This window comes from Bradyrhizobium sp. P3_C3 (assembly GCF_056402655.1).
The window spans coordinates 53,809-109,656 of sequence record NZ_JBFUGY010000029.1; the positions used below are offsets into that span (position 1 = coordinate 53,809).

A 55,848-nucleotide genomic window follows, 5' to 3' on the forward strand; every position below is an offset into this window, starting at 1 on the left:
GGCCACGACCGCGTTGGTCAGCCGGGAAGACGAAACGGTAACGGTTGGGCCCCGAAAGCCTGCCGTGCCGGACGCCCGAATCATGGTCTAAATCCTTCAACGTGCGAGCGAATCACCCGCGACTCGAACAATTTCCCCGTTTCAACCGGCAATATTGGGGCGGCCATAGCGTCGAAAATGGCGAGAATGCGGCATAGGCTGCCCTTGTGCCCGCTATTCCCGGAGCCAGCGCGCCGTCAGGCGCCCGCCGCGATGCTGGCGGGGTCGTCGACGTCGGCGGGCCGCCAGTCCATCGCCACGAAGCCGGGTGCAGCTTCCACGCGCTTCAGCCAGTCCCGGATCGCCGGGAAGGTCGAGAGGTCGTAGTCGCAGCGCTCTGCGAGGTGGGTGTAGCCGTAGAGCGCGATGTCGGCGACCGTGAGCTGGCGGGCGGCGAAATAGGCGTTGGTCTTGAGGTGGTTCTCCATCACCTGGAGCGCGCCATAGCCGCGCTCCATCCAGTCTTCCAGGGAGTGGGTCTGGAGATCGCGGCCGCCCTTGACCAGCGACAGCCAGAAATAGGCGGCGCCGATGTTCGGCTCGAGCGCGTGCTGCTCGAAGAACATCCATTGCAGCGCCTCGGCGCGGTCGATGCGGTTCTCAGGCGCGAGCGGCGTGCCGACCGCGACGTACCAGAGGATGGCGTTGGACTCGGCGAGATAGCGGTCATCGCCGACCTCGAGCAGCGGCACCTGGCCCGACGGGTTCTTGGTCAGAAAGTCCGGCGTGCGACTCTCGCCGCGCAGAATGTCCACTTCGACCGCTTCGTAAGGCACGTTCAACAGGGCCAGCGCAAGGCGGACCTTGTAGCTGTTGCCGGAGCGTTGCATCGAATAGAGCTTGTACATTCTGGGAGTTCGTTCCGAAAACGGGAAGGCGCGGTACTCGTTGCCCAGTACCGCGGCCAAACAATGATGCCGTTGCGAATCCGCCGCAAGACCCGCGCCATAGAAAAACTCGAAAACCCTACCGCACTGCAATGCCGCGGAAGATCATTTTCGCGCGACGCTACAAATCAGATCACGCTTGCGTCAGCGCGCGGACGCATCGCGGCCGCATGTTCGTGCAGGACGATTGAACGGTCGTGATCGCCTCGGCTGCTGACGGGTCCAAGTCTTTCAAAGCAAGTCGCTCAAAGGTTGTCTCAAGTGTCCTCTCGAGCGTCAGACTGCCGTCAGCTTCATGGCGGCGCGCAACGCGCAAAATTGCTCCGAGGACAGGCCTTGCCGGATATGAGGGATTCCGGCGGCAAAGTTACGGAAAATTGCGGGAAAACGCGCCTAGAAGCGCTCCAGATCCGTAAACTTTTTCGAGATCGGGCCGAAGTTTCTTGCGGCGCAGCGGCACACGTTTTAGGGTGACCCATTCCCACAATCGGAGTCGTGAGGCCAAAGGGTTCACGACGCTTGTCAGGAGATGACGATGTCCTTCCTTGCCGCTGCGCTCGACCGTGTGAAGCCGTCCGCGACCATCGCGGTCACGGATAAAGCACGTGCGCTGAAAGCGGCGGGCCGCAACGTCATCGGCCTCGGTGCCGGCGAGCCCGACTTCGACACGCCCGCCAACATCAAGCTGGCTGCGATCCATGCCATCGAAGCCGGCAAGACCAAGTACACCGCCGTCGACGGCATTCCCGAGCTGAAGGAAGCCATCATCGGCAAGTTTCAGCGCGAGAACGGCGTGGCCTACAAGCCGAACCAGATCATCGTCGGCACCGGCGGCAAGCAGGTGCTGTACAACGCGCTGATGGCGACCATCAATCCGGGCGACGAGGTGATCATCCCCGCGCCGTACTGGGTCAGCTATCCCGAGATGGTGGCGCTCGCCGGCGGCGAGCCGGTGCCGGTGGTCTGCACTGCCGCGACCGGCTTCAAGCTGCAGGCCGAGGCGCTCGAGCGTGCGATCACGCCGAAGACCAAATGGGTGATCCTGTGCTCGCCGTCGAACCCGACCGGCGCGGCCTACACCAGGACCGAGCTGAAGGCGCTCACCGACGTGCTGGTCAGGCACCCGCATGTGTGGGTGATGACCGACGACATGTACGAGCACCTCGTCTATGACGACTTCCAGTTCACCACGGTCGCGCAGGTCGAGCCGAAACTCTACGACCGCACGCTCACCGTGAACGGCGTGTCGAAGGCCTATTGCATGACCGGCTGGCGCATCGGTTACGCCGGCGGTCCGGCGCAGCTCATCAAGGCGATGTCGACGATCCAGTCGCAGTCGACCTCGAACCCGTCGTCGATCGCACAATGGGCCGCGGTGGAAGCGCTGAACGGTCCGCAGGACTTCATCCCCGCCAACAACAAGGTGTTCAAGGAGCGCCGCGACCTCGTGGTCTCCATGCTCAACCAGGCCAAGGGCATCGAGTGCCCGCGTCCCGAAGGCGCGTTCTACGTCTATCCCTCCTGCGCCGGCACCATCGGCAAGACCGCGCCGTCGGGCAAGGTGATCGACAATGACGAGACCTTCGTGACCGAGTTGCTCGAGACCGAAGGCGTCGCCGTGGTGCAGGGTTCGGCCTTCGGCCTCGGCCCGGCGTTCCGCATCTCCTACGCGACCAAGACCTCCGACCTCGAAGACGCCTGCAAGCGCATCCAGCGCTTCTGCGGTAATCTCCGCTGAGCCCGTCGCAAATACCTATCGAAAAGGCCCGCCTCCGGCGGGCCTTTTTATTGTTTGCACGCTTATCGTCACGCGTGATCTGGCACCACCACGGCTCTTGTGGCATAGACCATCGCGCAACACGGGTGGGGCGCTCTCTCTGCTCGCATCACATTCATCGCCGGAGATATTCATGCGCCGTTCGTTCATCCTCGCCGGGCTCGCCGCGGCCAGCCTCGTTGCCTCCGTCGCAAACAGCAGCGCGCAGCAGCAGCGGATGGTCCGGGTCGGCGTGCTCGAATGCCGCGGCGGCGCCAGCGTTGGGTTCATCGTGGGATCGGTGACCAATCTCGGCTGCGTCCTGCGTGCCGACGGTTTGCCGGAAGATCGCTACGTCGCGACCATTCGTAAAGTGGGCCTCGACATCGGCATCACCCAGGAGACCACGCTGGCCTGGGGCGTGTTCGCGCCGGTCGACCGGCTCGGCCCCGGTGATCTCTCGGGCAATTATGCCGGCGCGCAGGGCAGCGCCTCGGTCGGCGTCGGTATCGGTGGCAACGCGCTGATCGGCGGCTCCAACAATTCGATCGCGCTCCAGCCGCTCAGCGTGCAGGGCCAGGTCGGCCTCAACGTCGCCGCTGGCCTCGAGAGCCTGGAACTCCGTCCGGGTCGTTGACAATTTCGCGTGTGCAGATCGCGTCAGTCCGACGCGATCTCGGCAACGACGCACCGCAGCGATTTTTGATGCTTGCCAAATCTCGGGGACGGGCAGAGCATCGGCGTTTGCCGACCCAATCATGGGCCGAGCTCCACACCAAGGAGGCGGCGAATGGGACAAGACGTCAGAAGTCCCCGAGGTCCACGGTGCATCGCACTGGTGGGCCCATTCCAAAGCGGTAAAACCACACTTCTCGAAGCAATACTGGCGCGAACGGGCGCAATCCCCCGCGTCGGCAGCGTCGACGCCGGAACATCCGTCGGCGACGCCTCCCCGGAGGCCCGTCATCACAAGATGACCGTCGGCCTGACTGCCGCCACCACGAGTTTCATGGGCGACAGCTACACCCTCCTCGATTGTCCCGGTTCCGTTGAGTTCGCCCACGACATGCGTGCAGCGCTTCCCGCTGTCGACGCCGCGGTCGTGGTCTGCGAGGCCGACGAGAAGAAGCTGCCGCAGCTTCAGATCATCCTGCGCGAGCTGGAGGAGCTGAAGATCCCGCGTTTCCTGTTCCTCAACAAGATCGACCGCGCCAACAAGCGCATCCGCGAGACGCTGGCGACACTCCAGCCCGCCTCGCGCGTGCCGCTGGTGCTGCGCCAGATCCCGATCTGGAAGGGCGAGCTGATCGAGGGCTTTGTCGATCTCGCGCTGGAACGTGCGTTCATCTACCGTGAGCACAAGGCCTCCGAGGTGGTCGCGCTCGAAGGCGGAGATCTCGATCGCGAGAAGGAGGCCCGCTTCTCGATGCTGGAGAAGCTCGCCGATCACGACGACGCGCTGATGGAGCAATTGCTCGAGGACATCCAGCCGCCGCGCGATGCGGTGTTCGACGATCTCGCCCGCGAATTGCGCGAGGGACAGATCTGCCCCGTGTTGCTGGGTGCGGCCGCGCGCGAAAACGGCGTGCTGCGCCTGATGAAGGCCCTGCGCCACGAGGCGCCCGGCATCGAGGAAACTGCAAAGCGTCTCGGTGTGCCGGCCAGCAAGGAGGCGCTCGGCTACGTCTTCAAGACGCTGCATTCGCAGCACGGCGGAAAGCTGTCGCTGACGCGATTGCTCGCCGGCCATCTCGACGACGGAGCGACGCTGCAATCCGCCTCCGGCGGGAGCGGCCGCATCTCCGGCATCCTCGCCGTCAACGGCGCCTACGATACCAAGCGTGCCGCGGCCGAAGCCGGCGACACGGTTGCGCTCGCCAAGGTCGACCCGATCAAGACCGGCGACACGGTCTCGAGCGGCAAGTCCCCGCCGGCTGCGCTGTTCGCCCCGGAGCCGACGCCGCCGGTGCTCGCGATCTCGGTCGCCGCCACCGACCGCAAGGACGACGTCAAGCTCGGCCAGGCCCTTGCCCGGCTGCACGAGGAGGATCCTTCGCTCGGCGTCGTGATGAACGCCCAGACCCACGACACCGTGCTGTGGGGCCAGGGCGAGATGCATCTGCGCGTGGCGAGCGAACGGCTGCGCGACCGCTTCGGCGTCAAGATCACCTCGCACCCACCCGCGATCGGCTACCAGGAGACCATCCGCAAGCCGATCGTTCAGCGCGGCCGCCACAAGAAGCAATCCGGCGGTCACGGTCAGTTCGGCGATGTCGTGCTCGACATCAAGCCGCTGCCGCGCGGCGAGGGCTTCAAGTTCACCGAGAAAGTGGTCGGCGGCGCGGTGCCGCGCAATTATATCGGCGCGGTGGAAGAGGGTGTTGTCGACGGGCTCACACGCGGCCCACTCGGTTTCCCCGTCACCGATCTGCAGGTGACGCTGACCGACGGCTCCTATCACAGCGTCGACTCCTCCGACCTCGCCTTCCGCACGGCGGCGCGGGTCGGGCTCAACGAAGGCCTGCCGCAATGCCAGTCGGTGCTGCTGGAGCCGATCCACGTGGTCGAGATCGTCTGCCCGACCGACGCCACCGCCAAGATCAACGCGATCCTGTCGGCGCGGCGCGGCCAGATCCTCGGCTTCGACACCCGTGACGGCTGGAGCGGATGGGACTGCGTCCGCGCCATGATGCCGGAAGCGGAGATCGGCGAACTCATCGTCGAGCTGCGTTCGGCCACGGCTGGAGCCGGCAGCTTCACCCGTCAGTTCGACCACATGGCCGAGGTGACCGGCCGCGCCGCCGACCAGATCATCGCCGCGCATCAGCACGCGGCGTGATGTAAGGGAAGCACGGCTCTCTCACTCCCTCTCCCCGTTCTTTACGGGGAGAGGGGCTGTTTCCGCGCGCACCGTGAAAACTGGACTCACACAGCCTCCTCCTCTCCGTCATTGCGAGCGCAGCGAAGCAATCCAGAGTCTTTCCGCGGAGGGATTCTGGATTGCTTCGTCGCTTCGCTCCTCGCAATGACGGTGGAGACGGACGGGTCGTACGGCAAACTCCCTTGCGTTCCCCTTGCAATGATGTATTTTACATCATTGTACATGCTTAAGATATCACTTATAAACTCTGATACGTGAGGCCACGGTGATCACGTCGTTCCAGATGCGGGCAGCCCGCGCGCTGCTTGGCATTGACCAGAAAGCCTTGGCCGAGCTCGCCGGCGTTTCGCTGCCGACCATCCAGCGGATGGAGGCCAGCACCGGCAATGTGCGCGGCGTGGTCGAGACCTTGATCAAGGTGGTCGAGGCGTTCGACCGGGCCGGCGTCGAGCTGATCGGCGAGCAGGCCCGCAGCGACAGCGGCGGGCGGGGCGTTCGCCTGAAGGAGCCGGGGCCGCCGCGCCGCGTGGGAGCATGATCGCGTTGATCGTGCTCGGGATGAGCTAGCGCATCGTCGCACGCACGCACGCGCGCGCTGCACGATGCACCGGAGCATTGTGAGCAGCGGAGCACTCTGCGGAAATGAGCATCACAGGCGAACACGCAGGCAAGCTGCATCAGCTGCGTCGACCGACCTTTGCCGAACTCTATCTCCCCAAGCTCGTCACCGTCTGGCGCGAAGGCTACGGCCTCGCGGATCTCCGCGCCGATGTGTTCGCAGGCCTCACGGTTGCAATCGTCGCGCTGCCGCTGTCGATGGCGATCGCAATCGCCTCGGGCGTGACGCCGGACCGCGGGCTCTACACCGCTGTCGTCGGTGGCTTCATCGTGTCGCTGCTCGGCGGCAGTCGCTTCCAGATCGGCGGGCCCGCCGGCGCCTTCATCGTGCTGGTCGCGGTCACCGCGGAGCGGCACGGCGTCGACGGCGTCATCCTCGCCACCCTGATGGCGGGCATGGTCCTGATCGCCGCGGGCCTGTTGCGGATCGGCACCTACATCAAGTTCATTCCCTACCCCGTCACGGTCGGCTTCACCGCGGGCATCGCCGTGATCATCTTCGCTAGCCAGCTCCGCGATCTCGGCGGGATCACGCTGGCGGGCAAGGAGCCCAGCGAATTCGTGCCGAAACTCGTTGCGCTCGCCGCAGGCCTGCACACGATCAATCCCTCCGCCGTCGCGGTCGCGATCGTCAGCATTGTCGTCATCGCCGGCCTGCGGCGCTGGCGGCCGTCCTGGCCCGGCATCCTGATCGCGGTCGTGCTCGCGGCGGTCGCGACTGCCGTGCTGTCGCTGCCGGTCGAAACCATCGGCAGCCGGTTCGGCGGCATTCCGCGCGAATTGCCGTCGCCGGCGCTGCCGGCGTTCTCGCTTGCGAAGGCGACGGCCGTGCTGCCGGATGCGATCTCGTTCGCGCTGCTGGCCGCGATCGAATCGCTGCTGTCGGCGGTGGTGGCCGACGGCATGACCGGACGCCGCCACCGCTCCAATTGCGAGCTGGTGGCGCAAGGCGCGGCCAATATCGGTTCGGCGTTGTTCGGCGGCATCTGCGTCACCGGCCTGATCGCGCGCACCGCCACCAACATCCGCGCCGGCGGACGTGGGCCGCTCGCGGGCATGCTGCATTCGGTCTTCCTGCTGCTGTTCATGCTGATCGCAGCACCGCTCGCGAGCTACATTCCGCTGGCCGCGCTCGCCGCCGTGCTCGTCGTCGTCGCCTGGACCATGGCGGAGAAGCACGAATTCGCGACGCTGCTGCGCTCATCCTGGGGCGATGCCGTCGTGCTGCTCGCGACCTTCCTGCTCACCATCTTCCGCGACCTGACTGAAGGCATCCTGGTCGGCTTCGCGCTGGGCGCGGTGCTGTTCATCCACCGCATGGCGGAGATGACGGGCATCGAGGAGCGCTCCCCGCTGGTGGCCGCCGATCGTCCCGATGACGGCAATGGCGAGCGCGTGCCTTACGATCCCGCGCTCGCCATCGATCGCGACGTGCTGGTCTATCGCATCACCGGTGCGTTCTTCTTCGGTGCCGCCTCGGCAATCGGAAACGTGCTCGACGGCATTGCCGACCAGCGCAAGGGTCTTGTGGTCGATTTCGCCGCGGTGCCGTTCCTGGATTCGACGGCCGCCAACGTGCTCGGTCGCGTCGCCGTCAAGGCGCACCGCCACGGCATCCGGCTGTTCATCACGGGGGCGTCGCCCGCGGTTCGCCGCGCGCTGCTCACCCACGGCGTGACGCCGCCCCGTGCGCGCTATCGCGCGACGATCGCGCGTGCCGTCGCCGACATCAAGGGCGGCGCGGCGCAGCGCGCGGCCGATGACGCGGCCGCGACCTGACGGCAGCGCACTTCTCAAGCCGGCCGATTTGATCGACACTGCCGCGTCACGGCGGTGGTGCAGGGAATGCTGGATTCGCGTCGCAATATTGCGCTGGCCTGCGCGCTCAGCATGCTGGCGGGCTATGTCGACGGCATCGGTTTCCTGCATCTCGGCGGCCTGTTCGTCTCGTTCATGAGCGGCAACTCCACGCGTCTCGGCGTCAGCCTTGCGGAGGCGCAGTGGTGGCAGGCCGCCAGCGCCCTCGGCCTGATCGCGCTGTTCGTGGCCGGTGCTGCGGCCGGCAGCTTCGTCGTGCTCGGCGGCGGGGCCGAGCGGCAGCCCTGGCTGCTTCTCATTGAAACCGGGCTGCTTGCGGGTGCCGGACTTTGCCATGCCTACGGCCTGTCGAACCTCGCGATCGCGGCCATCGTGCTCGCGATGGGCCTGGAGAACGCCGTGTTCCAGATCGACGGCGGCGCGGGCCTCGGCCTCACCTATGTCACGGGCGCGCTGGTCAAGGTCGGCCAGTTCCTCGCGGTGAGCCTCACCGGCGGGCCACGCTGGAATTGGGCGCCGAACCTGCTGTTGTGGGCGGCGCTCGTTGCGGGGGCGGCGGGCGGGGCGCTCGGCTATGCCCGGATCAACCTCGCCGCGATCTGGTTCGCCGCTGCCGCGGCGCTGGCTTTGGCCGCGATCGCGGCTGCGGCGATGCGGCGGTCGCGCGCTTGACAGAGCCGGCGGGACGCGAAATGGATCGCCTCGAACACGACCCGAGGGAAAGATGACCGCGCCCAGGACTCCCGCAGCCTGTTTGATCGGATGGCCGGCCGCGCATTCGCGCTCGCCGCTGATCCATCGTTACTGGCTGCGCACGCTCGGGATCGAGGGTGGTTACGTCATCGAGGCGGTCCCGCCCGAGGATCTGCGCGACTTCGTGCTGCGGCTGTCGCTGCGCGGCTTCGTCGGCGCCAACGTCACCATCCCGCACAAGGAAGGCGTGCTGGCGCTGTCCACGCCCGATGCGCGCGCCAGGGCCGTCGGCGCTGCGAACACGCTGTGGTTTGCCGACGGCGAACTGCGCTCGACCAATACCGACGTCGAAGGGTTCATCGGCAATCTCGATGCCGGAGCGGCCGGTTGGTACGGGGCGGAAGAAGCATTGGTGCTCGGGGCCGGTGGTTCCTCGCGCGCGGTCGTGTTCGGCCTGCTCGAACGCGGCATCAAGCGCATCCACCTCGCCAACCGGACCATCGCGCGCGCCGAGACGCTGGCAAAGCAATTCGGGCCGAACGTGCATCCGATTCCCTGGGACGGCATCAACGACGTGCTGCCGCGCGCAAGACTTCTCGTCAACACGACCTCGCTCGGCATGCACGGCCAGCCTTCGCTCGATGTCGATGTGGCGCGCCTGCCGGACGGGGCGGTCGTCGCCGACCTCGTCTACGTTCCCCTGGTGACGCCGCTGCTGGCGGCTGCGAAGGCGCGCGGCCTGAACACCGCCGACGGGCTCGGCATGCTCCTGCACCAGGCGGTGCGCGGCTTCGAGCTGTGGTTCGGCCAAAGGCCTGAAGTCACGGCCGAGCTGCGCGCGCTGGTCGAGGCCGATCTCACAAAGACTTGAAAGGATAACGGCGAATAGCACCCCACCTCCGGAGTTCTATCCCCGTGGGGACAATCCGGAGACCGTCATGCCTGTTCAACGTGCAACTTTCACACGTCCGCTCATCGCCGTCGCGATGGTGGCCGCTTCCACCCTCTATGCCGTCGCGCAGAGGGCGCCGGTGCCGACGCGCGTGCGCGGCACGATCGAGAGCGTCAATGGCGACACCATGCAGGTCAAGTCGCGCAGCGGCGAGGACGTCAAGCTTCGCATCGCCCCTGACGTGAACGTGTCGGGCGTTACCAAAATTTCACTCGCCGACATCAAGGTCGGCTCCTTCGTCGGCGCCACCACGGTGCCGGGTCCGGACGGCGGCCAGAACGCGGTCGAGGTCCACGTGTTTCCGGAGAGCATGCGCGGCACCGGCGAGGGCTCGCGGCCCTATGACCTCAAGCCGAACTCCACCATGACCAACGCCACGGTGTCGGAGAGCGTGGTCGGCAATGACGGTCATACGCTGCTGGTGAAGTACAAGGACGGCGAGAAGAAGGTGTTCGTCGCCGACAACACGCCGGTCGTGACCTTCGTGCCCGGCGACAAATCCGAGCTGAAGGCCGGGGCAAAAGTCGTCGCCTTCATGAAGCAGCTGCCGGACGGCTCGTTTGAAACCAACCGCGTCAGTGTCGGCCTCGACGGCCTGACACCGCCGATGTGAAGGAGAATCGCAACATGTCGAAATCAAGCTGGATGCCGCGCCTGTTCGTAGCCGCGTTCGCCGTCGCTTCCATGTTCTCCGCCTCGGCGCAGCAGTCGCCGACGGTCCGCATCCGCGGCACCATCGAGAGCGTCGACGGCAACACGCTCGGCATCAAGACGCGCGAAGGCAGCGACGTCAAGGTGCGCATGACCGACAACGTCGCGGTCTTCGCCGTGGTGAAGACCTCACTGTCGGAGATCAAGGAAGGCTCGTATATCGGCGTCACCGGCATGCCCCAGCCCGACGGCACGCAGAAGGCGATCGCGGTGCACATCTTCCCCGAGAACCAGCGCGGCGCGGCCGAAGGTTTTCGTCCCTGGGATGCGCGCGCCAACTCGACCATGACCAACGCGACCGTGGCGCAGACGGTGGAAGGCACCGACGGCCAGAACATCACCGTCAAGTACAAGGACGGCGAGAAGAAAGTGGTGGTGCCGCCGGATACGCCGATCGTCACCTTCGTCGCCAGCGACAAATCCGAGATCAAGCCCGGCGCCAAGCTGATCATCTTCGGCGCGGCGAAGAAGGAGGACGGCTCGCTCGAGGCCAACCGGGTGAACGTCGGTCGCGACGGGATTACGCCGCCGATGTGAGGGACTAGCGCTGAACTCGTAGGGTGGGCAAAGGCGCACTTGCGCCGTGCCCACCACTTTCCCGCGTTTCGCGAAATTGGTGGGCACGCTTCGCTTTGCCCACCCTACGGCGCCGCCGCTTCGCCTCACACCGCAATGATGTGATCGTCGATCTCGTCGATCCGGTTGACGCCGCACAGGCCCATGGTCGTGAGCAGCTCCTTCTGGATGATGTCGATCGCCTTGGCGACGCCGGCCTGGCCGCCGGCACCGAGGCCATGGGCATAGGCGCGGCCGATCATGCAGGACTTTGCGCCGAGCGCGAGCGCGCGCATCAAGTCCTGGCCGGAGCGGACACCGCCGTCGAACATGATCTCCATCTGCGAGCCGACCGCGTCGACGATCTCCGGCAGCGCCTCGATCGAGGACGGTGCGCCGTCGAGCTGCCGGCCGCCATGGTTGGAGACGACCAGCGCCTGGGCGCCGGTCTTCGCGGCGAGCTCGGCGTCCTCGACGTCGAGGATGCCCTTCAGGATCAGCTTGCCCGGCCAGATGCTGCGGATCCACTCGATGTCGTTCCAGTTCAGCGAGGTGTCGAACTGCGAGTTGATCCAGGTCGACAGCGACGTGATGTCGTCGCTGACCTTCAGATGACCGGCGAGATTGCCGAAGGTGCGGCGCTTGCCCTGCAGCACGCCCGACACCCAGGCCGGCTTGGTGGCAAAATCGATCAGCTTCGACAGCGACCATTCCGGCGGCACCGTCATGCCGTTCTTGATGTCCTGGTGGCGCTGGCCGATCACCTGGAGATCGACGGTCAGCACGAGCGCGCTGCATTTCGCCGCCATCGCGCGCTGGATCAATTCCTTGATGAAGCCGCGGTCCTTCATCACGTAGAGCTGGAACCAGAACGGCTTCTCGACATTGGCGGCGATGTCCTCGATCGAGCAGATCGACATCGTCGACTGTGTGAACGGGATGCCGGCGGCCTGCGCGGCGCGGCAGGCATGAATCTCGCCGTCGCCATGCTGCATGCCCAGGAGGCCGACGGGCGCCAATATCAACGGCATGGTCGAGGACTCGCCGAGGATCATGGTCGAGGTGTCGCGCCTGGAGACGTCGACCAGGACGCGCTGGCGGAACTTGATCGCCTGCATGTCCTCGCGGTTGGCGCGCAGCGTTTCCTCGGCATAGGAGCCGCGGTCGCAATAGTCGAAGAACGCCTTCGGCACGCGGCGCTGATGCAGCGTGCGAAGATCGTCGATACAGGTGATGTGCTTCATGAACGTTTCCCCGGCCCGTCTTGCATCAGAAGTCTTGCTTCAGAAGTCTTGCATCGGAAGATCGAGGGGTCATCTAGCATGGTTGGATGCACAGCCAAATCGTTTGGGAGGAGGGCGCCATGAGCAAACCGCGCGGCCAGCCGACACCGGAAGAGATCAAGGAGAAGCAGGATCTCGACGACGCGCTGGAGGAGGGTCTGGAAGAGACCTTCCCGGGGTCCGATCCCGTCAACGTCACCCAGCCGGCGCCGAGCCGCCAGGACGGCCATGTGAAGCGCTCCGACTAGGGGCGGGTTCCGCCCCGTTCCGCCCTGTCGGCCGGAAATATAGTGCTAACAATAAGTTACCGGGGCGGCTTGGGCCCTGTCCCGTAATGATTAATCACATTTTTTGAAGCCAAGTTGGCCGCGAAGGCATTATAACGTCTCAGCAAATCAGGGATGCGGGGCCCTTTCGGGCATCCCGTAGTTGTAGAGGGGTCCCTGGTTGTTGCGTGGGGGACGATATGAGCCGCAAATATTTCGGGACGGACGGGATCCGGGGCCGCGCCAACGGACTGATCACGCCGGAGCTCGCGCTCAAGGTCGGCCAGGCCGCAGGCCTTGCGTTTCAGCGTGGTGACCATCGCCACCGGGTCGTGATCGGCAAGGACACGCGTCTGTCCGGCTACATGATCGAATATGCGATGGTCGCGGGTTTTACCTCGGTCGGCATGGACGTGCTGCTGGTCGGCCCGATGCCGACGCCGGCGGTGGCGATGCTGACCAAGTCGATGCGCGCCGATCTCGGCGTGATGATCTCGGCCTCGCACAATCTGTTCGAGGACAACGGCATCAAGCTGTTCGGCCCGCAGGGCTTCAAGCTCTCCGACGACGTCGAGAAGCAGATCGAGCAGCTGCTCGACGAATCCCTCGACAAGCGGCTCGCTCAGAGCGCGAGCCTCGGCCGCGCCCGCCGTATCGACGGCGTGCATGACCGCTACATCGAATTCGCCAAGCGCACGCTGCCGCGCGATCTCTCGCTCGACGGCCTGCGCGTCGTGGTCGACTGCGCCAACGGCGCCGCTTACAGGGTGGTGCCGGAAGCGCTGTGGGAATTGGGCGCCGACGTCGTGCCGATCGGCGTCGAGCCCGACGGTTTCAACATCAACAAGGAATGCGGCTCGACCTCGCCGGAAACGCTGTCGAAGAAGGTGCGCGAGATGCGCGCCGACATCGGCATCGCGCTCGATGGCGACGCCGATCGCGTCATCCTGGTCGACGAGCGCGGCCACACCGTCGACGGCGACCAGCTGCTCGCGGTGATCGCGCAGAGCTGGAAGGAAGACGGCCGGCTGTCGCGGCCGGGCATCGTCGCCACCGTGATGTCCAATCTCGGCCTCGAACGCTTCCTCAAGGGGCAGGGGCTCGATCTCGTGCGCACGCCGGTCGGTGACCGCTACGTGCTCGAGCAGATGCTGAAAGGCGGCTACAATCTCGGCGGCGAGCAGTCCGGCCACATCATCCTGTCCGACTATGCCACCACCGGCGACGGCTTCGTTGCGGCGCTGCAGGTGCTGGCCGTGGTGCAGAAGCTGCGCCGGCCGGTGTCGGAGGTCTGCCACCGTTTCGACCCGCTGCCGCAGATCCTGAAGAACGTCCGCTACAAGAGCGGCAAGCCGCTTGAGGATTCCGACGTCAAATCGGCGATCTCCGACGGCGAGAAGCGGCTCAACGGCCACGGCCGCCTTCTGATCCGCTCGTCCGGCACCGAGCCGGTGATCCGCGTCATGGGCGAGGGCGAGGACCGCCTGCTGGTAGAGGACGTCGTCGACACCATCGTCTCCGCGCTCGGACAGGCCGCGGCCTGAGGCGCATCGCTACGCGAAGCACGATCGTAGCCCGGATGGAGCGCAGCGAAATCCGGGGATCGCGCACGCGGACATAGACGTCCCGGATTACGCTTCGCTCCATCTGGGCTACGAAATCCCCGGACCCTCATGGTGAGGAGGCCCGCCAACGGCGGGCGTCTCGAACCAAGCGGGGCGTGTCGCCTCGCAGTGAAACCGGCACGTGCATTCCAGCCATCGACGATTGGCGGTGGATCGGCCGCAGCCGGCATCGTAGTTAGGCGGTGCGGCAATCTGCCGTGCCCGCCAGGATGCTCCATTGAACAAGCCTGTCGTCGTCTCCGAGGAAACGCTGACCGAGCCGGTCGTCGTCAGCGACGTGGCGCCCGCCGCCCGGGCTGCCGCAGGGCCGGCCTATGTCGTGCTCGCCGGCATCAGCTTCTCGCACTTCCTCAACGACACCATGCAGTCGCTGATCGCCTCGGTGTATCCGATCCTGAAGGACACCTACGCGCTCGACTTCGCGCAGATCGGCATGATCACGCTGGCCTTCCAGTTCACGGCCTCGCTGCTCCAGCCGGTGGTCGGGCACTACACCGACAAGAAGGCGCAGCCCTATTCGCTGTCGATCGGCATGGCCTCGACCTTCTTCGGCCTGCTGCTGCTCAGCGCCGCGCACCAATATCTCGTCATCCTCGTCGCGGCCGCGCTGGTCGGCCTCGGCTCGGCGGTGTTTCATCCTGAATCCGCGCGCATCGCGCGGCTTGCCTCCGGCGGCCGCTATGGTTTCGCGCAGTCGGTGTTCCAGCTCGGCGGCAGCTTCGGCACGTCGATGGGGCCGGTGCTGGCGGCGCTGATCGTAGTGCCGTTCGGGCAGGGCAGCATCGCATGGTTCTCCTCGATCGCGTTCCTCGCGATCCTCATCCTCTGGCGCATCGGCCGCTGGTATGAGCCGCAGATCAAGGCGAAGAAGACGGCGACGGTTCAGGCCCATCCCGACGCGCCGAGCTCGCGCCGCGTCGCGGTTGCGCTTGCCGTGCTGGTGGCGCTCTTGTTCTCGAAGCAGCTCTACGTCTCGAGCCTGTCGAGCTACTACATCTTCTACCTGATCGATCGCTTCGGCGTGTCGACGCAGGCGGCGCAGATCTATCTCTTCATCTTCCTTGCCGCGAATGCGGTCGGCGCGTTCTTCGGCGGTCCGCTGGGCGATCGCTTCGGCCGCAAGATCGTGATCTGGATCTCGATCCTCGGCGCGCTGCCGTTCACGCTGGCGCTGCCTTATGCCGGGCTCTATGCGAGTGCGGTGCTGTCGGTGATCATCGGCCTGATCATCTCCTCGACGACGTCGTCGATTATCGTGTTCGCGCAGGAACTGGTGCCGCACCGCTTCGGCATGATCTCGGGCGTGTTCTTCGGCGTTGCCTTCGGCATCGGCGGTCTGGGTGCCGCCGTGCTCGGCAAGCTCGCCGATCACACCTCGATCGAGTTCGTCTACCAGGTCTGTGCCTGGCTGCCGGCGATCGGCCTGCTTGCGGTGTTCCTGCCCAAGCTGCCGCGGCACCTGCGTTAACAAATCCTGTTTCGCTGCATTGCGGCTTCATCAATCGTTAGCAATTGGCGCGTCGGGGCGCCGCATTTTTGCAACGCTTCTGCGGCATGCGCGCGAGTGGTGAGAAAAAATCAACCTTAAAAATTAGGGTTAAGTGGCGCTTAAACATTTGGTGCCATCGTCCTCCCGTGAGTTTCCAGAACGTGGGGCGTCAGCATTTTGCCTCACCGGCCATAAGGACGAAGCCAAATGCGTAGCGTTAAGTCTCTCCTTGCCGCAGGTGCGGCGACCCTCATCTCGTCGATGGCGTTCGCCGCCGATATGCCGATCGCCGCTCCGCCTCCCATGTACGCGCCGCCGGCTCCGCCCGCCGACTTCGGCGGCTGGTATCTCCGCGGTGACATCGGCATGACCAACCAGAGCGCCAAGCGGATCGACAGCGCGACCGCGCAGACGTTCCCGACCCAGACCGTGGGCCTCGGCTTCGATAGCTCGCCACTGTTCGACCTCGGCGTCGGTTATCGCTTCAACAACTGGTTCCGCACCGACGTCATCGGCCAGTATCGCGGCAAGGCCAATCTGCACGGTTCGGACAACGTCACGCTCAGCGCGACCGACTTCGAAGCCAACAACTACTCCGGCAGCAAGTCCGAGTGGGTCGTCATGGCCAACGCCTATGTCGATCTCGGCACCTGGTGGTGCATCACCCCGTTCATCGGCGCCGGTGTCGGCGGTTCCTACAACAAGCTCAGCGGCTTCCGTGACGACGGCACCCGGATCAATCCCGGCGGGCTCTCCAACAGCGTGACCTACTTCGCCGACAACGGTAAGTGGAATTTCGCCTGGGCCGCCCATGCCGGTCTCGCCTACAAGGTCAGCCCCGGCCTCACCGTCGAACTCGCCTACAGCTACATGGATCTCGGCGACGCCAATCCCGGCAACTTCCGCGCCTACGACAACAGCATCTCGGGCCCGTCGACGATCAAGGTCAAGGACATCACCTCGCATGACGTGAAGCTCGGCGTGCGTTGGGACCTGAGCAGCCCGCCGGCCTACATGCCGCCGCCGCTCATCACCAAGGGCTGATCGTCAGCCTCATCGCTTAACGTCTCTTAACGGCGCGGGATCATCCCGCGCCGTTTTGCTTTGCATATTTTTCATGGCGAGCGGCGACGAAAACGTCAGACGCAACCATTGGTTAAGGTTAACGAGCCATGATCACGAGCGAAAGTTCGAGTTCGATGGAGCGTTGCAATGCGTAGGCTGATGTTGGCAGCGGCGATGTTGGGGACGGTGTCTGCCGCGCAAGCGGCCGACATGCCGGATCTGCCCATCCTGCGCGGCTCGTTCACCGACGGTCTGACCAACTCGCGGCCGAATTGGGAGGGCAGCTACGTCGGCGCCCAGGCCGGTTACGGGGCCTCCGACGAGAACTTCAACGGTTCGACCAACAACATGATGGCGGCGCTGCTGGCCGACACATTGATCGAGTCGGAAATGGGTGTCTCGCAGTGGAATCTGGGCCTCGGCAAGGCCTCCCGCCGCACCACCGGATACGGCTTCTTCGCCGGCTACAATGCCCAGTGGGACGATGTTGTCCTCAGCCTGGAAGCAAGCTACCTCCACGGCTCCTTCGGCGGATCGGCCACGGCCAGCGAAGCCCGCAGCAACCAATTGTCCGACGGTAACGTGCACTCGGTCACGGCGAGCTCGACGTCTTCGATCGCGATCAAGGATATGGCAACATTCCGCGGCAGGGCCGGTTATGCGTGGGGATGCTTCCTTCCCTACATGTTCGCCGGACTCGCGCTCGGAAATGCCGACATCACGCGGTCTGTGAGTGCGCAGGATTTCGTGACCCCGGCCGGCGTTCTGCAGGGGCCGATCTCCTCGACCGACGTGCAGCACAACCATCTGATCTACGGCTACAGCGCCGGTCTCGGCGTGGACATCAATCTCGTGGGCGGTCTCTTCATGCGCGCCGAGTGGGAATATATCCGCTTCGCCGCCCAAGTGGACACCAACATCAACACCGTTCGCGCGGGCCTCGGCTACAAGTTCTGATCTTGTGCGCCGGGGCAATTGACAGGCCTGGTCAGTCCTGATGCTCTGTCGCTCCAAAACGGGGCGACGGCGATGAAGATCTACGGCGACACGAATTCCGGCAATTGTCTCAAGGTGAAGTGGGTCTGCGACAAGCTCGCGCTCCCTTACCAATGGATCGAGATCGACACCCGCAAGGGCGAGACGCGCACGCCGCAATTCCTGAAAATGAACGGCGCCGGCCAGGTGCCCACCGTCGCCTTCGACGACGGCCGCACGCTGGCGCAGTCCAATGCCATCATCCGCTATCTCGCCCGCGACAGCGCGCTCGTTCCGCGCGATGCCTTCACTGCGGCCAAGATGGACGAATGGCTGTTCTGGGAGCAGTACAGCCACGAGCCCTATGTCGCGGTGTGCCGCTTCCAGCTGGTCTATCTCGGCAAGGACGCATCCGAGCTCGACCCTGACAAGGTCAAGCGCGGCTATGCGGCGCTCGACCGCATGGAGCAGCATCTTGCGGCAAGCCGCTTCTTCGCCGGCGAGGAAGTTTCGCTCGCCGACGTCTCGCTGCTCGCCTATACCCGCCTCGCGCATGAAGGTGGCTTCGATCTCGGCCGCCATGCCGCCATCCGCAGCTGGATCGGCGAGGCCGAAGCCTGGCTCGGCCTTCCGCCGGCGCGCTGAGAGTCGCGCTGATTCTTGGAGTTTCCCGACATGAACGAGAAGTCCGTCTCCATCCGTCCCGCGCGCCGCGAGGACGTTGCGGCGATCGTCGCCATGCTTGCCGACGATCATCTCGGGCGTGCCCGCGAGCGCGTCGAGGATCCCTTGCCTGAGTCCTATTACCAGGCGTTCGAGCGGGTCGAGTGCGATCAAAATCTCACGCTCGTGGTGGCAGAGAGCGAGGGCAGGGTGGTCGGCTGCCTGCAGCTCGCGATCTTGCCGGGCATCAGCACGCAAGGCGGCATCCGCGGTCTGCTCGAAGATGTCCGCGTTGCTTCCGATTGTCGCAGCCGCGGCATCGGTGAGCAGCTGGTGCAATGGGCGGTCGCGGAAGCGAAAGCGCGCGGCTGCAATCTGGTCGAACTGCTGACGCATCAGACGCGAACAGATGCGCAGCGCTTCTACAAGCGGCTCGGGTTCGCTGCTAGTCACGTCGGCATGACTGTCCGCTTTTGACGCAGCTCGTCGCGAGCCTTGCGCGATCAGCAAATTCGGATCGCGCATTTGTTCATATTAAGAGCCGGTAAACTACCCAGTCGTCGTTCACGTTGAGCCGGGAACGAACGGTGCTACGGCAGCGTCAGGCACCGGGCTCGGTCGGTTCGGGGATTTCGATGACAAGCTATTCCATGATCAAGGTCGGCAACGATTACGTCGTGCAGGCCAATGACAAATGCATTTTGAAAGTCGGCAGCCGCCGTCGTGCCGCGCAATTGATCAGCGATGCCACGGACTTGCTGAACGCGCTTGCCGTGGTCGAATCCCCCAAGATTGCGCCGGAAGCGCCTTCACTCGAGCGTGAGACGCCGGAACTTCCTTGACGACTCTTCCCGTTTCCCGTATCAGCCGCGGCGGGACACCTCCCCCCAACGGGAGGCTTACTATCTGGAAGGGTAGATTATGACTGTAGCGAAGCCCGCTTCGCGGCCGAACGTGCCGCATTTCTCCTCCGGCCCCTGCGCCAAGCGCCCCGGCTGGAACGCCCAAAATCTCAAGGACGCAGCGCTCGGCCGTTCGCATCGCGCGAAGGTCGGCAAGACCAAACTCAAGCTCGCGATCGATCTGACGCGCGAACTGCTTGAAGTGACCGCCGATTATCGCATCGGCATCGTTCCCGCGTCCGACACCGGCGCGGTCGAGATGGCGCTGTGGTCGCTGCTCGGTGCGCGGCCCGTCACCACGCTCGCCTGGGAATCCTTCGGCGAGGGCTGGGTCAGCGACATCGTCAAGGAATTGAAGCTCAAGGACGTCACCAAGCTCAACGCGGCCTACGGTGAGATCCCCGATCTCTCCAAGGTCGATCCCAAGAGCGACGTCGTCTTCACCTGGAACGGCACCACGTCGGGTGTGCGCGTGCCGAACGCCGACTGGATCAGCGCGACCCGCGAAGGCCTGACCATTTGCGACGCAACGTCTGCCGCGTTCGCGCAAGCCCTCGACTGGGCCAAGCTCGACGTCGTCACCTTCTCCTGGCAGAAGGCGCTCGGCGGCGAAGCCGCGCACGGCATGCTGATCCTGTCGCCCCGCGCGGTGGAGCGGCTCGAGACCTACAAGCCGGCCTGGCCGCTGCCGAAGATCTTCCGCATGACCAAGGGCGGCAAGATCAACGAAGGCATCTTCGTCGGCGAGACCATCAACACGCCGTCGATGCTGTGCGTCGAGGATTATCTCGATGCGCTGAACTGGGCCAAGTCGATCGGCGGCCTGAAGGCGCTGATCGCGCGCGCCGACGCCAACACCAAGGTGCTGGCCGACTGGAAGGCGAAGACGCCCTGGATCGACTTCCTGGCCAAGGACGCCGCGATCCGCTCCAACACCTCGGTGTGCCTGAAGTTCACCGATCCCGCGATCACCTCGCTCTCCGAGGACGCGCAGGCCGACTTCTCCAAGAAGCTGGTCGCGCTGGTCGAGAAGGAAGGCGCGGGCTACGACTTCGCCTACTACCGCGATGCACCGGCCGGCCTGCGCATCTGGTGCGGTGCCACGGTCGAAGCCAGGGACGTCGAGCTCTTGACCCAGTGGATCGACTGGGCGTTTGCCGAGACCAAGGCGCAGCTCGCCAAGGCGGCTTAGTTTTTTCACCTCTCCCCGTTCTTACGGGGAGAGGTCGGATCGCGCCTGGCGATGCGAAGCATCGTCCAGCAGCAATCCGGGTGAGGGGCTCTCTCCGCTTGCACCTTCGCCTGTGGCTGCCGCTCACCCCAACCCTCGCCCCGTAAGAACGGGGAGAGCGAAGACAAAGCTTCTTCACTCAATTCCGGCCGTCGCAGGCCGATCCTCCCGTTAGGGAAGGCGAAGGATCATCCCCATGACCAAACCCAAAGTTCTCATTTCCGACGCGCTCTCTCCCGCTGCCGTGCAGATCTTCAAGGATCGCGGCATCGAGGTCGACTTCCAGCCCAACCTCGGCAAGGACAAGGACAAGCTTGCCGAGATCATCGGCAATTACGACGGTCTCGCGATCCGCTCCGCGACCAAGGCGACCGCAAAAATCCTCGAGAAGGCGACCAACCTCAAGGTGATCGGCCGCGCCGGCATCGGCGTCGACAATGTCGAGATTCCCGCCGCCACGGCCAAGGGCATCATCGTGATGAACACGCCGTTCGGCAATTCGATCACGACCGCCGAGCACGCCATCACGCTGATGCTGGCGCTCGCCCGCGAGATCCCGCAGGCCGACGCTTCGACCCAGGCCGGCAAGTGGGAGAAGAACCGCTTCATGGGCGTCGAGATCACCGGCAAGGTGCTCGGCGTCGTCGGTTGCGGCAACATCGGCTCGATCGTGGCCGACCGCGCGCTCGGCCTGCGCATGAAGGTCGTCGCCTTCGATCCGTTCCTGTCGCCGGAGCGCGCCAAGGACATCGGTGTCGAGAAGGTCGAGCTCGACGACCTCTTGAAGCGCGCCGATTTCATCACGCTGCACACCCCGCTCACCGAGAAGACCAAGAACATCATCGACGCATCCGCGATCGCCAAGATGAAGAAGGGCGTGCGCCTGATCAACTGCGCCCGCGGCGGCCTCGTCGACGAGCAGGCGGTGGTCGATGCGCTCAATTCCAAGCACATTGCAGGCGCCGCCTTCGACGTCTTCGTCGAGGAGCCGGCCAATGCGAACGTGCTGTTCGGCCATCCCAACGTGATCTGCACGCCGCATCTCGGCGCCTCCACCACGGAAGCGCAGGAGAACGTCGCGCTCCAGGTCGCCGAGCAGATGTCGGATTACCTGCTCACCGGCGCGATCTCGAATGCCGTCAACTTCCCGTCGATCACGGCGGAAGAAGCGCCGAAGCTGAAGCCGTTCATCTCGCTCGCCGAGAAGCTCGGCTCGTTCGCCGGCCAGCTGACCGAATCCGGCATCCTCAAGGTGCAGATCACCTATGAGGGCCACGTCGCCGAGATGAAGATCAAGGCGATCACCTCGGCCGTGCTGTCGGGCCTGCTGCGGCCGATGCTGGGCGAGGTCAACGTGGTGTCCGCGCCTGTTGTCGCCAAGGAGCGCGGCATGGTGGTGGACGAGATCGTGCGCGCTGCCCAGAGCGACTACGAGAGCCTGATTACCGTCACGGTCGCGACGGAGCGCCAGGAGCGCTCGGTCTCCGGCACCGTGTATCATGACGGCAAGCCGCGCCTCGTCGACGTCAAGGGCATCCGCGTCGACGCCGAGTTCGGCAAGTCGATGATCTACGTGACCAACGAGGACAAGCCGGGCTTCATCGGCAAGTTCGCGAGCCTGCTGGGTGACGCCAAGATCAACATCGCGACCTTCCATCTCGGCCGCGTCGCGCCGGGCTCCGATGCCATCGCGCTGATCGAGGTCGACGGCGTCGTGCCGCCCGATCTGCTCGCCAAGGTGCAGGCCCTGCCGCAGGTCAAGCAGGTCAAGGCACTGACGTTCTGAGGCGCTCGCGCGCCACGGAATGACGGCCATCATATATTCCGACCTGCGGAACAACGACGCCGCCCTCCCGAGAGGGCGGCGTTTTTGTTGATGCAGCGGCCCGCTTTATTTCTCCCAAGCCAGTCGAACTTTGTGTACCAATGGCGCCCAAGAACGCCTCGTACCAATGCCTCCGTACCAATGTTCGAAAAGGGAGAAGACAATGCGTGAAGCCGTCATCGTTTCCTATGCACGCACGGGCCTCGCCAAGTCCGGCCGCGGCGGGTTCAACATCACGCCGCCGATGTCGCTGGCCGCGCATGCCATTCACCACGCGGTCGACCGCGCCGGCGTCGAGAAGGACTATGTCGAGGATTGCTATCTCGGCAATTGCGCCCATGGCGCGCCGAACATCGGCCGTCAGGCCGCGCTGCTCGCGGGCCTGCCGACGACCACGGCAGGCGTCTCCGTGAACCGCTTCTGCTCGTCGGGCCTGCAGACCATCGCGATGGCCGCCAACTCGATCCGCTCCGACGGCGCCGACTGCATCGTTGCCGGCGGCGTCGAGAGCATCTCGATCCCGGGCGGCGGCTCGCCGAAGGAATCGATCGATCCGGAGCTGCTCAAGGTCGCGCCCGATATCTTCATGGCGATGATCGACACCGCCGACATCGTCGCCGAGCGCTACAAGCTCAGCCGCGAATACCAGGACGAGTTCTCGCTGGAATCGCAGCGCCGCATGGCTGCGGCCCAGCAGGCGAACAAGTTCAAGGACGAGATCGTCCCGATGAAGACCCGGATGAAGGTCGTCGACAAGGCGACCAAGGCGGAATCGATCGTCGACTACGTCGTCGATCGCGACGAGTGCAATCGCCCCGAGACCACGCTGGAAGGCCTCGCCAAGCTCGAGCCGGTGAAGGGCCCCGGCAAGTTCGTCACCGCCGGCAATGCCAGCCAGCTCTCGGACGGCGCCGCCGCCGTGGTGCTGATGGAAGCCAAGGATGCCGAGAAGCGCGGCCTCAAGCCGCTCGGCCGGTTCGTCGCCTGGGCAACCGCCGGCTGCGAGCCCGACGAGATGGGCATCGGCCCGGTGTTCGCGATTCCGAAGCTGCTGAAGCGCACCGGCCTGAAGATCGACGACATCGATCTGTGGGAGCTCAACGAAGCCTTCGCCAGCCAGTGCCTCTACTCGCGCGACAAGCTCGGCATCGATCCCGCCAAGTACAACGTCAACGGCGGCTCGATCGCGATCGGCCATCCCTTCGGCATGACCGGCGCGCGTCTCACCGGCCACATCCTCCAGGAAGGTGCGCGCCGCAAGGCCAAGTGGGGCGTCGTGACCATGTGCATCGGCGGCGGCCAGGGCGGCGCCGGCCTGTTCGAGATCTACAGCTGAGATAAGCCACATGAATGTGAAAGGCACGGCGCCGCAAGCGCCGTGCCTTTTTCGTTGCGGATCGATCGCCACGAAACTATACAGCTCGTGTCGGAAAAGGCAGATTTGGTCTGGTAAGCCCAAATCCTTTCGGTAACGAAAGCTCTGGTCTTTGGCCTTGTGCACGAGATCCCCGCGACGAACATCGGACGCCACCAGGGCGCCCAATCGTTCGTCCGTGTGATTCTCAAGCCCAGGGAACGCTCCGGTCGAACATCGACCTCAGGAGCGTCCCATGCACGATCAATCTTCGAATCCATACGACGTCGTCATTGCCGGTGCCGGTCCCGTCGGCCTGTTTCTCGCGTGCGAGTTGCGGCTCGCTGGTCTCCAGGTTCTGGTGCTGGAGCAATCGCAAGATTCGCATTCGGCCCTGAAGCAACTCCCGTTTGGCCTGCGCGGTCTTTCGATCCCCACACTCGAGGCCTTTCACCGGCGCGGCCTGCTGGAACAGATCGTGGCTGCGCAGCAGCTTGCCTCAGGCGCGATCAAGAGCGCAGCCCACTGGATGCAGCAGACGCGACGGCCCGCGGGTCATTTCGCCGGCATCCAGTTCTATCAGGACAACATCGATGTGACGAAGTGGTCCTGGCGTCTGCCAACGTCGGCCGATGCCAACCTTGCCGTCGATATGGAAACGCTCGAATCCGTTCTGGCTGCGCGCGCATGCAGCATGGGCGTCGAGATCCGGCGCGGTTTTGGCGTGAATGCCGTTGTCGCCTCGAGCGAAGACGTGACAGTGCAGGCGGCCGGCGAGACCTTCCGGGCACGCTGGCTTGTCGGATGCGACGGCGCCCGCAGCACGGTACGCAAGACTGGCGGCTTTGACTTCGTCGGCACCGACCCCGAGTTCACGGGCTATTCCATCGATGTCGAGCTGGCCGATCCGGACAAGCTTCGTCACGGCCGCAACTACACGCTCGCCGGCATGTATACCTATGCGCAGCCCGGGACGATCGCGATGGTCGATTTCGACGGCGGAGCTTTCCACCGGACCGAGCCGATCACGCGCGAGCATGTGCAGAGCGTCCTGCGTCGCGTCTCCTGCACCGACGTCACCGTCACGGCGCTTCGGCTCGCCGCCACCTGGACGGATCGGGCCCATCAGGCAACCACGTATCGCAGAGGGCGGGTGCTCCTCGCGGGCGACGCTGCTCACATCCACTCGCCGCTGGGCGGCCAGGGCCTCAATCTCGGTCTCGGCGATGCGATGAACCTGGGCTGGAAACTGGCGGCGACGATCCGCAGGCAAGCACCGGCCGATCTCCTCGACAGCTATTCGCGCGAGCGGCATCCTGTGGGCGCGCAAATCCTCGACTGGTCGCGCGCGCAGGTCGCGATCATGCGGCCGACACCGAGCACCCGCGCGCTCCAAGCCATCATTCGCGATCTCATCGAGACGCGGGACGGTGCGACCTATTTCGCCGGGCGCGTGCGCGGCGTTTCGCTCCGCTACGATCTCGGTGGCAGCCATCCGCTTGTCGGCCAGAGTGCTCCCGATTTCGAATTGGCTGACGGGACGACGGTCGGACAACGCCTCGGGCCGACGAAAGGGATATTGCTGGACTTCGGCGCCCGTGCACCCCTTCGGATGCTTGCAAGCCGCTGGAGCGACCGGATCACATATGTTGCCGATAACGCGAAGGACCGGCTGGGCCTGAGTGCTGTGCTGGCGCGCCCCGACGGCTTCGTCGCGTGGGCCTGCGACGGTACACCCGACTATGAGGAGGTTGCTCAGGCCGCGTCCCGATGGTTCGGCCAATCCATGGAGGCGCAAGGATTTCCCTGAGCACCACGCAGGTCAGCGCCAACATCAGCAGCGTGTGCCAGGGCGCCACCGAGACCGGCTCGGCCTCGTCCCAGCTGCTCTCCGCGGCGCAGTCGCTGTCGAATGAAAGCAACCGGCTCAACCTCGAGGTCGGCAAGTTCCTGGACACGGTGCGCGCGGCCTGATCGCGCGCCGCTCGCGACAGCAAGACGCATCTTGGACTAGGCAGCCGAAATAGTCTTCACGGTCGTCTCGGCTTGCTCGGCGAGCCAGTTCACGAACAATTCGACGCTGCGATCGCCGATCAGATCGGCTGGCCACTGGGCAACCTGAATTTTCGTGCACTCGACTGTGGGGTAATTGGCGAGTGCGGACACGAGGCGTCCAGACGAAACCGCATCTGCGATCAGAAGCGAGCGCCCCAGCGTCACGCCGGCCCCCTCGGCCGCAGCCGACATGCACATTCCCATGTCGTCCAGCGTCAGGCTGCCGGCGGCAGCGCCCGATTTCGGCAATCCCAGGCGTCTGAACCAGGAGGGCCAGCCCCAGTCGCCGGTCGCGTTGTCGCCTTTGTGGATGAGCGGCAGGGCCAGCAGGCCGTCGGGGTCGGTCAAGGGACGCCGCCGGGGCAACAGGTGCGGCGCGCAGACGGGAAAGATCCGCTCCCAAAACAGCGGCAATTGCGTCGACGTCCGCCGTGCGTCTTCGCTCGCGTTCCAGACAATTCGCACGTCGAGCGGCCGCCTTGAGCTGTCCCCTGTCTCCAGTGGTTTGAGATCAACGTTGATCGACGGATGTCGCGCCGTAAAATCCGGCAGGCGGCGGACGAGCCACCATGTTGCCAACGCCGAGCTCGCGCCTACGCGCAACGTCGTTCGGTTCGAGCGCCGCCGCACCTGAGCATCCAGCGCACCAAGCGCGTCGAGTGCTGCCGCAAGCTCCTGCCTGAGCTGCGCGCCGGCGGGTGTTATCCCGATCCCCGGGTTCTGCCGTTGCAACAATGCGACCCCGAAATGGTCCTCCAGCTTTCGGATCTGATGGCTGACCGCACTCTGTGTGACGCCCAGCTCCGCCGCGGCGCGTGTGAATGAACCATGGCGGGTGACGGCGTCGAACGCGACGAGGGGTGCGAAGGGTGGCAAGCGGCGTGGCATCTCGATCTCCTCAAGCCATGATACAGATTCATGAGCTTTTGAGGAACCATCATTCGACCAGAGCCTGTTGCCCGGCCATCCATGCGCCATGGAGGCCGAAACGATCATGCTCGACAAACCCCAGCAGAACGATGATGAAACGCGGAGCGCCAGTTGGCCTGCCGACGACGGCCGTCGCGGCAATCGCATGTCGCTGGAAACGGCGACGCTGCTTGCAGCGTGCTTGAGCGGCTTTCTGTTTCAAGTCGACCTGACCGCTCTGGCAGCTGCCTTGCCCGACATTGGCCGCGACCTCGGCGCCGCTTCCGCGCGAGCGGCCTGGGCCATCGACGTCTATAGCCTTGCTTTGATCTTCTGTCTGCCGATTGCAGGTAGCCTTGCCGACAGATACGGACGCGTTCAAATGTTCACTTGGGGTGCAGGGTTGTTTGGCCTGGCTTCTCTGCTGTGTGCGTGCGCGACCACGTTCGACGTTCTGCTGACATTCCGCACATTGCAAGGTATCGCCGGGGCCTGCCTCACCAGCACCTCGTCTGCGCTCCTTGCTGGTGCCTACGAGGGGCCTCGCCGCGCGCGGGCGTTTGGACTTTGGGGCACGATCGTCGGTGCCTCGATGGTCGCTGGCCCGCCGCTCGGATCGTTGCTGGCCGATACGATCGGGTGGCGTTGGATTTTTTGGGTCAACTTGCCGCTTTGCGCACTCTTGGTTGTTCTGGTGCTGTGCAGAATTGGCAATAGGCTCGACCAGCAGCGTTCGAGCGCCAAGGTGGATTGGTTCGGTGCTGGCCTTCTTGCGATCACGTCGGCGACGCTCGCGTTTATGTTGCTGGAAGCGCCCGCGCTCGGCGGCATCGCGTCGGCGACGTTCCTGGCGGGCCTCGCCGCTTCGGGGATTGCGCTGCTTTTGTTCGTTTGGGTGGAACACCGACACCCCAACCCGGCGTTCGATCTCAAGCTGTTCGGATCCCGGCAGTTCATCGCGATGTGCCTCGTCCCGATCGCGGGATCGACCGGATTCTGGTCGCTGCTCGTCTACGTGCCGCAATTGGCGCGCGGACCATTGGGTCTCAGCCCGCTTGGGGCGGGTTGGCTCCTGGTCGCGCTCACATTGCCGATGATGGTGTTGCCGCGCTATGGCGCGGCCTTGACGACCCGCATCCCGTCACGGTCGTTCTTCTGTGGTGGTCTCGCGCTTATCGGGATGGCTGACCTGGCGCTTGGTGCGATCTCCGGCGCAAATGCGGGGCCGCACACGTTGGCAATGACCGTCATCGCGTTGCTGGTCAGCGGATCAGGCTGTGCCGTGATCAACGCTCAGATCACCGCCGCCGCCGTGTCGGCGGTTCCAGGCGATCGTGCGGCGACCGCATCGGCCATTTGCGTCACGATGCGCCAAATCGGTTTCAGCTTCGGGATCGCGCTTCTGGGCGCGGCCCTGCAACTCAGCCCGAATGGCGACTATCTCGCCGCGTTCATCGCTGCAGGCGCATCGACCCTTGCCCTGACCGCCATCGTCTATTGGCTCATGGACGGGAAACAGGCTGCATAGCGGCGCGCGCCGTGCCGCTTTTGTTTGTGCTTCTTCTAACTGGCGAGCTCTCTCAACGCGGGTCGTCCCGGCCTAGTGCGCAATTGCGCACGGGGGGCCGGGACCCATAACCACGGGGGGAAGTTGGGCGAAGATTCGTCGTTCGGTACTCCTACCGCCCATCGAGAGATTCCGCGGTATGGGTCGCGGCCTTCGCCGGGACGACGATGTGGTGGAAGCTATGCGCCACGCACTCAACCGTCATCGCCCGGCTTGACCGGGCGATCCAGTACTCCGAGAAAGTCGTTATTGAATCGAGAGGCCGCGGCGTACTGGATGCCCCGGTCAAGCCGGGGCATGACAGTGTCGCCAATCGCAAAGGGCTTCCGCCTTAGCCCTTAAGCCCCCACAGCCACCGGTGCGAACACCACCTCGATCAGCGTGCCGGAATTGCCCGCGCTCTTGATGTTGAACTGGGCGCGGTTGGCTTCGACCAGGGCCTTGGTCAGTGACAGGCTCAGCGCCGAACTGTCCGCGGCATCGCCGGGCGGTGGCGTGCGGAACGGCTCCATCGCGGCGGCGACCTCGCGCTCGCTCAGGCCGTGGCCGGTGTCGCGGATGCGCAGGGCAATCTCGCCGCGGTCGGTGAGCGCGGTCGAGACGATGACCTGGCCGCCGGCGCTGGCGAGCCGGATCGAGTTCGAGATCAGGTTCATGGTGATCTGCCGCATCGCGCGCGCGTCCGCGCTCACCTGCGGCAGCGCATGCCCGAGCGAGGTGCGGATGATGATGCGCTCGCGGTTGGCCTGCGGCTGCATCACCGTGACGCAGGCTTCGACGAGATCGTTGAGGTTGAGGTTGGCAAAATTGAGATCGAGCTTGCCGGTCTCGATCCGCGACAGCTCCAGCAGATCGTCGATGATGGTGATGACGCGCTCGCCGGAGGCGCGGATGTCCTTCATGTATTCGCCGTAGCGCTCGTTGCCGAGCGTGCCGAAGCGCTCGGAGATCATCACCTCGGCGAAGCCGATGATGGCGTTGAGCGGCGTGCGGATCTCGTGGCTGATCCGCGCCAGCATGTCGGCCTTGGCATTCGCCGCGCCGTCGGCGAGACGGCGGGCGCTCTTGAGCTCGCTCTCGCCCTTCTTGCTCTGCGAGAGGTCGCGGAACACGGCGAAGAAGTTCGGGCCGTCGGGCCTGGTGCGACCCATGATCATGGCGAGCGGAATCACGCCGCCCTTCTTCTCGCGCCCCAGCACCTCGCGGCCGTGGTCGAGCAGGCTCGCGATGTCCTGGCTCTTGAGGCTTTCGAGATAGTCGAACACGATTTGCTGGCTCTCCGGCGCGAACAGCGTCACCAGGTTCCGCTGCATCAGCGTTTCGCCGTCATAGCCGAACAGCGCTTCGGCGCTGCGGTTGCAGGCGTGGATGTTGCCTTCGGCATCGAACATGACGATGCCCTCGGCGGTGGTGTCGAGGATCGCGGCGAGATCCTGGGCGTCGGCATCGCCGGCCTCGGGCTCGAGCTCGGGCGCGTAGGGGAAGGATTCTGCGACGACGGGTTCGACGACGACAGGCGGCGCGACGACGGGCGCAGCAACGACTGTTGCCGCTTGCGGCAGCGCGCAGATCAGCGCATGCGCGCTCGCGCCGTCCCAGTCGATCGTGTGCAGATGCGCTTCGGTGGTCGGAAGCGGCTCTTGGCCGTTCGCCACCGTCGCGCTGATCGTCACCGGCGTGCCTGCTTGCGACGTGCTGCTCGCCGCCGACACGCCCGGCTCGACATAGAGCGCATCGAGCCCGCCGGCATCCTCCAGCGCGCCCAGGCTGGAATAGCCCATGCGCGCGAGGAAGGCGGGGTTGGCGTAGAGCAGCCGATCGAGCCGGTAGATCAAAACGCCCGTCGGCAGCAGATCGAGCAGTGCGCGGTCGCGCAAGCTGTGGCCCTGCGCGGGCGGCGCCGGTTCGGTCAGCCATTCGGCCGGCGCGTGCGGCGCCTCGGGCTCCGGCATCGGAGGTTCGGGCGTGGTTTCCGCCGTCGGCGGCGCGGCCGAGACGGCGGCGATCGTCTCGCGTTCGCGTTCGAGCCGCTCGGACAATTGCCGGGCGAGCTCGTTGAACGCGCTGTTCTCGACCGGAGTCAGCGTCGGCGATCGCGCATCGCCGGGCGGGCGGAACGGCACGACATTGGGAGGCGTTTCCACTGATGTTTCCAGATCGGTTGGATGTGAATTCGCGTCGGCTACGGGTTCGGGCAGTTCAGGTTCAGGTGTCGGCTCAGGCTCAGGCTCAGGCTCGGGTGCGGGCGGCTCGCTCGGCGGCGGCGGCGCCTCCGCCACGGGCTCCGGCTCGGGATCGAGTTCGACGACGTCGGCAGAGAGGCCGTGCTGTGCAGGCGGCGCGGCGAACAGCTCAAAGCGCCTGAGCGCATCGAGCCGGTTCAGGCCGTCGAGATCGCGACAGACGCCAAAACCCCTGAAGCCCGCGAAATTGCGCTCGCGGTCGTAGACCGGCAGGCCCGCGAGCTCGACCGGCAGATGCTCGCCGCCGTCGGCCGGCCAGTTCACGGTGATCCCGGCCCAGGTGTCGTGGCTTGCAAGCGCCTGCGCGACGCGGCCATCAGGATCGAGCGCAAATTCGTCGGCGATCTCGCGCCAGGGGCGGCCGAAGCCGGCGGCGGTGTGCGCACCGATCAGGTGGATGAACTCGTCTGAGCCGAGCACAAAGCGCCCCTCCGCATCCACCTGCCACAGGAAGCGCAGCGGATGCTGACGCGGTGCGGACGGCTCCGCTGGCGGCGGTTCGACCATGTGTGAGGTGATCGGCGCGGCCTGCGGCGACACAATGGCCTCTCGCGGGTTTTCAACCGGAGTTTTGGGCGCGGCGTCGATCGTTTCGCCGATCATGTCCCGGGCAGGCGCTTCGGCCGCCTCCTGGATCGTGACGACCTCCGGCATCGCGTCGCTCGAGGCGTGCGCGTCCGCGATCGCCTCCGATGGCGGGACGGTCTCGCTCGGAGCCGGCGTTTCGACCGGCTCGGCGAAGGCGTCGAACAGCGCGATTCCGGAGGCGCCCTCGTTCGGCCGCGCAGGCCGCGCATGGTCCGGCACCGCAGCCGGAGGGACCGGCGGAGCGTCGGGCGCGGGCTGAGCATCTTGTTCGCGCGCGCTATTCTCTTCGACATCGGGCGCCGCCGGCCGGGCGGCAGGCTCGATCAGCGCGACCAGGCCGACATCGGCGCCGATGCCGACCCGTTGCAGCACCATCTGGCCGATGCCGATCGGCGTCTCGGCGCGGCCTTTCGCCAGCGCATCGCTGCGGGCCTGGTCGAGGCCGGCATCGCCGAGATCGCGGAAGCCGAGCAGGGAGCGGGCGGCCTCGCTGGCGCCGACGAACAGGCCGTCGGGCGCGAACGCCGCCATCGGCACCTTGGCGCCCTCGACGAGACGATGCAGGCGCTCGACCAGCGGCATGGAGCGCAGGGTCGGATCCATCGCGGTGACGAGCACGCCGGAGCTTCCATCGGCGAAGTCGAGGCGGACGCAGGCGCAGGTCATCAGCGTGCCCAAGCGGGCGCCGAAGCCCTGCAGCCGTTCCAGCCTGATCGCGCCGCTCGGCGCCAGCCGGCGCGCGAGCCGGGCGACCTGGCGGCGATGGCTGTCCGCGGGGCCGAAGGTCCTGTCCGCGAGCGCTGTGCCATTGGCCGCGCCAAACAGCCTTGCGCCGACCGGATTGGCCCAGAGCACGCGCGTGCCGTCGATCGACCAGAGCCAGGCGGGCAACGGAGAGGTCGCGTGCACGGCCAGCCGGGGATCGCCCACGCCTCGCAACTGGAAATCCGAACTCGTCATCCGACCGGCTTCAAGTCTCGCTTGTCAGCATCAGGGTGCAAGGCTGCCGGAATGACAGCCTTAAGAAAGGGTTAGTATCGCGCGCAGGCGCAGGCAGGTCCACGGCTCCGGTCTACACGGCCAAGCCTAAAGCCGCGATAACCTTAATGTAGCCGCCCCCGCAAGCCGCAGCCCAACGGCATCCGCAGGATTCGCGGGCGGGGCAGCCCAGCGAAATGCGCCAGATCGTCAGCGGCATCACAGGTGCCCATCCTCCCCTGGAGGGGGAGGATCGGTTCGCATGGAGCGAAGCGCAATGCGAACCGAGGTGGGGTGACAGTCTCTCAATGGAGGCGGTGCCCGAGTGGAGAGATCACCCCACCCCGCTCGCGCTTCGCGCGATCGACCCCCGAGCGAGCTCCGCTCGTCTCGACCCCTCCAGGGGAGGGTAAGACGGCCGCCCTCGGCTCACACCAGACTACCTCAACCCAGGGTTCCCTCATGCGGAACCCTCATCCTCACCGCGATTAAATTTCGCGGCGCAGCCCGGATCACGTTTGCGTTGCACAATGTTGACATCTTAGGCAGCGATAGTGATCGGCGCTGGGCGAGCCATCTTTTTGTATCGCGTTCCAGTGTTCGTTCCCGCTGAATTTGAGGCCTAGGTCGGGGCCGGCGGGCGCGCCAGAAGGCTCACTCCATTTTTTCTTTATCGTGAGGGACATCATGACAGGTGCGACTGATCCGTTTTCTGCCTCGATCATTCCGTTCGAGGTTCCCGAGCAGATGCGTGCGTTCGCCGAAAAGGGCGTGTCGCAGGCCCGCGAGAGCTACGCCAAGTTCAAGGACGCGGCCGAGACCCACAACGGCACCGTTGAGGCCGTGTTCACCTCCGCCAACAAGGGCGCGAGCGAGTACACCGCCAAGCTGGTGGAGTTCATGAAGGCCAACACCAGCGCCCAGCTGGACTTCGCCCAGCAGCTGTTCGGCCTCAAGTCGCCGGCGGAAGCGCTGGAGCTGTGGACCGGCCACACCCGCACCCAGCTCGAGACCTTCCAGTCCCAGGCCAAGGAGCTGGCCGAGCTGACCCAGCGCGTCGCCGCCGAGACCGTCGAGCCGATCAAGGCCTCTGCCTCGAAGTTCTACAAGCCCGCCGCCTGATTAGGCCGGCTGGTTTAAATTAAGAAACCCGGGCCTAGAGCCCGGGTTTTGCTTTGGAAATAACCTCGTCGGAAGCGCGATTCTCGGGTTTTGCGGCCTTGCCAAAAACGCCCGTTGCACCTAGTTTCCGCCCCGTCCAGCCCCCCTTAGGTCGACGGCCCGTCCAGGCCGCCCAAGGCGGCTCGCAAGGATGCAGTTGTAGCTCAGTTGGTTAGAGCGCCTGTCTGTGGAACAGGAGGTCGGTGGTTCGAGCCCACCCAACTGTACCAAGATTGCGGATAACACCGCGTTCCCAGCATCTTACTGATAGACCAGCAGGATTTGCGCCGCCTAAAATACAAAAGGCTGCACAAATGGCGTTGCGAATGGTCGCGTTGAATCGAGCCGCAGATGGTCGGTGGTTCGCCCGTAAGGGCATCCCCGAGGACGTACGCGAGGACTACCAACGGCTCTATGGGCACAAGCGCGAGGCGCACCTCAAGCTTCCGGCCGGTACGCCTAAGCACGAAGCCAAGGCCCGCCTCGGAGAGTGGGAGGCCGAGGTCGAAACCCGCATCGCGACCCTGCGAGCCCAAAGGAATGGCGAGGGTCAACCACTCACCAAGCTCAACGCAATCGCGCTTGCGGGCCGTTGGTACAACTGGTTCGTGAAGCAGCACGAGGCCGATCCAGGGAAGCCAAAGTACTGGCGGGACTTCAGCGATCACGTCGTGTGGAATGTGATCCGCCCAGAGGCGCCTGACGAGTACGAAGAGGATCCAGGGTCCGACCCTCACGCAGATTGGCAATATGACCCAGAGGTGCGGGAAGCCGTGAGGCCGCAGATTGCTGAATTGGCGCGGGTCGCAACCTTCCTCGCCAACGAGGGGAAGGCGTTGAACCTTACCGCGCATGCGCTGTTCGTGGACGCTGTCAGCGACAATCTGTTGCCCGCAATCCAGCTATTGGAGAAGCGCGCGAATGGCGACTACGCCCGTGACGAGAGGCCCGATACCTTCCCGCCGTTCGCAGACGGGGCGCCGCGCTCGCCCAGTGTGAGTTGCTGGGAGCTTTTTGAGGCTTTCGTGCTTGCAACAAAGCCGGCGCCGAAGACGGTGACCCGTTGGCGGGCCGTTTTCCTTGAGATGCAGCGAGAGTGGTCCCTCCGACCTAGCTCCGGAAGGCCTAGCATGTAGAACGCCGGGCGCACGTTTTAAGGCCGCTAGACCCCTTCCGCCCTCGGCGAAATCATCACCGATACGAGTTTCGAAACGTGTATCCGGGTTGTGGTGGATCAGTTGCTGACCTTGATTGCTGATGATGATCGAAGTGTGCTCAATTGAAAACGCGCTTTGCCATTTCATCGAATGGGACAGCAGTGCTCGCTTGAAGAGCATCGCCGCCAGTCACATTTCATAGGGATCGGGGATCGTTGGCCCGGCACACTGGCAACGCACCCACCGGCCCTCATTGAAGGTCGCGTGCGTCCAATAAGAGCGAGTACGGGCTGCGTTCGAGCACCGCTCGACACAGTACCTCTACGCAAACGCAACGGCACGAGCCGTCGAGGGAGACCTTGGCGGCTTTTGCGTGTGGCAGGCCTCCTGTGATTGACAGTTGAGCGAACCCGTGTCGACCCTTCGGCGCTGTCTGTGGGAACAGGAGGTCGGTGGTTCGAGCCCACCCAACTGTACCACCGTTGCGGATAAGTCCGCTTTCCCAGCAACTTACTGATAGGCCTGATGTATTTGCGCCGCCTAAAATACAAAAGGCGCTACAAATGGCATTGCGGATGGTTGAGTTAGTTCGAGCGAAGGGTGGCGGCTTTATCGCTCGAAAAGGTATCCCGGCCGATGTGCGCGACGACTATGGGCGCTTGTATGGGGTGCGCTGGGAAGCTCAGCTTCGGATACCGAGCGGGACGCCAATCCCCTTTGCGAAGTCACAGCACGGCGAGTGGTTAGCTGAGATTGAGACCCGTATCGCTGCATTACGGGCGCATAGGAATGGCGAAGGCCAGCCTCTCACCCGGCTTAACTATAGCGCTCGCTGGGCGCTGGTACGTTTGGTTCGTGAAGCAGCACGAGGCCAATCCTGGTCCCGCGAAATACTGGCGGGAGTTCGGTGACCATCTCGTGTGGAAGGTCATCTACCCCGAGGCGCCCGATAGCTACCACGAAGGCCCTTATATGGACAGCTTTGCAACCTGGTTGTAACTTTCCAAAGGTTGACGTTCGGAGGAACGGTGGACGGTGGCAGACACGCCCCTAAACGACGCTCCGAAGTTGAACGATAGCAAATCCGCATCGTTCTCCACTCGTCTGCGTCTTCGCCTTGGGAAACTCGGCGCGATCATTGCGTCCGTTGCTGCGGTTGGTGCTGTGGTCGGCGGGCTCGCGGGCTACTGGCACGCGTGGGACATTTTGCACAGCCACGTCGGCAGAGATACGACCACGACCACGACTGCCGCGTCCACCGGTCTGATCGTCTCGAAGGGGCCTTCAGTAGCTGTATTGCCTGTTTCGAGCCCCATTGCCGCGCCGGGGCTTGGTTCGTTTGCCGACAGGGTAACCCAACAACTTGCATCCTCCCTCGGGAGGTTCAGCACTTTGCGAGTGATACCGCGCGCAACCGCTGCAAACTTTCTAAAGGAAGGTGATGATGCCATCAAAGCGGCCCGGAAGGCGCAAGTCGACTATCTGGTGAGCGGTGAGGTTCACCCATTGGGCGGCGGTGCTCGCGCGAATATCCACGTTTCGGACCTGCGCACTGGTACAGAGATTTGGTCGAAGTCCTTCGATGCGAATGCCGAAGGCGTGCAAACGGAAACGTCCGCGTACGAAATTGGCGACGCCGCCGCCGTGCAGATTGGTGGCTACCCCGGCGCAATTATGAACGCAGATTACTCGCAATCCCAGAACAAGCCGGTCTTCGAACTCAGTCCATATGAATGTATTGTTCATGCGGTAGTCGGGTCTGTACGTGGATTGTCATCCGCAATTCTGAAAGCGTTAGAGTGCTCCAAGCGACTTACCGAGCGACAGCCGAATAACGCATTCGCGTGGTCAGCACGCGCCACTGTTCTTTTTAACCAAAGAAGCATGGGGATCGGTCTACCTTCCGACCAAATTCAACACACCGATAAGCGTCTGTATTTGAACGAGGAAATCTTACGGGGCGCGACACGGGCCGTTGAGCTTGCACCCGACGATGCGTTCGCTCAAAGAACCTACGCTCTGGCGATGAGTACCAAATGTCAAATCCACCTGTACCGACAAGAATTGGAAAAGGCCCTCGCGCTCAATTCCAACGATGCGCGAACCCTCTCAGGAGGTATGTGGCTCGCCTTCATGGGGGACTGGGATGACGGGACCGCAATGGCCGAAAAGGCCATTCGCTTGGCGGGTCCCAATGCCTCGTTTGCTTGGTGGTTAGCGCCCGCAAAGCGACACTGGTGGAAAGGCGAATATCAACAGGCGCTTGAGGATTTCCGGCACGCCTACCTTGAGGGTTTTTGGCTCAGTCATCTCGATCAGGCGTACGCGCTGCCGTTTCTCGGTCGGTTCGACGAGGCCAAGGCGGAGGTCGGAAAGCTGCTGAAATTGCGCCCAGATTTCACCATTCGCGAGGCCGACAGTTATTATCGAATGTTCTGCTTTCAGCCCGAATACATCGAGAAGATGAACAGCGCGCTACGGCAGGCAGGGCTGCCAGAATAGAGAAGAAGCTCTGGGAGCCGGCGCACAGCAGGCAAGTGCCTTCCCTATTAGATGGTCGTGAAGCTTCAGTGCCAGTCGTGAGTTACGGTGACAGTGCACGAAACTCCGCCTCCGATCTGTCGGGCGTGCCTCCGTTGCCGTCCGGGAACATGAATCGGTGCAGTGTCACCGAAATCCCGGAAATGCCTTCCCGCTATCCATGTTCATAACGTTCTTCGGAATTCCAGCTTGCGTCGCAACCAGACGCCATTTTCTTCGGAATTCGGCCGGGGACCACGGCAGCCCATTTGTGTCGCAAATAATGAGGGGGCCCTCATCAGGAAGGTCAGCCCGCGTCAGTCTGTCCACGGAGGTGTCGGCATAGACGGCCAGCTCTTTCATGATCATCGGGCTACCCTTCAAATCAAATCTGCGCTCCCGTCCGCGCCTATCGACAGAATGCAGGATGATTTCTTCATCTATGTCGGACCAAAGCAGACCTCCGTGCCAGCTTTGTTTGAGCCCTTCGACTGTGCGTCGTACGCTTCCCGCGCCGGCTTGGCCAGCGGGTACCCATTCTCCTATGACGGCCTTCTGGTTCAGTCGCAATTCAAATTGGAAGGCTTGCGCTAGGGCGATAGAATACCAGCCGAAGTGTTCGCGCGCACTGGTTCGGACTAGCTCCGCCTGCTCAGGTGACAATGCGGTGCTCCGTGCAGTAGATCTCTCGAATTGCATTTCACTCAATGCATCAGAGAGTCGGCGGCATTCTTTGTCTTCAAGAATAATTGCGCCGAAACGAAATATCACACGTAGCCGACTGATAAGTGAATGAGCTTTGGCGATCTTGCCATTACCAAGCCAGCCCTCATGCCACGCTAACAAGTCGCGAGAGCGAATCTTCCTCAGAGAACAAGCCCCGTGTTCACGCGTGATCTGCGACAGAAGACGTTCGTGCCTTACGCGCACGCCGTGGCTCAACTTGAGAAAAGAAGATTGCCGATCAGTGCGGTAAGAATCGATCAGTTCACTTAGTGTGTCCGTCATCTGGATGCTCAAGTTCTAAAATAAATCGATATAACAACTGCGATGATAACGATCGCCCCAAGAATTCCAAGAACGCCTTCAGCGCGGATTTGAGTGCCAAGAAACCTTATGTCGAGTCGTTGTGGATGCCGCATGATGTTTCCTCAGTTGGGTGTAGGAGTCGAGCGATACGTCCTGATTGACCGCATTGTTCGGCTGACACGCAACGAAGATTGGCGACAAAAATGAATGACAGCAAATTCAATAGTTTATGGCGATCTGCTTGCCTGCACGCTCTATGCAGAAGAGCGCTGAAGCACTTTTTGTTCGTTCGCTATACCGGCATCGCTTTGAGAAGCCTGCAAAATCAGCGCGCGGATTCATTCGCGAGCCGATTCGGTAGCCAACGTTAGCTACACGCCGCATTCGACCATGTGACAAGTCAATGAGTTAGGATCATACGCGCTCTTTGCCGTAGAGCGCGGATGACTGACTAAAGCGACTTCGTAATTGCGGTGGCGATGCATGAAATTCGCGTCGCGCTGGGGCCTGCCGGCTTGGCCGGTTCGGGTCCTCTCGTTTGCTCAACGCGTGCCTACCTCACCCCCGCCACCACCGGCAACGTCACCGCAGCCAGCAGCGTGCCCAGCGCCACCGCCCCCGGCACCGGGTTCACCTGCCGCTGATACTGAACCACAAAGATGTACGCGTTCGCACCGGTCGGCATCGCTGCGAACAGCATGATCACGCCGTACCGGCGGCAGGTTGAACAGCTTTGCCAGCACGAACGCGACCATCGGGCGTCGCCAGAAGCTTTAGCGCGCCCATCACTGCGATGCTGCTCGCCTTTGATCTCGAAGCGGAAGAAATGCGCAGAGTGATTGGCTGCGTCAACATTTCTGGCTTGGTTTGATCATCCTTGGCGATGTAGCCTGATTGCGCGTTGCGATCTGCGTCGATGGCCGTATTCATCCCAATGACATCGGCCGCATCACGTCTAGCCTTCCCGAGGAAATTCGAGCGCAACAATCGTTGGGGATCTCATGTCGAACTCCGATCTCGCGTTGTCGATTGCGCTCGGTGTCGGTCTTGCGGCCGCGACGGGCTTCCGGGTGTTCCTGCCGATGCTGGTTGCCAGCGTGGCCGCTTACTCGGGTTCGCTTCCCTTGGGCGACGGTTTCGCATGGCTTGGAACACCTGCTGCAATGCTCATGCTTGGCGTGGCCGCGCTCCTGGAGGTTGGTGCGTATTTCATTCCCGGCGTGGATAATGTGCTCGATGTCATCGCCGCGCCTGTCGCCATGATCGCCGGAGCCATCCTGTCGGCGGCGACCATGGCAGACCTTCCGCCGATGATGAAATGGACGGCCGCCATCGTCGCGGGGGGCGGCGCGGCCGGCATCGTGCATGGCGTCACCGCCGCCGTGCGGGCCAAATCGACGGTCCTGACGGCTGGCCTCGGCAACTCAACCGTTGCGACCGCCGAACTGGGCGGTGCACTCCTCGTATCGCTTCTTGCCCTGGCTGCGCCGGTTGCCGCCTTCGTGCTCGTCGTTCTGATACTCTGGCTGGCGATACGTTTGATCCTGCGCTTGCGGAGGTCAGCTCCTCGCACGGATCAACCGGGATGACCGCGTGACTGCTCGTGCGGCTACCTCACCCCCGCCACGATCACCACCACCACCGGCAGCGTCACCGCCGCCAGCAGCGTCCCCAGCGCCACCGCCCCCGACACCGGGTTCACCAGCCGTTGATACTGCGCCGCGAAGATGTAGGCGTTCGCGCCGGTCGGCATCGCCGCGAACAGCACGATCACGCCGGCCGCGACCGGAGGCAAACCGAGCAGCTTTGCCAGCACGAACGCCACCGCCGGCATCGCCAGCAGCTTGAGCGCGCTCATCGCGGCGACGCTCAGCATCTCGCCTTTCACCTCGAACCGAAACAGATTGATGCCGAGCGCGATCAGCGCCGCCGGCGATCCCGCCTGCGCGAGCAACTCGATCGTTCGGTCGACGACGGGATTGAGGCCGAGGCCGGTAAAACGCCAGACCACGCCGAGGCCGATTCCCAGCATGAGCGGATTGCGCGCGAGATCCGCGAGCACTGGGCGGACGACCGACAGAACCGAGCCCGTCCGCTTGCGGCTGACAAGCTCCATCTGGAGGATGCCGCAAAGCCAGAGCAGCGGCGTGTTCACCGACAGGATCAGCGACATCGGGCCAGCGGCCTCGTTGCCGAGCGCTGAGAGCACCAGCGGAATGCCGAGCATCACGATGTTGCCGTAGACCGAGCCGATCGCGAACACGACGCCGTCCTCGCGGTCCTCGCGCCGTTCGCGCAAGCATGCCGAGATCGCCAGCGCGGCGATCCAGGTGATGGCGAGCGCGCCGTAATAGGCGCCCCACATCCGCCAGGGGCTGACATCGGGGAATTCCGACACGACGATGGTGCGGAACAGCAGCGCCGGAATGGCGATGCTGAAGGCGAATTCGGAGATGCCCTTGTGCGCCGTCTCGGAGACGAAGCGAAACAGCACCGACGCATAGCCGGCCGCGATCAGAGCAAACACCGGCGCGACGATCAACACTGTGGCCATGCGCCCCTCATCTCACGGGGACATCACACGACCACCCCACGTCCTCGATCATGCCATCATGCCGCTGTTTTGCCCGACGAGTCAAATCGATTTCGTAAAATCCGTAAATGGCCGCCGTGGCCTGGCTACTGTGCATGGGGTTGTTTTCGCGTTTTCTTGTTGGACCGAAGCTGAAGCCGCGCGCGGACCCGATCTCGCCAATTCTGCCAAAGGCTTAGCCTGATATTGCGACATCGTGCCCGGGATGGGCCCGCGTCGGGCCGATCGGCCTGTTGCCCGGAGCGCACAGGTTGCCGTTTTCGCTTCAGGCCTCGTTGCCAACGAACGCCCGTTCACCCACTATTCGCTCTGACTCGACATGTGGGGGGATCGATGCTGGCGCTCCGTTTCAAAAAATCCTTGGCTGCTGCGATCTCGGGCATTGCGCTCGCCGTCCTGGTCCATCCCGGCGCCGGCTTCGCCTACACGCAGGAGGAGCAGCAGGCCTGCTCGCCGGACGCGATGCGGCTGTGCGGCGAGTTCGTTCCGAACGTCGATGCCATCACCGCCTGCATGATCCAGAAGAAGGCGCAGCTCTCGCCGCAGTGCAAAGTGTTCTTCCGCCAGGGACCCGAGCCCGGCGAGGCCCGCGCCGGTAAGCCGACGGCCAAGAAGAGCACCAAGCCTTCGCAGAAGGCGGCCAAGAAGAAGAAATCCAGCGAAAGCTGAGCGCGGGACCTGCGTTCTTTCTTTGAAGCTCGTCATGTCAGGGCAAACGCGCGAAGCGCCGTCGCGTCGGTGTCCTCTGCATGTGTGTTGCCGGCATCAGCTGCGCGCCAGCCTCCGGACTCCTTTTGTTCGCCTCGCCGTGCGGACGCCTGCGACAATTACCAGCGCGTTCGACGGAAAAGAGTCGCGAGAGGGTTTGCGCGGCGAGGTTGCATTCCGTTTTTCCCGCGTTGCTGCCGAAAAAGCGTGGGATTGCCGGCGTGAAGGGCGTTTCGTTGCGATTGGTATCCTGGTCGCGCGAAGCAGTGTGACTCAAAAGCCAACACGTCTTGTTATTTCGTGGCTCTGAGGCAACTGCCGGTAAATTTTTCTTTCCCGAATCAGCGTGGTGATTCATTTTCGTGATCTGGGGTCAATCTGGAGGCCAGAGGTATGAACGTAATTGTTTTTGCATCGCGTAAAGGCGGCTCGGGCAAGAGTACCCTGGCCGCACATCTCGCCGCGCAGATCAAGGCGAGCAAGCAGGTGATGCTCGTGGACGCGGATCCGCAGGGCTCGCTCACGCTGTGGCACAAGCTGCGCGGCACCAACGAGCCGCCGATCAAGGCTGCCGTGAACTCGGTCAGCGGTATCGTCTCCGCTGCCAAGCGCGACGGTTATGAATGGGTGTTGATCGACACGCCGCCGAATCTGTCGGCCGTCGTCGATGACGCGATCAAGAACGCGACCATGGTGGTCATTCCGGCACGTCCCGGCGTGTTCGACGTCAAYGCGGTGCAGGAAACCATCCAGATGTGCCGCGCGGCGCGCAAGCCCTACGCGGTCGTGCTCAACGGTGCGCCGGCGCGCCGCGACGAGTCCGAAAGCCCGATCGTTACCATCGCCCGCGAGGCGCTGGCGAAATTCCGCGCGCCGGTGTGGGGCGGCCAGATCACCAACCGTTCGGATTTGCTGATGGCGCTCAGCCACGGCGAAGGCGCGCGCGAGTATCAGGCCGAGAGCCGTGCGGCCCAGGAAATCGCAAGGCTGTGGGCGGCGATCGAGCGTTCAGTGAAGGCTATTCGCGGCACGGCGTCGGCATCCGGCGCAATGCACAAGCAGGCGGCATAATTTTCATAAATCATTCCCCCGGACGGAAAGCGCGCGGAAGTCCGCGCGTTTTGCGTTTCGGCCCGGTGGAGACGCGTTATGCCACCATCAGCATGTAGAACACGATGACCGGCGACAGCGTCAGGATCACCGACCAGATGCCGGCGGCCCAGAGAATGTCCTCGGTGGTAAAGCTCTGCTGTCCGGCGTCGTAATGCGACGCCACTTCATTCTGGATATTCACAAAACGCCCCCGCGATTTCTTCGCTTATGGGCGCCAGTGATAGCCGCGATGTTTTAACATTCCGGGTCGCAATTTCGGGCGCATTCGAACACAGGTGCTACCACGGATTAACCATGCCGGCGCGGTGCGCGCGTTCGCGCGGGGGTAACTACGGGGCACGTTCTTACCCTCCCCCTCCAGGGGAGGGTGAAGGGCTCGCGCCGCCGCTAAACCCACTCACTGTATTTCCTTCTGATCTCGTCGATGTAGTCCGCGCGCGATTTCACCTCATCCGCGGTCAATCCGATATCGCGCCGCAGCCAGTCGGATAACTCGCTCGCATATGAAACGCGTTCCCATGCCGCCTTCAGCGCTTCGCGCCATTGACGAATGTCCATAGGTCGATCTCTTTCCGGATTGAGATGATGTCGAGCGGACACGACGCTGCCTTCCCTCTCCCGCACGGGGAGAAGGGGGTGGCGGCGTGCGTGTGAAGAGAGGAAGCGGAGGCGCTACGCGGCGACTTTCATCCGTCGCTCGATCTCGCGGTCGATCTGGGCTGCGAGCTCGCTGCTCACTTCGACCATCGGCAGGCGCACTTCGGGGCTGTCGATGAGGCCGCACCGCCACAGCCAGTACTTCGCGGGCGCCGGGCTCGGCTCGGTGAACAACAGGCGCGTCAGCTCGGCGACCTCGTGCCAGCGCGCCTGCGCCGCGTCGTGGTTGCCTCGCTTCACCTCGGCATGCACGGCGGCAAACGTCGCGGTCTCGACATGGGCGGACAGCACGATGCCGCCGTCGGCGCCGTCGGTGAGCGCCTCAAGGTAGTTCGCGTCCTCGCCGGTGAGCACGCGAAAGCCCTTCGGCCTGTCGCGCAGGAGCGCGACGGATTGCTCGCGGTTCGCGCCGCAATCCTTCAGCCCGACGATGTTCCGATGTTCGGCAAGCCGCAGCAGCGTCTGGTTGGTGATGTTGACCGAGGTGCGATAGGGGATGTTGTAGAGCGCGATCGGCCACGCCGCGTGATCGGCAAGGGCTTCGAAATGAGCCAGGAGCCCGCGCTGCGAGGGCCGCACATAATAGGGGCTCGCGATCAGATAACCGTCGATCGGCCAGTCCGCGGTCTCGTCGAGGCGTTCCTTCAGCCGCGAAGTGTCCGCGCCCGACAGTCCGAGGCAGATCGGCGGCGTGCGGCGCCCCGCCGCCATCTCGTCGCGTACGATGGCGACGAGGCGCTCGAGCTCGGTCTCGCGCAGCGTCATGCCTTCGCCTGAGGTCGCCCCCAGGATGAAGCCGTCGACGGCCTGCCCGCTGTAATGTCGCGTCAGCCGCCGCAGCGACCTCTCGTCGAGAGCGCCGTCGCGAAACGGCGTCACCAGCGGCAGCCAGAGTCCGTGCAAATGATCTTGTAGACCGGTCATGTTCCATCTCCTTCTCGGGAAAAAAACCTGAGACGGAGGGCACATGAAAAAACCCCGTCCAGGCGGCGGGGTTTCGGGATTTGCTTGCGATGACGAAGCTGTGTTAGCGCGCGCAAAAATCCGAGGTCCCCGGATGGGGGCCTTTTTTCGAGGCGACTGCCTTGAACGAGATTGCGCACGACTTCGTGATCATTCGCAAATGATGCGGGGTGTACGTGGAACTGTCAATACACGCGGAACGTGAAACCCGAATGGGACAGAAAAAAAGCCGGGCTCAAGCGAGCCCGGCTTAAGGTATTGGCCACGTGAGGCCGACACAATCACCTTCCAAGAGGGATTACTGAACTCCCGCGCCACTGGAGGAGGGGGACAAATGCGCAACGCGAAGGCTCAGCGTGGAAACATTATGGGCTCGACGAGCGCCATGCAGCAACCGTTCAGGTCGCATGTCAGACATGCGGAAATCAGGAAGGCCAGCGCTGCGCCTTGCTCACCACGAAGTCGCGGAACACCTGCACGCGCGCGACTGTCTTCAACTCCTCGGGATAGACGAAATAAGTGTCGAGCTGGATCGAATCCGATTCTCCGAACAGCTGCACCAGGCGGCTCTGTTCCTCGATCAGATAGTCCGGCAGCGCCGCGATGCCGAGGCCCTGCTGACAGGCGCGGACAAGGCCGAGGATGTTGTTCACCCTGAAATAGGCCTCGCGCGGACCAGAGCCGTTGCGGCCGGCTTCGACCAGCCAGTTACGGTTCTGAAGATGCGGCGCGAAGTTGCCGTCGGAGAGCGTGATGATGCGGTGGGAGTCGAGCTCCTCGAGCGTGCGCGGCGTGCCGAAGCGCTTGATATAATCCGGCGAGCAATAGGCGTGGAAGCCCATCGCGAACAGCTTGCGCTGGATGAGATCCGGCTGCGTCGGCTTGCGAGTGCGGATCGCGACATCAGCCTCGCGCATCGACAGGTCGAGCTCCTCGTCGGTGACGATCAGCGAGATCCGGATCTCCGGATAGAGCGCAGTGAACTCGCCGAGCCGCGGGATCAGCCAGTTGATGCCGACACCGGGCGTGGTGGTGATCTTGAGGTCGCCGCTCGGCCGCTCGCGGCTGTCGGTCAGCTTGGCGCGCGCTGCCTGCAACTGCATGAACACGTCATGCGCGGTGCGGAAGAGCAGGTCGCCCTGCTCGGTGAGGATCAGGCCGCGGGCGTGGCGGTGGAACAGCGAGACCGAGAGCTCCTGCTCCAGCGCCGAGACCTGGCGTGACACCGCCGATTGCGACAGGCCGAGCTGCTCGCCCGCATGCGTGAAGCTGCCCGCTTCCGCCGCCGCGTGAAACACCTTCAGCTTGTCCCAATCCATATCCGTAAATCCGTCGCGTGTTCGAGGCATGATCTTTATTCCGCTGCAGCGCGCTCGCTGGCGCGCAGGGCCAGGAAACGTTCGGCTTCGAGAGCTGCCATGCAGCCGAGGCCGGCGGCCGTCACGGCCTGACGATAGGTCTCGTCGGCGACGTCGCCGGCGGCGAACAGGCCGGGCACCGAGGTGGCGGTCGAGTTCGGGGCGACCTCGACATAGCCCGACCGTTTCAGCTTGACCTGGTCCTTCACGAGCTCGGTCGCCGGCGCGTGGCCGATGGCGACGAAGACACCGTCGGTCTTCACGTCCGTGAGCGTACCGGTCTTGACGTTCTTCAGTCGCACATGGGTGACCTTGTTCGGGTTCTCGGTGCCGCAGATCTCGTCGACCGCGGAGTCCCAGACCACCTTGATCTTCGGGTGCTTGAACAGACGCTCCTGCAGGATGCGTTCGGCGCGGAAGTGATCGCGACGATGCACGATGGTGACCTGCGAGGCATGGTTGGTGAGGTACAGGGCTTCCTCGACCGCGGTATTRCCGCCGCCGACCACCACGACCTCCTTGTTGCGGTAGAAGAAGCCGTCGCAGGTGGCGCAGGCCGACACGCCGCCGCCCTGGAATTTCGTTTCCGACGGCAGCCCGAGCCAGCGCGCTTGCGCGCCGGTGGCGAGGATGACGCTGTCGGCGAGATAGACGTCGCCGCTGTCGCAGGTGAGGCGGAACGGCCGCTGCATAGTCTCCAGCTTGGTGACCAGGTCGGAGACGATCTTGGTGCCGACATGGACCGCCTGCTTCTCCATCTGCTCCATCAGCCAGGGGCCCTGGATCACGTCGGCGAAGCCCGGATAGTTCTCGACGTCGGTGGTGATGGTGAGCTGGCCGCCCGCCTGGATCCCCTGGATCAGGATCGGCTCGAGCATTGCGCGCGCGGCGTAGATCGCCGCCGTGTAGCCGGCGGGGCCGGAGCCAATAATGACGACCTTTGCATGAACAGTGGCAGACATTTTGACGGACGCCTTTCACGGGGGATCTGCAGCGCGGGTGCGGAACGTGCCGGGAGGCCTCGCGGAAGCGCTGAAATATCAGAGCTAATCTAAGCCTTCTGGTGAGCTATGCAAGAATTGCATTCCCTGTCGGCGGATTTTTCCAACAGGGAACAAAAGTCGATTGCGCTGCACGCGCAATAAAATTGCGCAATTGCTGCGGACTGGCTATGAGGATTGCGTCAAATCCACCAATACAGCCGCAAAGGCCAGGAGTTCCAATCACGTGTCGCGGAACCTAGACGAGATCGACCTGAAAATTCTCACCGAGGTCCAGGCCGACGGTCGAATCACGAATGTCGAGCTGGCCAAGCGCGTCGGCATCTCGCCGCCGCCTTGCCTCCGCCGCGTCCGCGCGCTGGAGGAGGAGGGCTATATCCACGGCTATCGCGGCCTGCTCGACGCCCGCAAGCTCGGTTTCGACGTCACTGTGTTCGCCGCCGTGCACCTGTCCAGCCAGGCCGAGGCCGATTTGCGCGCCTTCGAGGAGTTCGTCCGTGCCGAGCCCCTGGTGCGCGAATGCTGGATGCTGTCGGGCGAGGTCGATTTCATCCTGAAATGCGTCGCCCCGGACATGGCCACCTTCCAGGATTTCGTGACGCACCTCACCGCCGCGCCCCATGTGCGTAACGTGCGGACGTCGCTGGTGCTGCATAATTCGAAATACGAGGCGGCCGTGCCGCTTGATGTGAAGGGAAGACGGTAAGCCTTCTCCCTCTCCCGGTTCTTGCGGGGAGAGGCACACGGCCTCGCAATACCCCGAAACAAAAAGGCCGCGCAGGGCGCGGCCTTTTCAAAACATCATCACGCCTGGCGGCAAATGCTTACCGCCACTCCACCTTGGTGATCTCATACGCCTTGGCGCCGCCGGGGGCGTTGACCTCGACGGTCGAACCTTTCTTCTTGCCGATCAGCGCGCGCGCGAGCGGCGAGGTGATGGAGATGCGGCCCTTCTTGGCGTCGGCCTCGACCTCGCCGACGATCTGCCACACCGTCTTCTTCTCGGTATCCTCGTCGACCAGCGTCACAGTGGCGCCGAACTTGATGGTGTCGCCGGACAGCTTGGAAATGTCGATGATGTCGGCGCGCGCAAGCTTGTCCTCGAGCTCCGCGATGCGGCCCTCATTGTGGGACTGCTCTTCCTTCGCGGCATGATATTCCGCGTTTTCCGACAGGTCGCCGTGCGAGCGCGCTTCCGCAATATGCTCGATGATGCGCGGACGGTCCTCGGACTGGCGCTTCTTCAATTCTTCCCCGAGCGCGGCAAAGCCGCCCGCTGTCATCGGAACCTTTTCCATCTCTTCTCTCGTCCTTCGGCCGCGCGCCCCGGCAAGACACAGGGCGCGGCAACCTTGATTCGTCAGTACTTCCGGGGCTGAGTATACGGCCACCGGAACGGTTATGTGGGTCTGGCGCCGGAACAGAACAACCACAACGGCCGGACAGTTCCTCCGGCCATTGTGGCTTCATTGCCAGTCACTTAGCGGAAGCGTCGCCGTCGCTAGCGATCAGGTTTCCGAAAAGTAGCTCTGCAGGGTACGAACCTCAAGGTCCCCGCCCAGATAGGCGCGGATGCCCTGCGCGGCCGCCACGGCCCCGGAAAGAGTGGTGTAATACGGCACTTTATGCAAGAGGGCCGCGCGCCGCAGCGAGCGGCTGTCGGCGAGCGCCTGCGGGCCTTCGGTGGTGTTGAGGACGAGCTGGACGTCGCCATTGGTGATGGCATCGACGATGTGCGGCCGTCCCTCAAGCACCTTGTTGACCCTCTCGGTCGGTATGCCCTGATCGGTCAGGAAGCGCGCCGTGCCCGATGTCGCCAGCACCTTGAAGCCGAGCGAATGCAATTCGCGAACGGCCTCGGCGATGCGCGTCTTGTCGCTCTCGCGAACCGAGACGAACACCGTGCCCTTGCGCGGCACCCGCGTGCCGCCGCCGAGCTGACTCTTGGCAAAGGCTATCGCGAAGGAGCTGTCGATGCCCATGACCTCGCCGGTCGAGCGCATCTCGGGGCCGAGCACCGTGTCGACGCCGGGGAAGCGGGCGAACGGAAACACCGATTCCTTCACGCCGACATGCTTGAAGTCCGCCTTCTTCAGCTTGAAGTCGGCGAGCTTCTCGCCGGCCATGATGCGCGCTGCGATCTTGGCGACCGGCGTGCCGACCACCTTGGCGACGAAGGGCACCGTGCGCGAGGCGCGCGGATTGACTTCGAGCACATAGATCTCGCCGTCCTTGATCGCGTACTGCACATTCATCAGGCCGACGACGTCGAGGCCGAGCGCCAGCTCACGCGTCTGCCGCTCCAGCTCCTCGATCATCCTGGCATCGAGCGAGTGCGGCGGCAGCGAGCAGGCGCTGTCACCGGAATGGATGCCGGCTTCCTCGATGTGCTCCATGATGCCGACGATGAAGGTGTCCTTGCCGTCGCAAAGGCAGTCGACGTCGATCTCCGTTGCATCGGACAGATAGCGGTCGAACAGCAGCGGGTTCTTGCCGAGCACGGTGTTGATCTGCCCGGTCTTGTCGTTCGGGTAGCGCGCCTTGACGTCGGCCGGCACCAGCTCCGGCAGCGTGCCGAGCAAATAGTCGCTGAGCTGGTTCTCCTCGCGGATGATCTGCATCGCGCGGCCGCCGAGCACGTAGGACGGGCGCACCACCAGCGGCAGGCCGAGATCGGTTGCGACCAGGCGCGCCTGCTCGACCGAATAGGCGATGCCGTTCTTCGGCTGCTTCAGCCGAAGCTTGTCGAGCACGCGCTTGAAGCGGTCGCGGTCTTCGGCAAGGTCGATGGCATCGGGCGAGGTGCCGAGGATCGGCACTTCGGCAGCTTCCAGCGCGCGCGCCAGCTTCAGCGGGGTCTGGCCGCCGAACTGCACGATCACGCCGTGCAGCGTGCCGTTCGTGCGCTCCTTCGCGATGATCTCCAGCACGTCCTCGGCGGTGAGCGGCTCGAAATAGAGCCGGTCGGCGGTGTCGTAGTCGGTCGACACCGTCTCGGGGTTGCAGTTGACCATGATGGATTCGTAGCCGGCGTCATGCAGTGCGAAGCAGGCGTGACAGCAGCAATAGTCGAACTCGATGCCCTGGCCGATCCGATTGGGCCCGCCGCCGAGGATGATGACCTTCTTCTTGTCCGACGGCGAGCTCTCGTCCGCAGGCGCGCCCGCAAACAGCGCCTCATAGGTCGAATACATGTAGGCGGTCGGCGACGCGAACTCGGCCGCGCAGGTGTCGATGCGCTTGTAGACAGGGCGGACACCGAGCGCGTGGCGCTTCGCCGTCACGTCAGCTTCCGTCGTCTGGGCGAGCACAGCGAGCCGCGCATCGGAGAAGCCCATGGCCTTGAGCGTGCGCATGCCGAAGGCGTTGCCCGGCAGGCCGTTCTTCCGGACCTTCTCCTCCATGTCGACGATGCCGCGCATCTCGCTGAGGAACCACGGATCGATCTTGCAGGAGTTGAAGATGTCCTCGTTCGACCAGCCGAGCCGCATGGCCTGGGCGACCTGGAGCAGCCGGTTCGGCGTCGGCGTGCCGAGCGCGGCGCGGATCGCGTTCTTGTCGTCGTGCTGGCCTAGCCCCTCGATCTCGATTTCGTCGAGCCCGGTCAGGCCGGTCTCGAGTCCGCGTAGCGCCTTCTGCAGGCTCTCCTGGAAGGTACGGCCGATCGCCATCACTTCGCCGACCGACTTCATCGACGTGGTCAGCGTGGTCGATGCGCCCGGGAATTTCTCGAAGGCGAAGCGCGGAATCTTGGTGACGACGTAGTCGATGGTCGGCTCGAAGGAGGCCGGCGTCGCGCCGCCGGTGATGTCGTTGGCGATCTCGTCCAGCGTGTAGCCGACCGCGAGCTTGGCTGCGACCTTGGCGATCGGAAAGCCGGTGGCCTTCGAGGCCAGTGCGGACGACCGCGACACGCGCGGGTTCATCTCGATCACGACCATGCGGCCGTCTTCGGGATTGACGCCGAACTGCACGTTGGAGCCGCCGGTCTCGACGCCGATCTCGCGCAGCACCGCCAGCGAGGCGTCGCGCATGATCTGGTATTCCTTGTCGGTCAGCGTCAGCGCCGGCGCGACCGTGATGGAGTCGCCCGTGTGCACGCCCATCGGATCGAGGTTCTCGATCGAGCAGACGATGATGCAATTGTCTTTCTTGTCGCGCACGACCTCCATCTCGTACTCTTTCCAGCCGAGCACGGATTCTTCGATCAGCACTTCGTTGGTCGGAGACGCATCCAGGCCGCGCTCGATGATGTCGAGGAACTCTTCCTTGTTGTAGGCAATGCCGCCGCCGGTGCCGCCCATCGTGAAGGAGGGACGGATGATCGCGGGCAGGCCGATCTCGGACAGCGCCATCAGCGCCTGGCCGAGCGCATATTCCTGGTAGCGCTTGCGGCGGTCGCTTTCGCCGAGCACCCATTGCCGTTCGTGTTCCTCGAGGGCGGCACCCGACAGCTTCTCGCGTTCGGCCCGGTGCTTGTCGCGGAAGGACTTCTTCAACTCGGACGCGTTGGCGAGCCGCGACTTTGGCGTCTCAAGCCCGATCTTGGTCATGGCCTCGCGGAACAGCTGACGGTCTTCCGCCTTGTCGATCGCATCCGCGGTCGCGCCGATCATCTCGACGTCGAACTTTTCCAGCGTGCCCTGCCGGCGCAGCGACAGCGCGCAGTTCAGCGCGGTCTGTCCGCCCATGGTCGGCAGCAGCGCGAAGCCGCCGGGAATGACGTGACGTTCCTTCTCGATGATTTTTGCGACGATCTCGGGCGTGATCGGCTCGATATAGGTCGCATCGGCCAATTCCGGATCGGTCATGATGGTGGCCGGATTGGAATTGACGAGGACGATGCGATAGCCCTCTTCCTTCAGCGTCTTCACCGCTTGCGTGCCCGAATAGTCGAACTCGCAGGCCTGGCCGATCACGATGGGACCAGCGCCGATGATCAGGATGGTGGTGATGTCTGTACGTTTGGGCATCAACTCTCGCCGAAGTGGATTTTGGGCACAAAAAAAGGGCGCGCTTGCCGCGCGTCCCCTTGAGCCGAGAGCGCGGGGTCTCCCCTCGCGCGCGGGTGGGTCTTAGACCAGTTTTCGGGGCGGCGAAACCCCGAAAAACGCCCATCAACCGGCAATTTTGACGGGTTTTGGCCGTGCCTGCCAGCCACGGGCGAGATGCACCAGCAGCGAGGCCGCAACGCTCGATCCGCCGATCCAGCCAAGGTCGGTCGGCGAGAGGGTGGCCAGCACCGCGCCACCCAGGGCCCCGCCGATGGCAAAGCCGAGATACATGGCGGAGGCGTTGAGCGAGAGTGCGATCATCGAGGCCTGCGGCTCGATCCGGATGATGCTGGCGATCTGAGCCGGATAGAACGCCCAGCCCGAGATGCCCCAGAGGAAGATCGCGCCCAGCACCGCATAATGCGCCTGTCCGGGCATCAACTTCAGGACCAGCGAATGCAGGATCAGGGCGCTCGCCATGCCGGCGAGCCCGAGGCCTGCGGTGGCGAGCGTGCCGAGCCGGTCGGCCAGGACGCCGCCCAGCATATTCCCGATGGCGGCGGCGCCGCCGAACACCAGCAGCGCGAGGCTGATCTGCGCGGCGTCGAAGCCGAGGCCGTGCAACGGGACCGCGAAATAGGTGAACACGGTGAAGCCGCCGACCGCCCATAAGATCGTGATCAGAAGCGCAATCACGACATTGCTGTGACGCGCCACCGCCAGCCGTTCGCTGAGCGAGGCGGTGTTGCGCGGCAGGCTGCGGGGCAAGCCAAGCAGCAGGCCGGCAAGCGCAACCGCGCCGATCAGGGCCACCATGGCGAAGGTCGAGCGCCAGCCGAGCAGGCTGCCGACGAGATTGCCGAGCGGGACGCCGATCACGGTTGCAACTGTGAGGCCCGAGGTGACCAGCGCCACCGCGCGGCCGCGCCGTTCGGGCGCGGCGACGGCCACCGATACGGCGAGCGCCGTCGGCATGCACAGTCCGGAGCCCAGCGCCATCAGCATGCGGGAGGCCAGCAGCAGGGCGTAGCTGGAAGCCACCGTCGCGACGAGATTTCCGGCGATGAAGGTCGATAGCGCCAGGGCCAGCACGGTGCGGCGGTCGATATTGTTCAGCGTCACCGCCAGGATCGGCGAACCCACCGCGTAGGTGAGGGCGTAGGCGGTGACCAATTGGCCGGCTGCCGGGACGGAAATCGAAAGATCGGCGGCGATCGACGGCAAAAGCCCTGCAATGACAGAGCCTTCCGTACCAATCGCGAAGGCCGCGAGAGCCAGCCAGAACACGCTCATTGGACGATATCCCTATGTTCAACGTTTATTGAACTATTGAATGCGAGGATCGAGAAGTCAATTGGTTCAAGAACTATTGAACATCACGGTCAGTTTGCTATGATTCCGGACCATGAGCCGCACGCCCCTTCATCCCACCCGCGAGCAGATCGAGCTGCCGATGGTTCTGGATTGCCTCAGCGATCCGATCCGGTTGGCCATCGTCTATCAGCTCGCCCAGCAGGAACGTGTCAGCAGCGAACTCTGCTGTGGCGACTTCAGCGGCCTTTCCGGCAAATCCAACCTCGCCTACCACTTCGCCAAGCTGCGCGAATGCGGCCTGATGCTGACGCGCGTGGCGGGCACCAACCGCTTCATGCGGCTCCGCCGCGAGGATCTGGACGCACGCTTTCCGGGGCTGCTCGATGCTGTGCTCAGCTCCGCAGCCAAGGATGCCGACCGGCTACAGCTGCTGTCGGAGTGCGAAACGGTCCAAGTGGATTGAAGTTGAGAGGGTTGCGCGCAGACAGCTGAGACCCCGTCCGTCTTCGCTTTCGCTTCGCTACAGCTACGCCGGACACGCTACGCCCCTTCGGGCCTTGCGTGGCTGCGTCACGCGTAGCCCCGCAGGGGCGAAGCGTGGAGACCCGGCCTGGATTTGAACCAGGATGAAGAGCGTTGCACCGCCCTCGCGTAGACGCTTCCGCCACCGGGCCGCGACGATCTTTACCTATCGGCTTGTGACAAGCCACCTCGGGCAGTCATTATGCTTAACGGACCAGAGGCGGCCGCGCGATGAAGGTCATGCGCCAGCGATTATGGCCGATATTGGTGTGGGCGCGCTGGACAGAGAAGCCCGCCGCGGTCAGCTTGGCGACGATCTCGTCCTCGCTATAGCGCTGGAGCCCGATGCGCGTGCGCAGATGACGGTAATCTGACAGCGCGGTGCTGATCAGCCCGATCAGCGCGTCCTTCAGGAAGCCGTGACGCAGGCCGAACCTGAGCAGCGCCATCACATCCCTGAACATGCCGACATTGGGTTGCAAGATATCTCCGAGCACGAGCTTGCCGGATGGGGTCAGCAATCGCCGGATGTTCACAAGCGCGGCATCGAGCTCGTCCGGCGTCATGTATTGCGCGACCGAGTTCATCACCGCGAGGTCGATCGACTGGTCCTGCATTTTGCGGACGTCGTCGAGGGAGCGGACGCGGATCCTGGTGTTCGGGGCAAATCGCGCGATGAGCCGGCCACGCACGCCGGGGGCGGGCTCGGCGAGAATCAGCTTGCCGCAGGCCGCGGCCACCTGGCTCGCCGACAGCGCCTCGCCGCAGGCATAGTCGAGCACGGTCGCCTCGGGCGATGCGATGTAGCCGATGATGTCCCGCGCGATGATCTGGAAGTGCAAGTCGCGATGCAGCTTGCTGACATAGATCGTATGCGTGGAGTCGTAATAATCGATCCAATCGTCCATGGTATTTCGTAGGTCCCGGCCAAACGGTTCCTGTCAAGGAACCGGCGCTGCCCGCCTTGCGTTAGGGGTGCGACGGCGCGCCGTCAATGTCCGCGTCCTAACAGGAAGGTTTCCCGTGAGCAAAGCCCCCACCAAGATCTCGCCCGATCTCGATACCCCCACCGATCTGTCGCCCGATGGGGTCAAGAAGGTCTCTGAGGCGCTCAACGTGCTTTTGGCTGATGCGTTCGCGCTCTATCTGAAGACCAAGAATTTCCACTGGCACATCAGCGGCCGGCATTTCCGCGACTATCATCTGCTGCTCGACGAGCAGTCCGACCAGATCTTCGCCACCACCGACCAGCTCGCCGAACGCGTCCGCAAGATCGGCGGCACCACGCTGAAGTCGATCGGCCAGGTCGCCAAGCTCCAGACCATCAAGGACAACAACGAGGACTACGTCCCGCCGCGCGAGATGCTGCGCGAGCTGATGCAGGACAACAAGCACGTCGCCGCGGCGATGCGCAAGGCGCACGAGGTCTGCGACGACGCCGGCGATGTCGCCAGCGCCAGCATCCTCGAAAACTTCATCGACGAGACCGAGCGCCGGACGTGGTTCCTGTTCGAAGCCACCCGCCAGGAAGGCGGCAACGAGGCGTAAGGGACATTGCCGTAGGGTGGGCAAAGGMGCGCTTCTTGCGCGCCGTGCCCACCATCCGTCCTTGCGGCTTGAACTGATTGGTGGGCACGCTCCGCTTTGCCCACCCTACGGCACCTTGCTTGCGACTACCGCCACAGCCGCATCAACGCCCCGTCCTTGCCCGTCACCGGATCGGCCGGCGGCAGCGCGACCTCGGGAATTGTCTTCAGTGCCCTGGCGTGGTTTTCCGGCGTTGCCCGCGTCACCACCATCTTCGATCCCGGCGGATAGGCACCGATCACGCAGAAATCGTCGCTCGCGCTGATGCGCTGATGCCCCGTGCCAGCCGGCAGGATCGCGACGTCGCCTGCCTTGATCTCCAGCTCCCGGCCATGATCGCCGCCGAAGCGGACGCGGGCACTGCCACGCGCAACGCCGAGCACCTCATGCACCGACGCGTGATAATGCAAATAGTCGAAGACGCCGTTGCGCCACGTGCCGTCCCAGCCGTTCTGTTCGAACAGGTTTTCGATCGTCTCTTCCGGCTGTCTGGAATCGAGCTTCACCGCGCCCTGGTAGACCAGGAACGGAAGGACGTTGTTCGGCACGAGCCCATCATCCTCGAAGACGATGGCGACCGGCTCGGCATTGTCGCGGACGGCGGACATGGCGGGGCTCCTGCGTGAGCGTAGCAGGGATCAACGAGAGCCGTCATCACGCGTTCCTCGTCGTTCCGGGGCGAGGCTGCGAGTCACGCGGGAATGACGAAAAAGCCCTGGACCAGGCCCGGGCCTTGATGTTGCGAAGCTTGAGAAGCGCGCCCTACGCGCTCTTCTTCTGCCGCATCAGGTCGGCGAAGCGCTGGAACAGATAGTGCGAGTCGCGCGGGCCCGGCGAGGCCTCGGGGTGGTACTGCACCGAGAACACCGGCTTGCCGTCGAGCTGGATGCCGCAATTGGATCCGTCGAACAACGAGATGTGGGTCTGCGTCGCGCCCTTCGGCAGCGTCGCCTCGTCCACTGCAAAACCGTGGTTCATCGAGGTGATCTCGACCTTGCCGGTGGTCTCGTCCTTCACGGGATGATTGGCGCCGTGATGGCCCTGATGCATCTTCTTGGTCTTGGCGCCGACGGCGAGGCCGAGCATCTGGTGGCCGAGGCAGATGCCGAAGGTCGGCGTGCCCGACTTGATCACGTCCCGGATCACCGGCACCGCGTATTTGCCCGTCGCGGCTGGATCGCCGGGGCCGTTGGACAGGAACACGCCGTCCGGCTTCATCGCCAGAATGTCTTCAGATGAGGTC

The 55,848-nt window shown here is 64.0% G+C and carries 53 protein-coding genes and 2 tRNA genes (2 of these 55 cut by a window edge); 34 read left to right on the plus strand and 21 right to left on the minus strand.

Annotation, left to right across the window (positions count from 1 at the left end):
- Window positions 1-84, minus strand: the 5' end (the start) of a protein-coding gene (locus AC1DW2_RS28375; RefSeq protein WP_014492039.1) for a hypothetical protein. It extends 93 nt beyond the left edge of the window; the window shows 84 of its 177 coding nt (coding positions 1-84); its start codon is at window positions 82-84; its stop codon lies off the left edge, out of view.
- Window positions 85-236: 152 nt separating this feature from the next.
- Window positions 237-887: a glutathione S-transferase family protein gene (locus AC1DW2_RS28380; protein ID WP_028151820.1), complete on the minus strand. Its 651-nt coding sequence runs from the start codon at window positions 885-887 to the stop codon at window positions 237-239.
- A 574-nt stretch (window positions 888-1,461) separates the two neighbouring features.
- On the opposite strand from AC1DW2_RS28380, the gene AC1DW2_RS28385 reads away from it, so the two are divergent.
- The 9 genes from AC1DW2_RS28385 (at window position 1,462) to AC1DW2_RS28425 (ending at window position 10,892) form a co-directional block, all read left to right on the plus strand.
- The gene (locus tag AC1DW2_RS28385; RefSeq protein ID WP_039157959.1) at window positions 1,462-2,664 is read left to right on the plus strand and encodes a pyridoxal phosphate-dependent aminotransferase; all 1,203 of its coding nucleotides are present in this window, start codon (window positions 1,462-1,464) and stop codon (window positions 2,662-2,664) included.
- A gap of 172 nt (window positions 2,665-2,836) precedes the next feature.
- Window positions 2,837-3,319 carry a DUF992 domain-containing protein gene (locus AC1DW2_RS28390; protein WP_166344613.1) on the plus strand — a complete coding sequence of 161 codons (483 nt, stop codon included), beginning with the start codon at window positions 2,837-2,839 and terminating at the stop codon, window positions 3,317-3,319.
- A 153-nt stretch (window positions 3,320-3,472) separates the two neighbouring features.
- Window positions 3,473-5,521: an elongation factor G gene (locus tag AC1DW2_RS28395; RefSeq protein WP_477007678.1), complete on the plus strand. Its 2,049-nt coding sequence runs from the start codon at window positions 3,473-3,475 to the stop codon at window positions 5,519-5,521.
- 307 nt (window positions 5,522-5,828) lie between these two features.
- Entirely contained in the window at window positions 5,829-6,101 is a 273-nt protein-coding gene (locus AC1DW2_RS28400; RefSeq protein WP_014492044.1) for a helix-turn-helix domain-containing protein, read from the plus strand.
- Between the two features lie 104 nt (window positions 6,102-6,205).
- Window positions 6,206-7,960 carry a SulP family inorganic anion transporter gene (locus AC1DW2_RS28405; RefSeq protein ID WP_477007679.1) on the plus strand — a complete coding sequence of 585 codons (1,755 nt, stop codon included), beginning with the start codon at window positions 6,206-6,208 and terminating at the stop codon, window positions 7,958-7,960.
- A 66-nt stretch (window positions 7,961-8,026) separates the two neighbouring features.
- A complete protein-coding gene (locus tag AC1DW2_RS28410; protein ID WP_477007680.1) occupies window positions 8,027-8,671 on the plus strand; it encodes a YoaK family protein in 645 nt (214 codons plus the stop codon).
- Window positions 8,672-8,723: 52 nt separating this feature from the next.
- A complete protein-coding gene (locus AC1DW2_RS28415; RefSeq protein WP_477007681.1) occupies window positions 8,724-9,563 on the plus strand; it encodes a shikimate dehydrogenase in 840 nt (279 codons plus the stop codon).
- A 67-nt stretch (window positions 9,564-9,630) separates the two neighbouring features.
- Window positions 9,631-10,257, plus strand: coding sequence for a hypothetical protein (locus AC1DW2_RS28420; RefSeq protein WP_028151813.1), 627 nt, complete (start codon window positions 9,631-9,633; stop codon window positions 10,255-10,257).
- Between the two features lie 14 nt (window positions 10,258-10,271).
- A complete protein-coding gene (locus tag AC1DW2_RS28425) occupies window positions 10,272-10,892 on the plus strand; it encodes a single stranded DNA-binding domain-containing protein (RefSeq protein WP_085399319.1) in 621 nt (206 codons plus the stop codon).
- Between the two features lie 125 nt (window positions 10,893-11,017).
- Here the strand turns inward: AC1DW2_RS28425 and AC1DW2_RS28430 are convergent, their stop codons facing one another.
- Complete coding sequence (locus tag AC1DW2_RS28430; RefSeq protein ID WP_477007682.1) at window positions 11,018-12,154, minus strand: alpha-hydroxy acid oxidase; 1,137 nt, start codon at window positions 12,152-12,154, stop codon at window positions 11,018-11,020.
- A gap of 119 nt (window positions 12,155-12,273) precedes the next feature.
- Here AC1DW2_RS28430 and AC1DW2_RS28435 point away from each other — a divergent pair, with 119 nt between their 5' ends.
- The 13 genes from AC1DW2_RS28435 (at window position 12,274) to AC1DW2_RS28495 (ending at window position 25,562) form a co-directional block, all read left to right on the plus strand.
- A complete protein-coding gene (locus AC1DW2_RS28435) occupies window positions 12,274-12,441 on the plus strand; it encodes a hypothetical protein (RefSeq protein WP_166103414.1) in 168 nt (55 codons plus the stop codon).
- 218 nt (window positions 12,442-12,659) lie between these two features.
- A complete protein-coding gene (gene glmM / locus AC1DW2_RS28440) occupies window positions 12,660-14,003 on the plus strand; it encodes a phosphoglucosamine mutase (protein WP_063985528.1) in 1,344 nt (447 codons plus the stop codon).
- A gap of 298 nt (window positions 14,004-14,301) precedes the next feature.
- Complete coding sequence (locus tag AC1DW2_RS28445) at window positions 14,302-15,552, plus strand: MFS transporter (RefSeq protein WP_477007683.1); 1,251 nt, start codon at window positions 14,302-14,304, stop codon at window positions 15,550-15,552.
- A 228-nt stretch (window positions 15,553-15,780) separates the two neighbouring features.
- Entirely contained in the window at window positions 15,781-16,617 is an 837-nt protein-coding gene (locus tag AC1DW2_RS28450) for an outer membrane beta-barrel protein (RefSeq protein WP_476077377.1), read from the plus strand.
- A 168-nt stretch (window positions 16,618-16,785) separates the two neighbouring features.
- Window positions 16,786-17,595 (plus strand): outer membrane beta-barrel protein, encoded by an 810-nt coding sequence (locus AC1DW2_RS28455; RefSeq protein ID WP_476077378.1) that lies wholly within the window; start codon window positions 16,786-16,788, stop codon window positions 17,593-17,595.
- 72 nt (window positions 17,596-17,667) lie between these two features.
- Entirely contained in the window at window positions 17,668-18,258 is a 591-nt protein-coding gene (locus AC1DW2_RS28460; RefSeq protein ID WP_477007684.1) for a glutathione S-transferase family protein, read from the plus strand.
- Between the two features lie 30 nt (window positions 18,259-18,288).
- Window positions 18,289-18,753 carry a GNAT family N-acetyltransferase gene (locus AC1DW2_RS28465; RefSeq protein WP_354178483.1) on the plus strand — a complete coding sequence of 155 codons (465 nt, stop codon included), beginning with the start codon at window positions 18,289-18,291 and terminating at the stop codon, window positions 18,751-18,753.
- 173 nt (window positions 18,754-18,926) lie between these two features.
- Entirely contained in the window at window positions 18,927-19,118 is a 192-nt protein-coding gene (locus tag AC1DW2_RS28470; protein ID WP_477007685.1) for a hypothetical protein, read from the plus strand.
- 79 nt (window positions 19,119-19,197) lie between these two features.
- Entirely contained in the window at window positions 19,198-20,370 is a 1,173-nt protein-coding gene (locus tag AC1DW2_RS28475) for a phosphoserine transaminase (RefSeq protein ID WP_477007686.1), read from the plus strand.
- A gap of 235 nt (window positions 20,371-20,605) precedes the next feature.
- A complete protein-coding gene (serA, locus tag AC1DW2_RS28480) occupies window positions 20,606-22,195 on the plus strand; it encodes a phosphoglycerate dehydrogenase (RefSeq protein ID WP_166103392.1) in 1,590 nt (529 codons plus the stop codon).
- A 202-nt stretch (window positions 22,196-22,397) separates the two neighbouring features.
- On the plus strand, window positions 22,398-23,570 hold the full coding sequence (locus AC1DW2_RS28485; protein WP_477007687.1) for a thiolase family protein: 1,173 nt from the start codon (window positions 22,398-22,400) through the stop codon (window positions 23,568-23,570).
- Window positions 23,571-23,844: 274 nt separating this feature from the next.
- The gene (locus AC1DW2_RS28490; protein WP_477007688.1) at window positions 23,845-25,398 is read left to right on the plus strand and encodes an FAD-dependent monooxygenase; all 1,554 of its coding nucleotides are present in this window, start codon (window positions 23,845-23,847) and stop codon (window positions 25,396-25,398) included.
- Window positions 25,359-25,562 (plus strand): hypothetical protein, encoded by a 204-nt coding sequence (locus tag AC1DW2_RS28495; protein ID WP_477007710.1) that lies wholly within the window; start codon window positions 25,359-25,361, stop codon window positions 25,560-25,562. The genes AC1DW2_RS28490 and AC1DW2_RS28495 overlap by 40 nt, the downstream gene beginning before the upstream one ends.
- A gap of 36 nt (window positions 25,563-25,598) precedes the next feature.
- Here AC1DW2_RS28495 and AC1DW2_RS28500 read toward each other — a convergent pair whose 3' ends face one another.
- Entirely contained in the window at window positions 25,599-26,639 is a 1,041-nt protein-coding gene (locus AC1DW2_RS28500) for a LysR substrate-binding domain-containing protein (RefSeq protein ID WP_477007689.1), read from the minus strand.
- Here AC1DW2_RS28500 and AC1DW2_RS28505 point away from each other — a divergent pair.
- On the plus strand, window positions 26,638-28,080 hold the full coding sequence (locus AC1DW2_RS28505) for an MFS transporter (protein WP_477007690.1): 1,443 nt from the start codon (window positions 26,638-26,640) through the stop codon (window positions 28,078-28,080). The genes AC1DW2_RS28500 and AC1DW2_RS28505 overlap by 2 nt on opposite strands.
- Window positions 28,081-28,457: 377 nt before the next feature.
- Here the strand turns inward: AC1DW2_RS28505 and AC1DW2_RS28510 are convergent, their stop codons facing one another.
- Window positions 28,458-31,910, minus strand: coding sequence for a PAS domain-containing protein (locus AC1DW2_RS28510; protein ID WP_477007691.1), 3,453 nt, complete (start codon window positions 31,908-31,910; stop codon window positions 28,458-28,460).
- A 705-nt stretch (window positions 31,911-32,615) separates the two neighbouring features.
- Between AC1DW2_RS28510 and AC1DW2_RS28515 the strand changes: the two genes are divergently transcribed.
- The 5 genes from AC1DW2_RS28515 (at window position 32,616) to AC1DW2_RS28535 (ending at window position 36,748) form a co-directional block, all read left to right on the plus strand.
- Window positions 32,616-33,050 (plus strand): phasin, encoded by a 435-nt coding sequence (locus AC1DW2_RS28515; protein ID WP_063985516.1) that lies wholly within the window; start codon window positions 32,616-32,618, stop codon window positions 33,048-33,050.
- Window positions 33,051-33,242: 192 nt separating this feature from the next.
- Window positions 33,243-33,319 (plus strand) — tRNA-His (locus AC1DW2_RS28520).
- Window positions 33,320-33,415: 96 nt separating this feature from the next.
- Window positions 33,416-34,225: a hypothetical protein gene (locus tag AC1DW2_RS28525; RefSeq protein WP_477007692.1), complete on the plus strand. Its 810-nt coding sequence runs from the start codon at window positions 33,416-33,418 to the stop codon at window positions 34,223-34,225.
- Between the two features lie 810 nt (window positions 34,226-35,035).
- Window positions 35,036-35,245, plus strand: a complete 210-nt coding sequence (locus AC1DW2_RS28530; RefSeq protein ID WP_477007693.1) for a hypothetical protein — start codon at window positions 35,036-35,038, stop codon at window positions 35,243-35,245.
- Window positions 35,246-35,281: 36 nt separating this feature from the next.
- Entirely contained in the window at window positions 35,282-36,748 is a 1,467-nt protein-coding gene (locus tag AC1DW2_RS28535) for a tetratricopeptide repeat protein (protein WP_144030685.1), read from the plus strand.
- A gap of 165 nt (window positions 36,749-36,913) precedes the next feature.
- On the opposite strand, the gene AC1DW2_RS28540 is transcribed toward AC1DW2_RS28535, so the two are convergent.
- The 3 genes from AC1DW2_RS28540 to AC1DW2_RS28550 form a co-directional block, all read right to left on the minus strand.
- Entirely contained in the window at window positions 36,914-37,774 is an 861-nt protein-coding gene (locus AC1DW2_RS28540) for a hypothetical protein (RefSeq protein ID WP_477007694.1), read from the minus strand.
- 574 nt (window positions 37,775-38,348) lie between these two features.
- Window positions 38,349-38,495, minus strand: coding sequence for a hypothetical protein (locus AC1DW2_RS28545; RefSeq protein WP_477007695.1), 147 nt, complete (start codon window positions 38,493-38,495; stop codon window positions 38,349-38,351).
- 2 nt (window positions 38,496-38,497) lie between these two features.
- A complete protein-coding gene (locus tag AC1DW2_RS28550) occupies window positions 38,498-38,725 on the minus strand; it encodes a hypothetical protein (RefSeq protein ID WP_477007696.1) in 228 nt (75 codons plus the stop codon).
- A 71-nt stretch (window positions 38,726-38,796) separates the two neighbouring features.
- On the opposite strand from AC1DW2_RS28550, the gene AC1DW2_RS28555 reads away from it, so the two are divergent.
- Window positions 38,797-39,384 (plus strand): DUF4126 domain-containing protein, encoded by a 588-nt coding sequence (locus tag AC1DW2_RS28555; RefSeq protein ID WP_477007697.1) that lies wholly within the window; start codon window positions 38,797-38,799, stop codon window positions 39,382-39,384.
- Between the two features lie 20 nt (window positions 39,385-39,404).
- On the opposite strand, the gene AC1DW2_RS28560 is transcribed toward AC1DW2_RS28555, so the two are convergent.
- Window positions 39,405-40,349: an AEC family transporter gene (locus AC1DW2_RS28560; protein WP_247315369.1), complete on the minus strand. Its 945-nt coding sequence runs from the start codon at window positions 40,347-40,349 to the stop codon at window positions 39,405-39,407.
- Window positions 40,350-40,721: 372 nt separating this feature from the next.
- Between AC1DW2_RS28560 and AC1DW2_RS28565 the strand changes: the two genes are divergently transcribed.
- Together AC1DW2_RS28565 and AC1DW2_RS28570 are read left to right on the plus strand one after the other, a co-directional pair.
- Window positions 40,722-41,057, plus strand: coding sequence for a hypothetical protein (locus AC1DW2_RS28565; protein ID WP_477007698.1), 336 nt, complete (start codon window positions 40,722-40,724; stop codon window positions 41,055-41,057).
- Between the two features lie 432 nt (window positions 41,058-41,489).
- Window positions 41,490-42,167 carry a ParA family protein gene (locus AC1DW2_RS28570; protein WP_028150667.1) on the plus strand — a complete coding sequence of 226 codons (678 nt, stop codon included), beginning with the start codon at window positions 41,490-41,492 and terminating at the stop codon, window positions 42,165-42,167.
- Window positions 42,168-42,243: 76 nt separating this feature from the next.
- Here the strand turns inward: AC1DW2_RS28570 and AC1DW2_RS28575 are convergent, their stop codons facing one another.
- From AC1DW2_RS28575 to trxB, 5 genes are all read right to left on the minus strand, one after another.
- The gene (locus AC1DW2_RS28575) at window positions 42,244-42,390 is read right to left on the minus strand and encodes a hypothetical protein (protein ID WP_014492080.1); all 147 of its coding nucleotides are present in this window, start codon (window positions 42,388-42,390) and stop codon (window positions 42,244-42,246) included.
- A gap of 206 nt (window positions 42,391-42,596) precedes the next feature.
- Window positions 42,597-42,767 carry a hypothetical protein gene (locus tag AC1DW2_RS28580; RefSeq protein WP_477007699.1) on the minus strand — a complete coding sequence of 57 codons (171 nt, stop codon included), beginning with the start codon at window positions 42,765-42,767 and terminating at the stop codon, window positions 42,597-42,599.
- 114 nt (window positions 42,768-42,881) lie between these two features.
- A complete protein-coding gene (locus AC1DW2_RS28585) occupies window positions 42,882-43,790 on the minus strand; it encodes a 4-hydroxy-tetrahydrodipicolinate synthase family protein (RefSeq protein ID WP_477007700.1) in 909 nt (302 codons plus the stop codon).
- 464 nt (window positions 43,791-44,254) lie between these two features.
- Window positions 44,255-45,178, minus strand: a complete 924-nt coding sequence (locus AC1DW2_RS28590; protein WP_027534296.1) for a LysR family transcriptional regulator — start codon at window positions 45,176-45,178, stop codon at window positions 44,255-44,257.
- 5 nt (window positions 45,179-45,183) lie between these two features.
- Window positions 45,184-46,149, minus strand: coding sequence for a thioredoxin-disulfide reductase (gene trxB / locus AC1DW2_RS28595; RefSeq protein WP_477007701.1), 966 nt, complete (start codon window positions 46,147-46,149; stop codon window positions 45,184-45,186).
- A gap of 265 nt (window positions 46,150-46,414) precedes the next feature.
- Here trxB and AC1DW2_RS28600 point away from each other — a divergent pair, with 265 nt between their 5' ends.
- Window positions 46,415-46,894 carry an Lrp/AsnC family transcriptional regulator gene (locus tag AC1DW2_RS28600; protein WP_028150670.1) on the plus strand — a complete coding sequence of 160 codons (480 nt, stop codon included), beginning with the start codon at window positions 46,415-46,417 and terminating at the stop codon, window positions 46,892-46,894.
- Between the two features lie 118 nt (window positions 46,895-47,012).
- Here AC1DW2_RS28600 and greA read toward each other — a convergent pair whose 3' ends face one another.
- The 3 genes from greA to AC1DW2_RS28615 form a co-directional block, all read right to left on the minus strand.
- Window positions 47,013-47,486, minus strand: coding sequence for a transcription elongation factor GreA (gene greA, locus AC1DW2_RS28605; RefSeq protein ID WP_007596674.1), 474 nt, complete (start codon window positions 47,484-47,486; stop codon window positions 47,013-47,015).
- Between the two features lie 210 nt (window positions 47,487-47,696).
- Window positions 47,697-51,161 (minus strand): carbamoyl-phosphate synthase large subunit, encoded by a 3,465-nt coding sequence (gene carB / locus AC1DW2_RS28610; protein ID WP_477007702.1) that lies wholly within the window; start codon window positions 51,159-51,161, stop codon window positions 47,697-47,699.
- A gap of 144 nt (window positions 51,162-51,305) precedes the next feature.
- Window positions 51,306-52,475, minus strand: coding sequence for an MFS transporter (locus AC1DW2_RS28615; RefSeq protein WP_477007703.1), 1,170 nt, complete (start codon window positions 52,473-52,475; stop codon window positions 51,306-51,308).
- A gap of 112 nt (window positions 52,476-52,587) precedes the next feature.
- Between AC1DW2_RS28615 and AC1DW2_RS28620 the strand changes: the two genes are divergently transcribed.
- Window positions 52,588-52,959: an ArsR/SmtB family transcription factor gene (locus AC1DW2_RS28620; RefSeq protein ID WP_477007704.1), complete on the plus strand. Its 372-nt coding sequence runs from the start codon at window positions 52,588-52,590 to the stop codon at window positions 52,957-52,959.
- Between the two features lie 135 nt (window positions 52,960-53,094).
- Here AC1DW2_RS28620 and AC1DW2_RS28625 read toward each other — a convergent pair.
- Window positions 53,095-53,170 (minus strand) — tRNA-OTHER (locus tag AC1DW2_RS28625).
- Window positions 53,171-53,224: 54 nt separating this feature from the next.
- Window positions 53,225-53,926: a class I SAM-dependent methyltransferase gene (locus AC1DW2_RS28630; protein WP_477007705.1), complete on the minus strand. Its 702-nt coding sequence runs from the start codon at window positions 53,924-53,926 to the stop codon at window positions 53,225-53,227.
- Window positions 53,927-54,041: 115 nt separating this feature from the next.
- On the opposite strand from AC1DW2_RS28630, the gene AC1DW2_RS28635 reads away from it, so the two are divergent.
- A complete protein-coding gene (locus AC1DW2_RS28635) occupies window positions 54,042-54,566 on the plus strand; it encodes a Dps family protein (protein ID WP_477007706.1) in 525 nt (174 codons plus the stop codon).
- Between the two features lie 125 nt (window positions 54,567-54,691).
- Here AC1DW2_RS28635 and AC1DW2_RS28640 read toward each other — a convergent pair whose 3' ends face one another.
- Together AC1DW2_RS28640 and carA are read right to left on the minus strand one after the other, a co-directional pair.
- Window positions 54,692-55,213, minus strand: coding sequence for a cupin domain-containing protein (locus tag AC1DW2_RS28640; protein WP_477007707.1), 522 nt, complete (start codon window positions 55,211-55,213; stop codon window positions 54,692-54,694).
- A gap of 154 nt (window positions 55,214-55,367) precedes the next feature.
- On the minus strand, window positions 55,368-55,848 hold the final stretch of the coding sequence (carA, locus tag AC1DW2_RS28645) for a glutamine-hydrolyzing carbamoyl-phosphate synthase small subunit (RefSeq protein WP_063985501.1). 710 nt of this gene lie beyond the right edge of the window; 481 of the gene's 1,191 nt are visible here — the last part of the coding sequence; its start codon lies beyond the right edge, outside the window — the gene reads right to left on this strand; the stop codon is at window positions 55,368-55,370.

Excerpts from the sequence above, each read along its gene's own strand:
- AC1DW2_RS28380 (WP_028151820.1), bottom strand. The coding sequence starts at position 887 with ATGTACAAGCTCTATTCGATGCAACGCTCCGGCAACAGCTACAAGGTC.
- AC1DW2_RS28385 (WP_039157959.1), top strand. The coding sequence starts at position 1,462 with ATGTCCTTCCTTGCCGCTGCGCTCGACCGTGTGAAGCCGTCCGCGACC.
- AC1DW2_RS28390 (WP_166344613.1), top strand. The coding sequence starts at position 2,837 with ATGCGCCGTTCGTTCATCCTCGCCGGGCTCGCCGCGGCCAGCCTCGTT.
- AC1DW2_RS28395 (WP_477007678.1), top strand. The coding sequence starts at position 3,473 with ATGGGACAAGACGTCAGAAGTCCCCGAGGTCCACGGTGCATCGCACTG.
- AC1DW2_RS28405 (WP_477007679.1), top strand. The coding sequence starts at position 6,206 with ATGAGCATCACAGGCGAACACGCAGGCAAGCTGCATCAGCTGCGTCGA.
- AC1DW2_RS28410 (WP_477007680.1), top strand. The coding sequence starts at position 8,027 with ATGCTGGATTCGCGTCGCAATATTGCGCTGGCCTGCGCGCTCAGCATG.
- AC1DW2_RS28415 (WP_477007681.1), top strand. The coding sequence starts at position 8,724 with ATGACCGCGCCCAGGACTCCCGCAGCCTGTTTGATCGGATGGCCGGCC.
- AC1DW2_RS28420 (WP_028151813.1), top strand. The coding sequence starts at position 9,631 with ATGCCTGTTCAACGTGCAACTTTCACACGTCCGCTCATCGCCGTCGCG.
- AC1DW2_RS28425 (WP_085399319.1), top strand. The coding sequence starts at position 10,272 with ATGTCGAAATCAAGCTGGATGCCGCGCCTGTTCGTAGCCGCGTTCGCC.
- AC1DW2_RS28430 (WP_477007682.1), bottom strand. The coding sequence starts at position 12,154 with ATGAAGCACATCACCTGTATCGACGATCTTCGCACGCTGCATCAGCGC.
- AC1DW2_RS28435 (WP_166103414.1), top strand. The coding sequence starts at position 12,274 with ATGAGCAAACCGCGCGGCCAGCCGACACCGGAAGAGATCAAGGAGAAG.
- glmM (WP_063985528.1), top strand. The coding sequence starts at position 12,660 with ATGAGCCGCAAATATTTCGGGACGGACGGGATCCGGGGCCGCGCCAAC.
- AC1DW2_RS28450 (WP_476077377.1), top strand. The coding sequence starts at position 15,781 with ATGCGTAGCGTTAAGTCTCTCCTTGCCGCAGGTGCGGCGACCCTCATC.
- AC1DW2_RS28455 (WP_476077378.1), top strand. The coding sequence starts at position 16,786 with ATGCGTAGGCTGATGTTGGCAGCGGCGATGTTGGGGACGGTGTCTGCC.
- AC1DW2_RS28460 (WP_477007684.1), top strand. The coding sequence starts at position 17,668 with ATGAAGATCTACGGCGACACGAATTCCGGCAATTGTCTCAAGGTGAAG.
- AC1DW2_RS28465 (WP_354178483.1), top strand. The coding sequence starts at position 18,289 with ATGAACGAGAAGTCCGTCTCCATCCGTCCCGCGCGCCGCGAGGACGTT.
- AC1DW2_RS28470 (WP_477007685.1), top strand. The coding sequence starts at position 18,927 with ATGATCAAGGTCGGCAACGATTACGTCGTGCAGGCCAATGACAAATGC.
- AC1DW2_RS28475 (WP_477007686.1), top strand. The coding sequence starts at position 19,198 with ATGACTGTAGCGAAGCCCGCTTCGCGGCCGAACGTGCCGCATTTCTCC.
- serA (WP_166103392.1), top strand. The coding sequence starts at position 20,606 with ATGACCAAACCCAAAGTTCTCATTTCCGACGCGCTCTCTCCCGCTGCC.
- AC1DW2_RS28485 (WP_477007687.1), top strand. The coding sequence starts at position 22,398 with ATGCGTGAAGCCGTCATCGTTTCCTATGCACGCACGGGCCTCGCCAAG.
- AC1DW2_RS28490 (WP_477007688.1), top strand. The coding sequence starts at position 23,845 with ATGCACGATCAATCTTCGAATCCATACGACGTCGTCATTGCCGGTGCC.
- AC1DW2_RS28495 (WP_477007710.1), top strand. The coding sequence starts at position 25,359 with ATGGTTCGGCCAATCCATGGAGGCGCAAGGATTTCCCTGAGCACCACG.
- AC1DW2_RS28505 (WP_477007690.1), top strand. The coding sequence starts at position 26,638 with ATGCTCGACAAACCCCAGCAGAACGATGATGAAACGCGGAGCGCCAGT.
- AC1DW2_RS28500 (WP_477007689.1), bottom strand. The coding sequence starts at position 26,639 with ATGATCGTTTCGGCCTCCATGGCGCATGGATGGCCGGGCAACAGGCTC.
- AC1DW2_RS28510 (WP_477007691.1), bottom strand. The coding sequence starts at position 31,910 with ATGACGAGTTCGGATTTCCAGTTGCGAGGCGTGGGCGATCCCCGGCTG.
- AC1DW2_RS28515 (WP_063985516.1), top strand. The coding sequence starts at position 32,616 with ATGACAGGTGCGACTGATCCGTTTTCTGCCTCGATCATTCCGTTCGAG.
- AC1DW2_RS28525 (WP_477007692.1), top strand. The coding sequence starts at position 33,416 with ATGGTCGCGTTGAATCGAGCCGCAGATGGTCGGTGGTTCGCCCGTAAG.
- AC1DW2_RS28530 (WP_477007693.1), top strand. The coding sequence starts at position 35,036 with ATGGCGAAGGCCAGCCTCTCACCCGGCTTAACTATAGCGCTCGCTGGG.
- AC1DW2_RS28540 (WP_477007694.1), bottom strand. The coding sequence starts at position 37,774 with ATGACGGACACACTAAGTGAACTGATCGATTCTTACCGCACTGATCGG.
- AC1DW2_RS28545 (WP_477007695.1), bottom strand. The coding sequence starts at position 38,495 with ATGCTGTTCGCAGCGATGCCGACCGGTGCGAACGCGTACATCTTTGTG.
- AC1DW2_RS28550 (WP_477007696.1), bottom strand. The coding sequence starts at position 38,725 with ATGAATACGGCCATCGACGCAGATCGCAACGCGCAATCAGGCTACATC.
- AC1DW2_RS28555 (WP_477007697.1), top strand. The coding sequence starts at position 38,797 with ATGTCGAACTCCGATCTCGCGTTGTCGATTGCGCTCGGTGTCGGTCTT.
- AC1DW2_RS28560 (WP_247315369.1), bottom strand. The coding sequence starts at position 40,349 with ATGGCCACAGTGTTGATCGTCGCGCCGGTGTTTGCTCTGATCGCGGCC.
- AC1DW2_RS28565 (WP_477007698.1), top strand. The coding sequence starts at position 40,722 with ATGCTGGCGCTCCGTTTCAAAAAATCCTTGGCTGCTGCGATCTCGGGC.
- AC1DW2_RS28580 (WP_477007699.1), bottom strand. The coding sequence starts at position 42,767 with ATGGACATTCGTCAATGGCGCGAAGCGCTGAAGGCGGCATGGGAACGC.
- AC1DW2_RS28585 (WP_477007700.1), bottom strand. The coding sequence starts at position 43,790 with ATGACCGGTCTACAAGATCATTTGCACGGACTCTGGCTGCCGCTGGTG.
- AC1DW2_RS28590 (WP_027534296.1), bottom strand. The coding sequence starts at position 45,178 with ATGCCTCGAACACGCGACGGATTTACGGATATGGATTGGGACAAGCTG.
- greA (WP_007596674.1), bottom strand. The coding sequence starts at position 47,486 with ATGGAAAAGGTTCCGATGACAGCGGGCGGCTTTGCCGCGCTCGGGGAA.
- carB (WP_477007702.1), bottom strand. The coding sequence starts at position 51,161 with ATGCCCAAACGTACAGACATCACCACCATCCTGATCATCGGCGCTGGT.
- AC1DW2_RS28615 (WP_477007703.1), bottom strand. The coding sequence starts at position 52,475 with ATGAGCGTGTTCTGGCTGGCTCTCGCGGCCTTCGCGATTGGTACGGAA.
- AC1DW2_RS28620 (WP_477007704.1), top strand. The coding sequence starts at position 52,588 with ATGAGCCGCACGCCCCTTCATCCCACCCGCGAGCAGATCGAGCTGCCG.
- AC1DW2_RS28630 (WP_477007705.1), bottom strand. The coding sequence starts at position 53,926 with ATGGACGATTGGATCGATTATTACGACTCCACGCATACGATCTATGTC.
- AC1DW2_RS28640 (WP_477007707.1), bottom strand. The coding sequence starts at position 55,213 with ATGTCCGCCGTCCGCGACAATGCCGAGCCGGTCGCCATCGTCTTCGAG.